We start from the raw sequence: 57671 nt of genomic DNA, 5'->3' as shown, positions 1-57671 counted from the left end.
CCATTATGATAAGGAAGAACCGGAAGTTGTGGCGGAATTGACAAGAAGAAGAGAACAGGCGGCAAAGGAATAGAAAGATTAAAGGAATAGAAAGACCAGCAGGAGGTACAGTATGACTCACAAAGAAATAGAACAATGCGTGGACGCGTTGATGGAACAAATGACTCTGGAGGAAAAGATCGGGCAGATCAATCAGGCCAGCCCGGCGACCGTCTGTACGCTGCCGGGGGTGGAGGCGGATATTGATTCCTGGGTAACGGAAATGATGGAAGGAAAAATATCCGAACAGAAATTGCAGGAGCGCCTGGCAATGTGTGAAGAAAATCTGCGTTTGGACGAACTGGAAGCAGGAGAAATCGGTTGTTTTGTAAATTTATATGACGACGCGAAGTTGGCTCAGGTCATTGCGGCATCCAAAAAGAGCAGGCTTCAGATCCCGCTGCTGGTCGGAGTGGATGTGATCCGAGGGTACAGGACAATCTTCCCGACGCCGCTGGCAATGGCATCTGCATGGAATCCAAAGCTTCACAGGAAATTGGTAAAGACTGCCAAAAAGGAAGCGATTGTCTCAGGGGTAAACTGGGTATTAGGACCTATGCTGGATGTAGCAAGGGACGGCCGTTGGGGGAGGATCGTAGAAAGCCCCGGGGAAGACCCGTATCTGGCATCTGTTATCGCGAAAGAAATGGTGGAAGAATATCATGCGGATGACGGGGATGGACCTATGATCTGTACAGCAAAGCATTTTGCGGCTTACGGGGCGGCAAGCGGAGGACAGGATTACAATACAGTCAGCATTTCGACGCGGCAATTGTATGAGACATACCTTCCGCCGTTCCGGGCCGCGGTTGACGCAGGAGTGGATTGTGTTATGTCAGCGTTCCACGATTTAAACGGCATCCCCTGTGTGTGTGACAAAGAACTTTTGACAGACCTGCTCCGGGATGAGATGGGATTTCAAGGGTTTGTAGTAAGCGACGCGGAAGCGGTGAAACAATGTGTGTCCCACTGTATTTCGGGGGATGAGGCTGAGGCGGCGAAAATGTCTCTGCTGGCAGGAAATGATGTGGACATGACTTCTTATGATTATCGGAACTATCTCAAAAAGCTTGTGGAAGACGGGCAGTTAGAGGAAGAAGTCATCCATACGGCAGCGAGACGGGTTTTGGAGAAAAAGCTGGAATATGGGCTGTTTGACAAAGAGTATGTCTATGATCCAGAGAAAATCAGGAAAATTGTTTTGTCAGAGGAACACAGAGCGATTGCGAGAGAGGTGGCAAGGCAGACGATCGTACTGCTGAAAAACGAGGATGTCCTGCCTGTCAGGGAGAAGAAGCGGATTTTGGTCATTGGGGAACTGGCCGATGATAAAGAAGCGCTGACCGGCCCCTGGGCATTTACCGGGGATAGCGGAAAAACGGTCACAATTGTGGAAGGGCTGCAAAAAAACGCTCCGGAAGGAACGGAGATTTCTTATGTAAAAGGCTTTGGGGTTCATGACAGCAGGGAAGGATTTGCAGAGGCTCTTGAGAAGGCGGAAAATGCGGATTTTATCGTGGCAGTTGCCGGGGAAACAGCTTTTATGAGCGGTGAGGCCGCATCCCGGGCAGATCTTCATCTGTCAGGCGCGCAGGAAGAATTCCTGCTGAAGCTTGCCGGAATTGATGTGCCGATAGAGCCGCTGTATCCGTTTGGATATGGGCTGAGCTATACGACCTTCCAATATTCGGAGTTGGAGGTACTCACACCAGAAATCCGCTTGGATAGTGAACTGAACTGCAGAGTAAAAGTAAAGAATACCGGGGACTGTTTTGGGGAAGAAATCGTACAGTTGTATATCCATGATAAAGTAGCGGGCTGCGTGCGTCCGGTAAAGGAATTGAAACGGTTTATGAAGATCGCGCTGCAGCCGGGGGAACAGAAGGAATGTGAATTTTCACTGCCGGCAGCAGAGCTTGGCTATTACGACCGAAGCTGTAATTATGTGGTGGAGCCGGGGACATTTGACCTCTATATTGGTTCGAACAGCAGTGAAGGGCTCCATATGGAATTTAAATTGAAATAAAATGTGCGCAGCCGATTATATAGGGAGGTAGAATTATGACGTATCATTCGATCACACCCGGCCGGGTCTGGCTTGACACCGACGGAAACCGGATCCAGGCACACGGGGGCAGTATCATAACGGTAGGGGACACATTTTACTGGTATGGAGAAAATAAGGAAAAGACAACCGGAAAGGACAGCATCTGGCACTGGGGCGTGCGCTGCTATTCCTCAAAGGATCTGTATAACTGGAAAAGCGAGGGGATCATCATCCCGCCGGATACCAGGGATGAGTCGTCCCCGTTGCATCCTTCGGCCATGATGGATCGTCCCCACATCATTTATAATGAAAGGACAAAAAAATATGCGGCATGGCTGAAGATCATGGGGGAACCGCCGTGCTTCGCGGTGCTGACGGCAGATTCGATCCTGGGGCCGTATGAAATGGTGAACCCGAAAGTAAATCCCTGCGGACTGGAGGTCGGGGACTTCGACCTGCAGGTGGATCCGGACACGGAAAAGGGATATCTGATCAGCCAGAAACCGCATACCTGCATTTATGTGGCAGAACTCAATGAAGACTATACGGACGCGGCGGGAACCTATACGGAACATTTCCCGCACACGGCGCCGCCCCAGGCACGGGAAGCACCCGCACATTTTACCCGCAACGGCCTGCATTATCTCATTACCTCAGGTACAACCGGATACTACTCTAACCCGTCGGAGGCCGCAATGGCGGCAGATTGGAACGGTCCTTATGAGATTTTGGGCGATCCCCATGTAAATGACAGCTCAAAGACCTCCTTCAATTCCCAGATCACATCCGTGTTCCGCCATCCGGGAAAGAAGGACCTGTATATCGCGCTGGCGGACCGCTGGAAGCCGGAGATCTGCCGGATGGAAGGATATGAAACAGGAGCGTATTCCGACAGGATCCAGGAAAAATTCAGGCGGATCTTTGACCCAAAGGTGGAATTTGTATTCACGGCAGAGGACGCGGAGGATATGAAGATCAATTCGTCGGTGTCCGATTATGTATGGCTCCCGCTGAAATTCGACGGGGACCAGATCCGGATCGAATGGCGGGATGAGTGGACGATCGAAGAATATGAGTAAATAAGAGATTGACAGATGGACAGGGAAAATTGAAAAAAGAGTATACAATAGAAGGAATACACATGTATGCCAATGGCTATCAAGTAGTGTTGGACAATCTGAAAGCATATTTGTAACAAGAGCATAGCGAAAACAGAATGAACTGCAATGGGGGCTGTTACACAAGAGATGAAAAACTCTCGGACATAACAGTCCCCTCTTCTGCAACTCCTAAACTTTTTATTCTTCGTCTGCTTGTTCTTTTGGATCATGGGTTTCAATGAATTCTATCAGGTCGAGAATTTTTGTATCGCTCATACCATCCTTTCTGAGCTGCCGGAATAAATTAACTATTTCTTTCCCGGTCATATTTTGATCACCGCCTTTTTCGAAAATAATGTTTATCAGATAATTTTATTATAGCAAAATGAAATTTGAGAGTAAAGTCTCTCCGTCTTACATTTTTGTAAGCCACTATTTTCCCAAAATCGTGTATAATATATCTATGATTCGCCCGTCAAAAGGTCTCATTTCTTTTGCCGGCTAAGGAACTGCCTCAAAATAATAAGTATATCTTGCTTGTCTAAATTTGTATAGGCGCCGTTGCCATCAGTCGCCACAATATATGTTAACGATGCGCCAAATCGCCTCCATATATTGTGGCACGAAACTTCAAAAATAATCTCAGCAATGAAAATGGACTTTTGACGGTCGAATCATCTATATTCACGGCAGCCGTAAAGCGGTATACGTCCCTTTGCGGCTATGCTTCAGAACAACCGCAGACATGTGTGATCTACAGAGCGCGGATTTACTGTTGACCTGCGGCTCAGGGATGTCTGCCGGTAAGTACACGAAAAAGGAGGCGCTTTATTTGCAGAAATTATTACTCCTCGAAGATGATATCAGCTTGATTGACGGCCTGACTTATTCTTTACAAAAAAATGGATTTGACCTCCGGGTCGCCGGGACAATCCGGGAGGCCGAAAGATTACTTACAGAAAATGCAGATTTCGACCTGCTTCTTTTTGATGTGACCCTGCCGGACGGAAATGGATTTACCTTGTGCGAAAAGCTGCGGGAATCGGGCAATCCGGTCCCCATTATCTTTCTGACCGCGTCCGATGAGGAAACCAGCGTCATCCGCGGTCTGGACTGCGGAGGAGACGATTATATTACAAAGCCGTTCAAGCTTGGGGAGCTGTGTTCCCGCATCCGGGCGCTTCTGCGCCGCAGCAGCATGCAGGGTGCCGGAGAGGGAATCCTGCAGTCCGGAGAAGTGACGGTGAATCTTGCGGAAGGCAGGGTATTCCTTCGCGGGGAGCCTGTAGAATTTACCGGGGCGGAATACCGGCTGCTCTGCCTGTTCTTGAAAAACAGCGGAAGAGTGCTCACCCGGGGAACGATCCTGGACAAGCTGTGGGACGGCGCAGGTAATTTTGTGGATGACAATACACTGTCTGTTTATGTGCGCCGTCTCAGGGAAAAGCTGGAAGAAAATCCTTCCCGGCCCCATCATCTGAAAACGGTCCGGGGATTCGGATATCAGTGGAAGGAATAGCGGCGCTTTATAGGTGGAAAGCGGGGCAGTTTGCATGATCGAAGGAGGAAATGTTTTGAAATTCATGTATGAAAAACAGACGCGGAGGTTTTATATTTTTCTGATATGCATCTGTGCGCTGCAGATCTGCTTTCTCGGTATCTGCGGTATCTTTCAGGCCGGAGCTATCCGGCGGATCCTCGTAAACCGTGAGCTTGCGGCGGCATCGTATCTTTTGGAGCGGGAGATTGAGCCCGCGCTGATCGCCTCGGCCTGGAATCATACGGAGGTGACGGAAGCAGGAGAAAAATTGCTGCGGACGATCGGCCACACGGAGGATACGCCGGCTTACCTGCTGCTCCTCGCCGAAGAGACTTCCATTCCCCTGAGCTTGCTGCTGCTCTCGGCAGGAATCTTATTTGCGGCAGTTCTCCTGGCGGGCACGGCACATTTCCTGCGGGGGCGGGAGCATTTTTATGATAATGCGGAAAAGGTGATCGCCGGGTATGCGGACGGTTGGTTCGGGGAGCATTTACCATCAGGGGAGACCGGAACGATCTATCAGCTTTTCGGCAGTATTGAGCAGCTTGCCCTGTCGCTGCAGGCGAAGAGCGAGATGGAGCACAGAGCAAAAAGCTTCTTAAAGGATATGATCTCCAACATTTCCCATCAGCTGAAAACACCTCTGGCCGCATTGAATATGTATATGGAGATCATATCCGAGGAGCCCAAAAATGAAGACGCGGTAAAAAATTTTTCCAGGAAATCCATGCAGTCCCTGGAGCGGATGGAGCAGCTCATCCAATCTCTTTTGAAAATGGCGCGCCTGGACACGGGAAATATTGTGTTTGAAAAGCGGCCGTGTTTTGTATCGGAGCTGGTCTCCCGGGCCGTGGACGATCTGCTGGAGAGGGCAAAACAGGAGGGAAAGGAGATTGCGGTCCGGGGAGATCCGGAGGAAATGCTGTCCTGTGATCTGGAATGGACAAAGGAAGCGGTAGGAAATCTTGTGAAAAACGCGCTGGACCACACGGAAGCAGGCGGAATGATCCGAATCTCGTGGAAATGCTCTCCGGCGGTGTTCCGGTTGACTGTGGAGGATAATGGGAGCGGCATCGCGCAGGAGGACATTCATCATATTTTCAAGCAGTTTTACCGCAGCAGGTCATCCGTCGGCAGACAGGGCGTAGGGCTGGGGCTTCCTCTGGCGAAGGCGATCGTGGAAGGGCAGGGCGGAAGCCTGTCCGTGGAGAGCAGACCGGGGGAGGGGAGCGTATTTCAGACTACATTTTTTTATCCATGACTTTACACCCAAAAAGCCTTTTGATATAGATGAAAAAAGTGCATGCTGTATCATCCAGACATATCTTACAGATCTGTAAGCTCCCATTCACCGGATTGTAAGGTTGGGATGCTATGATTCACTCAATCCGGAAAAGCAGCCATTGAAGTGACCTGTTTCCCTATGAGAACAGGCTGATCATCCGAAGAGCTTTGCCGTACCGGATTACTTTTGAATCATTCAGAAAGGCAGGTTATCGCAATTGGAAATCTTAAAGGTAGAAAACTTAAGCAAAACGTATGGCAGCGGCGAAGCGCGTGTGGATGCCTTGAAGCACGTATCCTTCTCCATGCAGAGAGGAGAATTCGGCATGGTAGTAGGGGTATCCGGCTCCGGAAAATCAACGCTTCTGAACTGCATCGGCGGTCTGGATGAGGCCAGCGCCGGAAAGGTATTTTTAAACGGGCAGGACCTGTTTGCCATGGGAGAAAATGAACGCACCATCTTCCGCAGGCAAAACATCGGCTTTATCTTTCAGTCCTTTCACCTGATCCCGGAGCTGAACGTGGAGCAGAACATTATTTTCCCGCTGCTGCTGGATTACAAAAAGCCGGACCAGGGCCGGGTGGATGAGATCCTGCAGGTGCTGGGGCTGGAAAATCGGAGGAAGCACCTGCCGGGGCAGCTTTCCGGGGGACAGCAGCAGAGGGTGGCCATCGGACGGGCGCTGATCACGCGGCCCGCCCTGGTCCTGGCGGACGAGCCCACCGGAAACTTGGATTCTCAGAGCAGCCAGGATGTGATGGACCTTCTGTGCAGGGCGTCCCGCCATTACCAGCAGACGGTCCTGATGATCACCCACAACAGGAACCTGACTGCGTCGGCGGACCGGGTATTTCGTGTCGCGGACGGGGAACTTTCGGAGCTGGGAGGTGCGTCAGAGTGAAGCATTATCTGGACTTGATCAAAATCTCGGCAAGGCAGCACCGGAAGCAGAACCGGATGACCAGACTGTGCATCGTGCTGGCCGTATTCCTCGTTACTGTGATCTTCGGAATGGCGGACATGGAAATGCGCTCCCAGATGATCCAGGCAGTCAAATCTTATGGAAACTGGCATGCGGCCTTCGTGCTGGATGAAGAGCATGGGACATTGCTGAAAGCGCGTCCGGAGGTAAAAAGCAGTGTGCGGTACGGGGTGCTGAATTACCGTTTAGAGGACGGCTATCAGATCCTGGGGGTGGAAACCGCGGTCTGCGGGTTTGACCCGGAGATGATGGAAATGTTTCCGGATGTGGAGATCCTGGAAGGGACGCTTCCGGGGAATGCCGGTGAGGCCGTGCTCAATGAGAGCGCAAAGACCCGCTTTGGGGTGCAGGTGGGAGATACCGTAGAAATGACTATCCCCCAGGGAGACACCGTGCAGTACCGGATTACCGGGATCGTCAAAGAAATGGCATTGATGGCGGAGCATGACGCGTTCGGCATGTTCCTGAACATGGAAGGATTTTCGGCGCTCCGCTCGGAAGAAACCGGGGCGGCCCGGGAAGAGGTTTATTATGTACAGTTTCGTCCCTACTGCAATATCCAGAAAGCAATCGGCGATATCAGCGCGCAGTTCGGCCTGAAGCCGGAGGAGGCGCGGCAGAATGTGAAGGTTCTTGCGCTGATGTTCCAGAGCCGGGATTCTTATATGATGCAGTTTTATTTTGTGGCAGCGGTTCTGGCCGTGCTTGTAATGATCGCCGGGATTCTGATGATCGCCGCAAGCATGAACAGCAACATTGCCCGGCGGACAGAGTTTTTCGGGATGATGCGCTGCCTGGGGGCTACCGGCAGACAGGTGACCCGATTTGTGAGAAGGGAAGCGCTGAGCTGGTGCAGGACTGCAATTCCGGCAGGTGTGATCGCAGGCATCCTGGTAGTCTGGGTACTGTGCGGGATGCTGCGCTTTTTAAGCCCCGGCTATTTTGAAGGACTTCCGGTGTTCGGAATCAGCTTTCCCAGTATGGCTGCCGGGATCCTCGTGGGCCTCCTCACCGTCTTGCTGGCGGCCAGGGCTCCGGCGAAGCGTGCGGCAAAGGTGTCCCCGCTGACCGCCGTTTCCGGAAACGCAGGCACCGTGCAGGCGGCAAAGCATGCGGCGAATACCCGTTTTTTCAAGGTGGATACGGCGTTGGGAATCCATCATGCCTCCGGCAGCCGGAAAAATTTTCTGCTGGTGACAGGCTCCTTTGCGTTCAGTATCATTTTGTTCCTTTCGTTCAGTACGGCTATCGATTTTATGCACCATGCGATCACGCCGCTGCGTCCGTCGGCGCCGGATATTTATATTAGTAAAGAGGATTACTCGAACCAGATCCCATCAGGACTGGACGAGGAGCTTGTAAACTATCCTGGAGTGAAGCGGGCATTCGGGAGAAGCTACGCGGAGCTTACCGTGCCGGCAGACGGGAGGACGCTGGATGTTATTTCCTATGAAGATCAGCAGTTTCAATGGGCAGAAAAATCCATGATGGAGGGCAGCTTGGAGGACGCAATGAACGGAAAAGGCGTGCTGGCCGTGTTCCGGGAGGAATATACGCTGCGGCTCGGAAGCAGTATCCTGGTGTCTGCCGGCGGAAAGGAGCGGGAGCTTCCTGTGGTGGGCGTGCTGGGAGACGTTCCGTTTTCTTACGGAAAATCCGGGGATACGGAAGTTTCGGCCGGCATGGTCATCTGTTCGGAGGAATTTTTTCAGAAGCTGACCGGGGAATCGGGTTATGCCGTGATAGACATTCAGCTGGAACAGAACGCGGACGACGCACAGGTGCAGGAAATCCGGCGGGCATGTGAGCAGGCGTGCGGAGGCGGCTTCGTGTATTCTGACAAAAGGATCGGCAATCAGGAGGTCAAGGGGGCCAGCTATTCCATGTCTGTATTCCTCTATGGATTCCTCGGCGTGATCGCCTTGATCTCCTTTTTCAATATCATCAACTGTATCTCCATGGGTGTGTCCGCGCGGCTGAGAGAATACGGCGCCATGCGCGCGATTGGGATGAGCGTCCGGCAGGTGATCCGGATGGTTGCTGGCGAGGCCCTGACCTATACGGCTTTTGGAGTATTGTTGGGATGCGCCGCCGGGCTGCCGCTGAATCGGATGCTGTTTATGGCGCTTGTGACCTCCCGCTGGGGAGAAGCGTGGAGTCTCCCGGTATGGGAAATGCTGGTCATCGTGATGATTATGATCGGCTCGGTCTGCGCGGCGGTCGCGGGGCCGGCAGGGCAGATCCGGAAGATGACGGTGGTGGATACGATCGGGGTGTAGTGCAGAGGGAGTTGTCGGAAAATGCTGTTTGCCCGCAATTTTCCGACAGCCTCCGCGCTTTTAATTCACTTTTGTAAAGGTTTCAATCACGCGTTCATGGAGTTTCTTTTCTTTATCATAATTTATCCCCACCAAAAGGATTTCCCCTGTGTAGCCTTCAACCCATGAAGCATATTTTTTGTCTTTGATCTGCCGGGGAGTGCCGTCTGCTGTCTTATCCCACTTCAGTTCAACAAGCAGCGCGGGCCGGTCTATATCCCGCTTCGGCTGCATCCATCTTTGCGGCTGATATATGTACAAGATCATAATATGATTTTTTTTTCGCTTTCAATGTTATGTAGTTTACATATTCTACAAAATAATGGTATACTGTTATTGTTCAAAAGAAATTCGGAGGTTTGCTCATCTTGCCGGAAAGCGATGGATTTCGTCAGCTTATATATCGGAGAAGGAAGATGTAAAGACATTTCAGGAATATGATGAAAAATATACGATACATGATCCGTGCGAAGAGTGGATGCAGGTTCTCCAGAATTTGTCAAAAAATGGTGACAAAGAACTTTTCGATTCTGTCACGGCATGCTGTAAGAAAATGCAGGAATTATGATGGTATAAATGTATAGAGGAGGTGTTTGTTTTGGATTTTTCTGTGATGCAGTCAATAGGTATGTATACAAAAAATATGGAAATGCAGATGAAGTGGAAGCAGAAGAAAGCGAACAATGACTTCACTGCTGACGGAAGTACAAAATTAAGCGATCCAACTGCGCGCCAGGCGGAAGAGATCCGGGAGGCGCAGGCAGACGGATCATCCAAGCTTTCTGCGCAGATCAGGACGAAGCTGGCAGTCGGTAAGAAGCTGACGCGGGAGGAAATGGATTATCTGCAGAAGAATGATCCCCAGACATATCAGAAAGCAAGAGCGATAGAAGAAGAGCAGAAAAGCTATGAGGAGGAGCTTAAGAGATGCAGGACAAAGGAAGACGTCCAGCGTGTGAAAATGAACCATACGGCAGCTTCTTTAAGCACAGTGAACAATGTGAAGAATAATCCGGCCATACCGGAAGGCGCGAAGCTTGGGATTATGTGGCAGGAACTGATGAAGACCAGAGCTTTGGAAGAGACGATGGGGGAATTTGTAAAGAGCGGCAGATACGCCCAGCTTCCGACCGAAGCAGAGAAGGCAGAGGCGGAAAAGGCGCTCAAGGAAGCAAAAGAGGCGGAACTTGGAATAGAAGATTCTGTGGAAAGCACGGAAAAAGCGGACAATGACGAGAAGGAAGCCAATACAGACCGCGCGGCGGACAATGGCGGGAAGGAAGCCAATGTGGACCATGCGCCGGAAGGGATTCCGGAGGACAACGGAAAGGATGCTTCGCTTCATGAATCCGTGCAAAAGGACAGAAGGGGTTTACAAGAGCGCAGGATGACTGTCGCGGAAGCGGAGACAACGCCGGAAGCTTTGAAGGTAAAGCGGGCTAAGGCTCATGCGGCATATAAAGCGAATCAAGCCGAACTTCCTAAATCGGTTATAGATATGAAAAATTAGATCATATTGCGCGCCGGATTGATCTGCCGCTTCACGGCTGCGGCTGGCGCGATACTTACGGCAGACTTTATCGGCCGTGAGTATAAAATAACTTATTGGAAATGTAGTTACAGGTCACGGGTTTACCAGTGGCCTGTAACTATGTCAGCTTTGAACCTCTCGGATGTCACATTAGAAACTGTTCAGGCGCTCTCCGAAGGTGTATAATGCACAAAACTGTACTGGGAGGAACGCAAAAATGTTTGAACAATGGATTACAAATGGAACCGCGAAACCATTTTACGCAAGAAAGGAGCTTACGCTTGACAAAGCGGTAAAGAGAGCCGAAGCAAAGGTCTGCGGACTTGGACAGTTCCAATTTTACATCAACGGGAAAAAGGCAGGCGACCACGAGCTGGATCCTGCGTGGACAGATTACCGAAAGCTGATCTATTATGTCACCTTTGACGTGACAGACATGCTGCGTCCCGGAAAAAATGTGATCGGCGCGGAGGTGGGAAACGGCTGGTTTATCAAGTGCGACGAGCATTATACATTTACATTTCCGGGATTTATGCCGCCCAATCCGAATCCTTACCGGCCCGGCGCAAGCTGCCTGATCCTGGCAATGGAGCTGGATCTGGAATATGAGGACGGCACCCGGGATCTGATTGCGGCAGACAACAGCTTCAAGGTGAAGGAGCATCCGGTAATCATGAGCAATGTCTACGGCTCGGAGACGATAGACGGGGGGCTCCGTCAGGCTGGCTGGTGTGAGACCGGATTTGACGACAGCGCATGGCAGCAGGCAGAGTATGTGCCGGAGGAGGAGATCCCCCGGGCGGACATCCTGGAGCAGACTATGCCGCCGGTGAAGGTCATAAAATCCTATGAAGGGAAGCTGCTGCATCGGGTAAGGCCCCATCGGGATATTTTCGATTTCGGGCAGAATATGTCCGGCATTCTGGAACTGGAAGCCAGGGGAAAGGCCGGGGATGAAATCCGGATCTATCCTGCCGAAAAGCTGGATGAAAACGGAGATGTGGATCAGGTGGCGAAGAACTGGATCACGGTGGATTCCTGTATCACCTGCATCATCGGCCAGGATGATGTGTGGGAAAAATTCCGCATGACCTTTACCTATTTCGCGGGGCGGTTCGTGGGCATGGAAGCATGTGGTTCCACAGAGAGCGGGAGCATGCCGAAGCAACTGGACTGCCGGGATCATGGCGCGGAAGAAGGCGGCTCCGCAGAGAGCGGGAGCATGCCGAAGCAATTGGACTGCCGGGATCATGGCGCGGAAGCAGGCGGCTCCGCAGAGAGCGGGAGCATGCCGAAGCAATTGGACTGCCGGGATCATGCCGCGGAAACCTGCGGTACGATTCAGATCCGGAACCTCACCGCCCATGCGATCACCAGCGCCCATAAACGCTCCGGCACATTTACCTGTGATGACGAGCGCTACAACCAGATTTATGACATGATCGAAAAGACCGTGGAGGCAAATATGGTAGGCGTTCACACCGACTGCCCCACCATTGAGCGTTTTGCCTGGCAGGAGCCGAACCACCTGATGGCAGGTTCCATTTTCTATATGAAGGACGGGAAAAAGCTGTGGGAAAAATTCCTCCGGGACATGCGGTACGCACAGCACACGAAAGAAGACTATTTCTTTGATTATGCGGGAGAAAAAATATATCCGGGAGATGGGCTGATGCCGTCCCAATGCCCCTGCTACATCCCGAATGTGATCCCGGTACCGGGGATGGGGAGTTTCTACGATATCATTCCCTGGGGAAGTACCTGTATCCTGGGAACTTACTGGCACTACCAGTTTTATGGGGACCGGCAGATTATCGAGGACAATTACGAAGCCGGAATGCGTTACTTCCGGCATTTGCTGACAAAGGTGAATGCGGATGGATTTATCAACCATGGTCTTGGGGATTGGGGAAATCCGAAAAATGAACTGGCCCGTGAAAATATCGAGACTGCGTTTCTCTATGCGGACGCGGTATGTCTTGCGGAATTTGCCCAGGTGCTTGGAAAGGCGGAGGATCGGAAGAGGCTGCTGGAAAAAGCGGAGGAGATCAGGGCGAATTATAATGAAAAGCTGATGACGCGGCATCCGGAGAAAGGGCTCTGGTGCTACCAGTGCGATGCCGGGGACACGACCCGCAATGAGTGTCTCGGCGGGGGTGATGGATCGGGGGGAACAGAGGACCGGAAAGGCGCGGCACATCCCGCGGATCCAGATGGATCAGATGGGCATGATACAGCGGCAGCTGCCCGCCCGGAGGAAATTTTGCTGACCCAGGCGGCGCAGGCGCTGCCGCTCTTCTGGAATATGGTGCCGGAAGACCGGAAAGCGGATGTGGTCCAGGCACTGCGCTATACGTTAGAAAGAGAAGGCGCGTTTATCGCCGGAGAAGTGGGTCTGCCGTATATCATCCAGTGTGCGAGGATCTACGGAATGAACGAGCTGGTCAGCCGGTTCATCCTGCGGGAAACACATCCCAGCTATTATGCGTTTATCCTGGACGGAGAGACTACATTGGGAGAATATTGGGAGAGCAATCCGAGAAGCCACTGCCATGATATGATGGGGCATATCATCGAATGGTATTACAATGGAATTGCGGGGATCATCCCGGAGGCGCCGGGCTTTTCCAAAGTCACGATCCGCCCGTATCTGCCGGAGAGCATGCATGAATTTACCTGTATCTATCAGTCGGCGCATGGTCGGATCAAGGTTCATGTCAAGAAGACTGGGAAGGAGATCCTGCTGGAGACGGAAGTGCCGGAAGGGGTAGAGGCAGCGATCGACGTGTCCAATCTGGAGGCGTCAGGGAAGAAGATTGTGGCATGAATGAGAAAAATGCGGCTGCATTAGCAGACGCAAGAGTGCGGTAGCACGGATTTTGCGAATGGATATGCGGGTTATTTCCCAGCAGTTCCTTAGATTTATAACAGACACCGGTTGCGTGGAGGCATGCGGCCGGTGTCTGTTTGAAGTTTGTTTTCTGTAAACGTACTTATTTTTCCGCCAGTAACTTTTTTAAACGTTCAATTTCTTGATCCTTCTGAATAAACTCCAATTATAAACAGATACATTTCTCTTGCATCCTACCACACGATTCGTTTTTTATACATCAGATTCTTCTATTTCCATTAATTCCCTTGCTTTAATATATACTCCTTCTTCTCTTCTTTCGATGCCCCACAATTTGTTAAATAGAAAACTAACCTTGAAATGATCCTCTTCATTGATGCCATTCATATCCAGCATTTGATCAAATTCATCGACCAGCTCTTGATTCACAATAATATAAATTTTAGTGGTTCCAAATTCTGTTGGATCAACAAAATAACCAGGATAATCCTGCTGTAGTAAAATTTCTTTATTATTTCTTTCTACGATTTTGCAATATGCGATTCTGCAAAAATTATTATAATAATAAACTACAGCTATTACTACGATCAAAGCTATTAAAACTGCAATATATGCTTTTGCTTTCCGTTTCATGCTTCCCCCCCCCTCCCTGGCAATATTTACTATATGTTTTCGAAAACTTTAGTTATTTTATATTTTACCACACATTTCGGCAATGTCAATATTTTTTTAATGATTAGATTAATAATTATTCTTGCGGCTAGTATTTAACTTTATATATTTGATTATTATTTAAAGCAAATCATGTTGACAGTGTTGTTTGATAATGTTATACTTTATCAAACAATAGAGAATACTTTGCAGATCATGATTAGACGAACTGTATATCTTATAAAAAATATACAATCACTTAGCAGGAGATTATGTATGAAAAAACTGAAATTAAGCAACAAAGAGTTGGATGTTATGATTGTTCTATGGAATTCAGAACAGGCACTGGCATCCAGTGATATTTCTCGAATAGACAGCTCATTAAATATTAATACTGTCCGCGTAACAATGAAAAACCTGTTAAAAAAATCTTATATTGAAGTTGCGGATATTGCACAGCGTGGAACTGTATTGACCAGAATTTACCGCCCTGCGGTTTCATATGAAGAGTATCTCTGCAGTCAGATACAGCATATGAATTATAATTCTCTAGGCTTGATCAGTACTTTGATCAAACAGGAAAAAGACATTGACAATCTGAATGAACTGGAAAAAATCATCAATGAACATATACACAATATAAATAATCCCACAAAAGATATACCGATATGAGGAAAATAAAATGCATTTTTCAACAAGATCTTATATGATGGCTGTTTTGGGTGGAAATTGTCTGATTTGCTTTTTATATATCATTATGAAGGAGCCCCGTATTACGCCGAAGCTCAGCATCCGGTTTCTTAGATATTTTTCATTTTTTATCCTGTTGAGGCTGTTGATGCCGTTTGAGTTTTTCCATACTATAACTGTTCCTTCCCAAAAAATTTTACCTGCGATCATAGATTTTTGCAACATGTATATATTCTTTACGATTAAGAACATTGCTGTTACTCCTTCCCGCCTGTTTTTGATGATTTGGCTCTGTGGAGGGGGCTATATTGCATATAACACATTTCGCGGCTACAGGGAATTATATAGCACCATACGCTGCTATCCAAATTTACTTGTTAGTAATCCAGGTATATCTGCGATTTTGACTCATATTTATGCAGAGAATCCTGTACCCCATCCTGTAAAAAAGGTAATTCGCACGCAACTTGTAACCACGCCATGCATCACAGGATTTTTTTCACCTGTAGTCTTTCTTCCTGACCTTGATTTTAATGAAGAAGAACTATATTGTATCTTATTCCATGAATTAAGCCATCTAAGGCATAGGGATTTTCTATGGAAAGCAGTAACAGAAATCTTGTGTATTCTGAATTGGTGGAATCCTTTTGTGAAATTATTAAAGATACAGATGGCAGACATTATAGAATATGATGCAGATAAAGCAGCCTATGCCGGACTGTCTCCCACAAAGCGTATCTTATATCTGAAATGCCTGTTAAAGGTTGCGCGAAGTCAGCAAAACCACATGTTCAGAACCTCAATGTCCTTGCCTTTTTCCAGAAATACAGGCGGTTTTCTTAAATACAGGATTTTACGGCTCGTTGAGGCGAAACCATGCCGATCGTTTACAAATTTCTACGCCGTAGTCCTCGCCATTGTGTTGTTGTTTCTTTCTACATTATTTATCATTGAACCCGCGTGGATGCCGCAGGAAGAAGAGGGCGAAGTTTTCTGTATAACTGAGAACAGCTACTTACTGATGCAGCCAGACGGTTCGTATGATTTCTATATAGACCCTGATACGTATATGGGGACAATACGTAACCCAGATGTTGAAGAAATCAGAGATCTTCCTATTTATTATGCAGAGTAACTTTTTACGATATAGAAAAGAGTGTGATATCAAATGAAGAATAAAATGCTTACGCTATTATCTATTTTATTTTTACTTTCATCCGCAGCAGCATTTACAGAGAATGTATATACCGATACTTCTCTAATTCCGTCAATCGTAGTATCCCAAGAGAACAATGACGCTATAACGCCTCGGTCAGATGTTATTATCTGGCATTATAAAACTGTCGGCAGCAATACATACCGCCGAAAATACAACGCTACCAAAAAACAATGGATTGGAGATTGGGAGTTAGTATCGTAAACATTGTCAAAAAACAGTGTACGATTTGCGTTCGGTAAAAAACAAAAGGGAGGGAAGTATAAAATAAAGCGTTCGGTTAGATTGAGCGGCAATCTAACTGAGCGCTTTATTTTACTGCTTCCCTTTTCATTCAACATCCTCTCAAGCATCTTCAATGATACAAGTATGCCTGTGTCTATCCTTCCCCGCTTCTTTTAAAAATGAGCTGTTCGCTTTCACGGATCCGCCGGACCGTATCATCCCGCTTCACCTCACGGATCGCCCGGGCAAATTCCAGCCGGATCTCCTCATTCGGAATATGCGCCTGCTTCGGTTCCTCATCATAGGCAAGATATCCCAGATGGATCAGTCTTCTTTTATCTACATAGATATCATTCCGGATACCGCGAAAGCCATGATTACCGGGATTCAGATAGGTTCCCATGGGTGCGCGCCTCCTGCTGACATTATAATATTTCCGCGGGGGTTCTGCAATATGAAAAATGAATCTCCAAACCCATCAGAAGTGTGCTAAAATAAATCTATGCTGTGCGGCAGATTTCATCGGCCGTGAGCACAACTAAAAACAATGCTCCATACAGAGACTTCAGGAAAGGAATTTTACTATGATTGATTTTGAAAACGGCAGCTTCGTGAAGCTTATGAAAACGGATTCTGTAGGAAAAGGGATCGACCAGCTTTTGATCCCGGGAGAAACGATCATCGGAAGCTACAAGGGGATCCGCAATTCCGTCACGTTTACCGACAGGCGCGTCATTGCGGTCAACGTACAGGGGTTGACAGGGAAAAAGAAGGATTACACCTCACTCCCCTACTCTAAGATACAGGCGTTTTCCGTAGAGACATCCGGCGTATTTGACATGGACAGCGAATTGGAACTGTGGTTCAGCAGCATCGGGCTTGTCAAGTTTGAATTCAGCGGAGGCAGCGATATTGTAAAAATAGGACAGACCATAGCGGAATTTATTTTGTAGTCCGAAAGAATGAATCTATTTTAAAGATATAAAATTCAGTAAATATGCGAAAAAACTGACCATGAACAAAACAACCCGACAGGAGGCAAATAAAAATGGACACAGCAGCTTTTGAGAAAAACCTGCGGGAGAACGTAGAGTATGACCACACAGATATCCCGATCTACATCCGTACCTGTTTGCCGGGAACCGGCATCTCCGCGAAAAATACATGGATCCCATCCTGGACAACGCAGCTTTGGAATACGTGCATTTCCAAGCAGTGCCTTCAGCAGACGCCGGGGTTGATGTGATCTAGTACAGCGTTGCGTAATTAACGGTGAATTCTGCGCCTGCTATTTCTGCCAGTTCTGCGTTGTCGTCAATCAACGATGCCACTGCGTCGCCTCTTTCCTCCGCCTTGTCCTGACAAAAATATCAGACACATTATTCCCGCGAAGCAACGAGCCAAGTAGCCATGCTTGCATGGATATTTGGCGACTGCCGCGAGGGTCAAATACCCCGCAGCTTGCTGCGCTAGAATTTTGATGCCCCGTCAGCTTGCTGCGGGGTCTTTGAATCATCACAGGATCGTGACATTGCTGTGAGTGGATTGTGACATTTTCCTGTTATACTGAACATGTGCTCAAAAATTCCTAACTGTACGGTTGGATGATCTAAAGAATGCAACCGTACAACTGGAAAAATCCGATATTGATTCAGGAGGAAACAATTCATGAGACCCATTGTTTTAAAGGCCCGGGGCCTGAAAAAATATTATCGTTCAGGGGAAAATGTAACAAAAGCGCTGGACGGCATCGACCTGGATATCTGCTACGGGGAATTTGCCGCCATCGTCGGCACTTCCGGAAGCGGAAAATCCACACTGCTCCACATGCTGGGCGGTCTGGACAGCCCCACCGAGGGTACGGTCCAGGTAGGGGATAAGGAACTGACCAGTATGAACGATGAAGAACTGGCGGTATTCCGCAGGCGCGGCATCGGCTTTGTGTTTCAGCAGTACAATCTGGTGCAGACGCTGAATGTCCGGGAAAATATAGTTCTTCCGGTACTGCTGGATGGAGGAACGATCGATGAAGACTATTGCCGGGAGATCGTAACGCTTTTAAAGATTGATGAAAAGCTGGAGCAGTTTCCCAATCAGCTCTCCGGCGGGCAGCAGCAGAGGGTGGCGATCGCCCGGGCGCTTGCCGGCAAGCCGTCCATCGTGCTGGCAGACGAGCCGACAGGAAACTTGGACAGCAGGACCAGCCAGGACGTGATGGCATTTCTCAAGGCCGGCAACCAGCGGTTTCAGCAGACCATGGTGATGATCACCCACAACCCGGAGATCGCCCAGATGGCAGACCGCATCATCCGTATTGAGGACGGCCGGATCAAGTCCGGCGGAGCAGGACAATGGGGATCCAGCAGGATTGGTTCCATCGGAGCAGAGCAGCCGGAACCCGCGCGGATCAGCAGACAGCCGGAATCGGCCGGATCAGCCCGACCCAGCAGCGGAAAGGAGGCTCACATCCATGTTTCAGGTGAGAAATAAAGAGGCCATCCGCCTGCTCACAGGCCGGCAGATGAAGAAGAACCGGCAGAGAAATGCCATTGCCGTCGGAGCCATCATCCTGACCTCCATCCTGTTTTCCGCGCTGTTTACGGTGGGCGGCGGGATTCTGGAAGTGGCGCGGCAGAGCATGATGCGCGCATCCGGAAGCTCGGCGCAGGCTGTGATCAAGTTTTTGTCCATGCCGGAATATGAGAATGTGAAAGCAGCCGGAGGATACGAGAAGATCGGATATTCCATCGTGACCGGGACCGGGGCGCACGAAAGCCTTCAAAAGCTCTATACGGAGGTCCGGTACGGGGAAACGTATTCGGCTCAGTCATTCCGATCATTTCCCACAGAGGGAAGGATGCCGGAAGAGAAAATGGAGATCGCCGTACCCCGCCTTGTCCTGGACGCGATGGGGCTTCCGGATCAGCCTGGAAGCCGGATCGTATTTCCAATCATGGTTGACGGGACACTGCGCGAAGATACCTTTACCCTGTGCGGCGTCTGGGACGGGGATCCGGTTGCGCCTGCACAGCAGGTATGGGTATCGAAAGCCTACAGTGAGGAGATCGCGCCGACGCGGATGACCAGCTTTGGAGAGGGCGTGCCTTATGAGGGAACGGTCATGGCGGACATCGATTTTCCAAATACCTGGAATCTACAGGGGAAGCTGGCGGATCTGCTTGCCCGGGCCGGACTTCCGGAGGATACCCCGGGCGGGATCAACCCGGCATATTCGTCACTCAGCGTCGATCTCTACACGATCCTGACCATAGTCATCCTTCTGGCGGTCATCCTGGTTTCCGGCTACCTGATCATTTACAATATTTTTTATATTTCCGTCACCCAGGATATCCAGTATTACGGCCTGCTGAAAACCATCGGGGCTTCCGGAAAGCAATTGCGCCGGATCGTTCTGCGGCAGGCAATGGGCCTGTCCGCCGTCGGGATCCCAGCAGGGCTTCTGGCAGGATACGCCGTGGGATATCTGCTCCTTCCTTATGTGGTGATGCTGTTCCTGCAGACCTATGAATTTGAGGATTATACGATATCTCCGGCAGTGCTGGCCGGGGCGGCGCTGTTCAGCCTGCTGACGGTGTATATCAGCTTTCGTTCGCCGGGACGGATTGCGGCATCCGTTTCCCCCGTGGAAGCGGTACGCTATACCGGCGAGACCCAACAGAAGGGCGCGCCGGGGCGATGCCGGAAAAGCATATGGCAGTGTGTGGAAGCACATCGAAGCATCCTGTGGAAACGGAAAGCGCATATAAAAATGATGCGGAAGAAAAAAACAAGTACATTGGGATTCGGAAAATCCACAAAGCAAAAGAACGCACCTGCGATCCTTGCCCTCCGGAACCTGCGCCGTGACGGAAAAAAAGCGGTGCTGGTGATCCTGTCCCTCTTTTTAAGCATGACTCTTTTAAATACCACATACACCATCATCAGCGGATTTGACCTGGAGCAGTATGTGGAAACACAGACCAACGGTGATTTTGAGGTGACGGACTGGACGGTGGCCATGGCCGGACAATATGACAAGAACCTGGAAGGGATCGACAGCGGATTTGAAGAAGCAGTGAGCCGGCTTCAGGGGCTGACCCGGTTTGAAAAGGTCTATTGCGAGCTCGGACAGGCGGATCTTTCGGAGCACGCTCTGGAGCGCCTGGCCTGGGAAAACGAGCAGGGAAATGAATATACGGATATGTGCGACCTGGAAAGAGGACAGGAGCCGCTGTATGCTTACGCGGCTACGGGAACGCTGGTGGAGCATGCGGTATATACGGATGGAGAATTTGACGCGGAAAAATGGGCCCAGGGGACATACGTAGTCTATTGCGACGGCGCGCCCTGGTGGGGCGTGAAGCCGGAGATGCTGTATCAGCCCGGAGACAGGATCACTCTGGAGGGAAAGGAAGGGCAGAAAAAGGAATATACGGTGATGGCGGTCGGAGAGCTGCCCTCCACACTGACCGCGCGTATGGCTATCAGCATCGGGATCAACGTGATCCTGCCGGAGCAGGAATTTACGGAGCTGTACGGTGAGAAACAGCCCTTAAGCGTGGTCTATGATGTGGAAAAATCTCATCGGGATGAGGCAGAAAAAATCACGGCGAAATGGATGGAAGACTCCGGCATGGTCTGCATTTCCTTTGAAACGCTGAAGGAAGAATTTCAGAAAACGAAGCAGGTGTTTACCATGATCGGCGGAAGCCTGAGCCTGGTCCTTGGGGCGATCGGGATCCTGAACTTCATCAATATCATGGTCACAGGAATTCTCACAAGACAAAAGGAGCTTGCCATGCTCAGCGCCGTGGGCATGGGCGGCAGGCAGATGAAGCGGATGCTGATCTGGGAAAGCGCGGCATACATCGGCAGCGCATCGGTCCTGGCCGTCACGGCAGGCAATCTGCTGAGCTGGCTCATCTGTCAGGATGTGGTGATCCGGAATCAGTGGGCGTTTGCGTATCACTTTACGGTTGTTCCGGTGGCGGTGTGCCTGCCGCTCCTGCTGCTGGCCGCTTCGGCGGTGCCGCTGATGTTCTATAAAAAACTGTGCGCGGGGAGCGTGGTGGAAAGGCTGCGGTATTGCTGAGGGGCCGGATGCCTTGCGGTAAAGTGCGAGGCGTCGTGAACAGTAACTAAGAATCTGCAAAGAAATAAAAAAACTGATAAAAAAAGATTAAAAAAGTCGAAAAATCTGTTATAATAGACAATAGCGTTTTGAAAACTACGCGGACATCGGCGCAAATGCGGCGCCGATGCTGCTGCGCAAGGGAGAGAAGATCATGCTGTTGTTATTTTTTGGTGTATGGATCATATTCAACGGGACAATTACTGCGGAGATTGCCGTGATCGGCGCAGTGATTGTCCTTTTCATGTTTGCGTTTATCTGCAGGTTTATGGATTATAGCCTGAGACAGGAGTTTCTTCTATATAAAAGAAGCGTCTGCCTTCTGCGCTATATCCTTGTGCTGATCATGGAGATCATCAAAGCGAATATGGCGGTCACCCGTCTGATCACGTCGAGCAGCGAGGTGGTGGAGCCGGTGATGGTGCGTGTCCATACGAATCTGAAATCCAAATTCTGCAGGGTGCTACTGGCCAATTCCATCACCCTGACGCCGGGGACGATCACGGTGTCGATGGATGAGGAAGAGTGCGTGGTACATTGCCTGGACAAGTCCCTCTCGGAGGGGATGGGGGATTCCGTGTTTGTGAAAATGCTGGAGAAGCTGGAAAGGATTGGTGAGTGATATGCGGATCATATTGGATCATTCGTGGATCTTTATCTCCATTTTCCTGTTTCTTGCGATCCTTCTGCTTTTGTGTCTGATCCGCGCCATCAAAGGGCCGACCATTGCCGACCGGGTGGTGGCGGTGAATATGATGGGAACCATTGTCATGGTGGTGATCGCCATGCTTGCCGTGTACATGGGAGAAGGATACCTTCTGGATATCTGCCTGATCTATGCCATGATCAGCTTTCTTGCGGTGGTGGTGCTGACCAAGGTGTACAGCGGCGTGCATCTGGAGAAGCTGGCCAAGCACAGGAAATTGAAGCAGGGCGAAAAAGCCGGGCAGACTGAAAACACCCGTGAGAGTGAATCCGGCAGAAAGCAGGCTGAAAACATCCCTGAGAGTGAATCAGGGAGAGGACAGACTGTGCAGATCCAGGAGGGAGAATATGAGGGAAATCCGGCAGAAAACATCCAGGAAGAAACAACGAAGATGCAAGGAACACTGGCGAAAATGAACCGGACTGGTGAAGCAGAAACAGCAGAAAAAGCAAGCGGGGAAAAGCAGCAGATAGCTGGCAGTATAACCCCGGAAAGGAGTGTCTGGCTATGATCCTGATCGAATGGCTGCAGTTTATTCTCGGCGTTGCGTTCCTGCTGGCCGGACTTGGCGTCTTTGCCGTACAGGTATTCGGCGTTTTTAAGTTTAATTATGTCCTGAACCGGATGCATGCGGCGGCAATGGGAGACACTCTTGGTATCGGCATTTCCCTGGTGGGCCTGATCATCCTGTCGGGATGGAATTTTGCCTCCCTGAAAATGGCGCTGATCATCGTATTTTTGTGGAATGCCTCTCCGGTATCCTCCCACCTGATCGCCCGCCTTGAGGCCACCACCAATCCACATCTGGAGCGGTGCTGTGAGCTGGAGGAAGGGGTCATGGAGCACCTCTGGGACGAGGACCAGAGAGAGATCATCTATGCGGATCAGAAAAAAAAGAATGCTGATAAAGTGGATCAAAATAAAGTGAACCACGACAAAGCAATCCAGCACAAAGCAGAGGAGGAAACGTAATGGCTGTATTTGAATATATCCTGATGGGCTTTCTGGTCATCTGCGCCATCTCCGTTAGCTTTTCCAGAAACCTTTTAAATTCCATCCTGATCTTCATGTCGTACAGCCTGGTCATGTCGATCATCTGGATCCTTCTGGAATCCCCGGATCTTGCCATTACGGAAGCGGCAGTGGGAGCCGGAGTGACCAGTGTGCTGTTCTTTGTCACATTGAAGAAGATCCATGCTCTTGGAGAGGAGGACGAGGAAACCGATGAGTAGAAAAATATCCGAGGAAGAATACAAACGTCAGCGGATCGTCCGCATGAAGCACTGGCTTAGCGGGGAAAAGGACCTTTATCTGGATAATATGGAAGTGATCCCGCGGGAGGAATACAAACCGGACCGCAAGCAGCTGGAACGGTATGAGCATGATCTGGACGAGGTGATGACACGAACCTATGATACGGAGCATAACCGGGTATACCGTTTTTTTCAGCGCTTTTATAAAATGGCGGCCGTGCTCTGCTGTACCGTGCTGGTCCTGATCCTGATCGTGGAGGTTTCCTACCTTCCGCCGATCGGCTCCGCCAGCAATCCGGCAAGTAATGAGGTGGCGGCAAAGTATATCGAGGACGGGCTGCAGGATACGGGGGCCGTCAATATTGTGACGGGCATGATCCTGGACTACCGGGCGTTTGACACCTTCGGCGAGTCCAATGTACTTTTTATCGCAACCTGCACGGTCCTCATCCTGATGCGCAATGACAAAAAGAAGGGAAAGGGCAGCGCAGAGGACGAGGAGCGGCGGGACAGCTTTTATGAACCGAAGAAGGATGTCATCCTGCAGATGGCCGCAAGGATCCTGGTGCCTGTCATCATGCTCTTCGGCGTTTACATCATCCTGAACGGACACCTTTCACCGGGAGGTGGATTTTCCGGCGGGGCCATCATAGGGGCAGGGCTGATCCTGTACCTGAACGCATTTGGATTCGAGAAGACAGAGCGGTTTTTTACGGAAAAGACCTACAAGGCGGTCAGCTTCGGGGCGCTGCTCTTTTACTGCCTGGCAAAAAGCTATTCCTTTTACACCGGAGCGCATCATCTGGAGAGCGGGATCCCGCTGGGAACGCCGGGGGCGATCATCAGCAGCGGCCTGATCCTGCCCCTGAACATCTGTGTCGGTCTGGTGGTCGCATGTACGATGTACGCATTCTTTGCGCTGTTCCGAAAGGGAGGATTTTGACAGATGTTCGTGTTCCCTGCATTGCTTCGAAAGGAAGGATTCTGAACGATGTACATGTTTTATGCACTGTTTCGAAAAGGAGGATTCTGAAAAATGTTTGGTTCCAATCTGCTCCCCAATCTGGGGGAAGTTGTCGCCATGATTCTGTTTGGGATCGGGTTCGCGAACCTGCTGCTCCAGAAGAATCTGATCAAAAAAATCATCGGCCTGAACATTATGGACACGGCAGTCTATCTGTTTCTGGCAATTAAAGGCTATATTGAAGGAAGGTCCGCGCCTATCGTAGTGGACGGAGTGCAGGAGGTGGAAGCCTACATCAATCCCATTCCCAGCGGCCTGGTGCTGACCGGCATCGTGGTCTCCGTCTCCGTGACGGCTCTGATGCTATCCCTGACGGTACGCCTGTACAAGCGGTATCACACGCTGGATCTGGATGAAATCTCTTCGCGGCTGAAAAAGGAGGGCATCTAAATGGCATTTGTACAAAATGTACCGTTCTTTTCCATCATGCTGTCCATGTTTTCCGGGATCGTGTCCTCCATCCTTCCGGGAAAAGCGGCGAAACGGCTGAATACGGCGGTCATCCTGGTGATCGGCGCCGCCTCCGCGTGGCTCCTGTCCTGGCTGATGCGGACGGGGGGAAGCTATACCTTTATGATGGGACATTTTCCCGCGCCCTGGGGAAATGAGATCCGGGCCGGAGCTCTGGAAGCGGGGATGGCTCTGTTTTTCTGTGTCATCATGCTTTTGTCCATGCTGGGCGGGCGTAAAAAATTGTTTGATGAAGTGGAAGTCACGAAGCACAATATTTATTATATCCTGACGGATCTGCTGCTGAGCTCTTTGCTGGCGTTGGTCTACACAAACGACCTTTTCACGGCTTATGTATTTGTGGAGATCAACACCATTGCCGCCTGCGGGCTGATCATGATCCGGCAGAACGGAAGGACCATTGAGGCGGCGGTCCGCTACATGATCATGAGCCTGCTGGGGTCCGGTCTGCTGCTGATGGGGATCTGCATGCTTTACGACCTGACGGGGCACCTTCTGATGTCCAATATCAAGGAAAGCGTGGCGGCCATCATGGCGGCGGGCACCTATCAGATCCCGCTGACCATCACCATCGGGCTTGTAACGGTGGGACTGGCCATCAAGAGCGCGCTGTTCCCGTTCCATGCCTGGCTTCCGGACGCTTACGGATATTCCACGGTATCCTCGGCGGCGATGCTGTCCAGCCTGGTGTCCAAGGGATATATTTTCCTGCTGATCAAAATTTTCTACCGCGTGGTAGGATTTGATATCATCGTGGGGAGCAAGATTCCAAACGTGTTGTTCCTGTTTGGGCTGAGCGGCATGATCTTCGGCTCCATCAGCGCCATCTGGGAAAAAGACATCCGCCGGATGATCGCATTTTCCTCGGTGGCCCAGATCGGATATATTTACATGGGCTTCGGCCTGGGGACGACGGAAGGGATGGTGGCAAGCATTTTCCATATCCTGGCCCATGCGGCGACCAAGTCCCTGTTGTTTGTTTCCGCCATCGGACTGACCGATGTGTCGGCGGGAAGCCGGAATTTCTTCGACCTGACAGGCTCCGCTTACCGCAACAAGGTGGCGGGCGTGGGATTTTCCGTCGGAGCCATGTCCATGGTGGGGATCCCGCTGTTTTCCGGGTTCGTGAGCAAACTGCTCTTTGCGGAGGCGGCGGTCATGCATCCCACCCATAAAATGATGCCCACGCTGATCGTTCTAGCGGTCAGTACCATCCTGAACGCAATCTATTTCCTGAAAACCGTGGTGCGGATCTATGTGCCGGAGAAGCGGGAGGTGGAAGCGGAAAAAGGCTATTTTACGATGAAGGCAGGACAGCAGAGACTGTATACCATTACGATCATTTTGTTTATCCTCATCAATCTGGTGTTGGGCATGATGTCGGAGCCGATCATCGGCATCATCGAGACCGGACTGATTCACTTTATATAAGGAAGGAGACGCATACATGAATTTCAATATCTGGTTGATTTTGGCGGTATTTCTGCCGATCGTCTGCGGCGTTTTGATCCTGTTTTTTCCCGGGCTGAAAAAACGGAACGTGCTGCTGGGCGTATCCTTTCTTTCACTGGCATTTTCCATGCTCTGCGCCCTTGCCGTGATCGCGGAGGGACAGGCGGAGCTGCATCTTCTGCGGCTGGGTGGCAGCCTGGAGGTGTATTTCCACGTGGATCCGCTGGGACGGGTGTTTGCCGCGGTGATCACGGTGGTGTGGCTGATGGCAGGCATTTTTTCCTGCGAATATATGAAGCATGAAAAGGAAGAAAAACGGTATTTCGGATTCTATGTGCTGGTGTACGGCGTGCTGATGGCGCTGTGCTTTTCCGGAAATCTGGTGACCTATTATATGTTTTATGAAATGATGACGCTGACCACCCTTCCGCTGATCATGCACAACAAATCGAGAGAAGCGATCATGGCAGGCTTAAAGTACCTGTTTTATTCTCTGTGCGGCGCGTATCTGGCCCTCTTCGGAATCTATTTCCTGAACCGTTATGCCGGGACACTGGACTTTACGGCAGGGGGGAGCGGACTGGAGGCTGCGGGCGGACATTCCGCGCTGATGCTTGCGGTGGTATTTCTGATGATCCTGGGATTCGGCGTGAAGGCCGGCATGTTTCCTATGCACGCATGGCTTCCCACGGCCCATCCGGTGGCGCCTGCCCCGGCCAGCGCCGTGCTGTCGGGTCTGGTCGTGAAAATGGGTGTGCTGGGGATCGTCCGTGTGATCTTCTACGTGGTGGGCCCGGAGGTCATTCGGGGAACCTGGGTGCAGACCGCCTGGCTGACTCTGACGCTGATCACGGTATTCATGGGCTCCATGCTGGCCTATCGGGAAAAGGTGATGAAGAAGCGGCTGGCTTATTCCACGGTCAGTCAGATTTCCTATATCTTGTTCGGGCTGGCGTTATTGAATCCCGAAGCCATGATCGGATCCCTGCTGCATGTGGTATTCCATGCCTGCATCAAGTCCTGCCTGTTCCTGAGCGCAGGAGCGATCATCTATAAAACCGGAAAGATCCGGGTGGATGAGCTGACCGGGATCGGAAAGGAAATGCCGGTGACGATCTGGTGCTACACCTTCGCGTCCCTTGCGTTGGTAGGCATTCCCCCGGCCAGCGGATTTATCAGCAAATGGTATCTGGCAGGCGGTTCGCTGGAATCCGGCATCCCGGTATTTTCCTGGCTGGGACCGGTGGTCCTCCTGGTCAGCGCCCTGCTGACTGCGGGATATCTGCTGCCCATCACGATCCGGGGCTTTCTGCCGGGAGCAGATTATGATTACGAAGGACTGCAGAAAAAGGAGCCGTCGGGAGTGATGGTCATTCCGCTGCTCATTCTGGCCGGACTATCCGTACTTCTGGGCACATTCCCGAATCCGCTGATACACTATCTCAACGAAATCATTGGAACGTTGTTCTAAAGGAGGTTGGAAGGTTTGATGAGTCAATATTGGATTGTGGCAGCCATTCTGCTTCCGATACTGGGGGGCGCCCTGACGCCTGTGCTTCCGTTTCGCTCCAGAAGGGGAATGCTGATCTATCTGGAGGTGCTGACGATCGCAACCTCAGCGATCGTCCTGACAGCGCTGTCCCGCGGTACTACGGAAACGCTGCATCTGGTCTATTTTGTTCGGGGGCTTTCCATTTCCTTCCGGATCGACGGGCTGGCGATGCTTTTCGGGGGACTGGTGTCGATCCTCTGGCCCTTTGCCATGCTCTATTCCTTTGAGTATATGGAGCACGAAGGGCACGAAAAGATCTTTTTCATGTTCTACAGTATGACCTATGGAGTGACGCTGGGCGTGGCATTTGCGTCGGACATGCTCAGTATGTATCTGTTTTATGAGCTGCTGACGCTGGTGACGGTGCCGCTGATCCTGCACACGCTGGTGCGAGAGGCCATCCTTGCGGTGCGCCAGTATCTGTACATGTCGCTGGGTGGGGCCGCGTTTGCTCTGATTGCCATCGTCTTTCTGATGGTCTATGGGGACACCATGGAATTTACCCTGGGCGGGGTGCTGAATCCGGCAGTGATCGGCGGGGAGACCAATCGGCTTTTATTTGTCTATCTGCTGGCATTCTTCGGATTCGGCGTGAAGGCTGCCATCTTCCCCATGAGCGCCTGGCTTCCCCAGGCCGGTGTGGCGCCTACCCCTGTCACAGCGCTGCTTCATGCGGTGGCAGTGGTGAAGGCGGGGGTGTTTGCCATCCTGCGTCTGACCTATTACAGCTTTGGGGCGGAATTCCTGAAAGGAACCTGGGTGCAGCCCATTGTCATGGGATTTGCCATGTTCACGATCGTGTACGGGTGCAGCCGGGCGGTGAAGGAGCAGCACATCAAGCGGCGGCTGGCGTATTCTACGGTGAGCAATCTGTCCTACATCATCCTGGGCGCTTCGATGATGACTCCGGCAGGCATGGTGGGAGCCATGGCGCATATGGTGTGCCACGCGTTTATGAAGATCGGTTCCTTCCTCTGCGCAGGCGCCATCATGCACCAGACGGATAAAAAATATATTTACGAACTGAACGGGTTCGGACGGAAAATGCCGGTGGTATTCGGCTGCTTTACCGTATCGGCCCTGGGGCTGATGGGGGTTCCCGGACTGGCGGGCTTTATCAGCAAATGGAATCTGGCGAAGGCGGCGGTGGAAAGTGAAAATGTAATGGCGTATTTCGGGATCGGCTGCCTTCTGATCTCCGCGCTGCTGACCGCGATCTATATGATGTCGATCGTAATCCGGGCATTTTTCCCGGGGAGAGATTTTGACGGCAGGAGTACGGAAGGAGTTAGGGATCCCGGCTGGAAGATGTGCTTTCCGCTGCTCTGTTTTGCGGCGGCGGTCATTGCGATCGGTTTGTGTTCGGACCCGCTGATCTGCTTTCTGCAGGATATTGCGGCGGGGATTTATTAGAATATGTCCGGATGGACATCATGGGATGCGATTTGCTGTGAATTTATAATATAAGGAGGTGCGGCACGATGGAACAAGAAAGGATAGCGCTTGCCGCGGCTGTATTTTTTCCAATGGCTGCAGGTATCGTCTCTTATATAATAGGGAAAAAAAGTAAAAAGCTCCGGGACCGGGCCGTGAGTCTGACCGCAATCGCGGAATTTATCCTGACGGCAGTGATCGCGCTGCAGTACGGCGCGGCGGGCGGTTCGTTTACTATACCCGGCGTCTGCGGCTTCGGCCTGCATTTTACGGCGGATGGCTTTCGGACACTGTACGGCGCGATCGCCGCTTTCATGTGGATGATGACGAGCTTGTTTTCCGAAGAATATTTTGCGCATTATCGGAACCGGAACCGATACTATCTGTTTCAGCTGGTGACGCTGGGAGCAACGGAAGCTGTCTTTCTCTCCGCGGATCTGTACACCACCTTCATTTTCTTCGAGGTGATGTCGCTGGCGTCCTATGTCTGGGTGGCGCAGGATGAGCGGAAGGAATCTCTGCGGGCAGCGGCCACATATCTGGCGGTGGCAGTGATCGGCGGCCTGGTGATGCTGATGGGACTTTTCCTGCTGTACCAACAGGCAGGGACTCTTACCATCCGTGAACTCTATGATGCCTGCCGGGGCAAAAATGTTTACCCTGCCGCGCTCTGTCTGTTCTTTGGGTTCGGAGCGAAGGCGGGAGCATTTCCACTTCATATCTGGCTGCCCAAGGCCCATCCGGTGGCACCTGCCCCGGCCAGCGCGCTGCTGTCCGGTATCTTAACAAAGACCGGGATATTCGGTATCCTTGTGATCTCCTGCCAGATTTTGTTTCATGACGGAGCGTGGGGAACCTTCGTATTGCTGACCGGAGTCCTGACCATGGCGGCGGGGGCGGTGCTTGCCCTGTTTTCCAATGATTTTAAGCGGACGCTGGCATGTTCCTCCGTATCCCAGATCGGATTTATCCTGACAGGCATCGGGACGCAGGGGCTTCTGGGAGAGGAAAATGCGCTGGCAGTCCAGGGAAGCTTCCTCCATATGATGAATCATTCCCTGTTCAAGCTGGTGCTCTTCATGACGGCGGGAGTCATTTATATGAATCTGCACAAGCTGGATCTGAATGACATCCGGGGCTTCGGAAGAAAGAAGCCGCTCCTGATGGGGATCTATCTGTGCGGCGCGTTGGGGATCGGCGGGGTTCCGCTCTTTTCCGGCTATGTGAGCAAGACACTGATCCATGAAAGCATTGTAGAATATATCGAGCTGCTGAAGGAAGGCGCGGTCAGTCCTGTACTTCTGGGGGCGGCGGACATGAAGCTGATCGAGTGGGTATTTTTGGTGAGCGGCGGATTCACTGTGGCGTATATGTGTAAATTATTTTTCGCGGTGTTTGTAGAGAAGAACCGTGATCCGGAGGTACAGGCCAGGTACGATGCCATGAGCGGGGCCTATATGAACCGGAAAAGCGCGTTTGCCCTGACGGTCAGCGCGGCATTATTCCCGGTGATGGGGATCCTTCCGCGCCTGACCATGGACAAGGCGGCGGGGTTCGTAAAAGAGTTCTTCGGACTGGAGCATATCCATGAAGTCTCCTATTTCAGCTTCGTGAACCTGAAAGGCGGGCTGACTTCGATTGCGATCGGCGCGGCGGTATATGTGGTGATGGTCAGATTCTGGATGCTCCGGAAGGAAGAAAACGGGGAGACGGTCTATGTCAATTACTGGCCGAGGGTGCTGGATCTGGAGGATTATCTGTACCGGCCGATCTTGCTCAAGGTGGTTCCGTCAATTTGCGGCGCGGTTTGCTTTGTACTGGATCATGCGGTGGATTTTATCGCAAAGATTTTGCCCATCGCGGGAAGCGTGGAAGCCAGCTTTTTCGATACTCTGGTGGATACGATCGTGGTATTTTTGCGGAAGACGATCTACAAGGACAGCCCTCAGCCCCAGGAGCTGCTGGAAGGGAACGCGGTGACGTACCGGCTGGGAAGCTTTGTGAATGGCGTTGTGGGAATCTTGAATAAGACGGCCTGGCGGGAGCGGCCGGATGAAAAGGATTATACGCACCAGTACGCGCTGGCGTATACCAGCTTTAAGGAAAATACAAGCCTGATCGGACGGAGTCTGTCTTATGGGCTGATCTTGTTCTGTGTGGGGCTGCTGGCGACGCTGGTGTATCTGCTGCTGGTGCTGGCGGGGTGAACAGAGCAGGAATGGATAAGGACAACTAAAACATTGTTCCGTCATTTTTCGGGGAGAGCAGACATTTTTTGTAAAGGTTACTGTTCACACCCTGACCGGGTGCTCACAGTAACGGCATCCAGCCCATTGAAAAGTCGCCTGCCGGCGGTCCTAAGCGCCAGCGACGCTTGTTTAGGACGGACCGGAACGGAGTGTAGACGGGTTGGATGCCCGCCCCATCGCTGTATTGGCCGGATGCCGTGCAGCGAGTGCGCGACACCGTGTGAACAGTAAGTGCGCCCAGAAGGGCGCAATGTTTAATGGGTGGAAATCCCATCTGGTAAGATGCTAACCACATCACCAGTAGCGAACCTTGGGTCTGTATTGGTAACATATCAGGCTAAGCGTAGGAAGCTAGTGTAGCATCTCAATCATTTTTTGATTTATACCAAATATGCTAAAATATAGATATATTATCTAGCATAAAGGAGGCAGATTTATGTCAATTACAAAGTCCTATAATAAACACACTAATACCTACTACGCATATGAAACAACTTATGAATGGGAGGATACCAAACAAAAGAAAGTGCAGCGCAAGCATTGTATCGGCCAGTTTGATCCGGATACGGGCGAGATCATCCCAAATGGAAAGGTGGGCCGCCCAGGCCGTGCCACAAAGACCTCTGCCGGGAAGCTGCAGGCCACTCCTATGAAAAAAAGGAACAGGAAGCAGACGTGAAAGTCCTGGCATTCAGGCTTTCTAAAATTGAAGAAACTTTGCTTATGCTTTCAGAGGAAATCCACAGCATGAGGAAAGAGATTGAAACATGGAAGCTGGCTGAATATCGCTGAGATTGGGATCAATATCATGACCAGGGAATGTCTTGACCGTAGGATTCCCGGTATAGAGGAAGCATAATTTTTATTTTACAACAGGAGCCAGATTTTATAAGTATCTGGCTCTGTTTTTTGTATGTAGATGAAGAATAATTTCCACCTGTACGGTTGGATGCTCTAAAGAGCCTCCAACCTACTTGACCTCCGCATAGCATTCCCCATTGCCCCGCCTGTGAAAACGCCTTGTAATAGGAAATGTTTTTGTATATAATGAATATGGAAATACTGAAAAAATCCGTCCGCCGCGGATGAATGGATCAGCCTACCAGAAATCCGACGCCTGAAAGGAGTGCAAAATGCTTTCAATTTTTTATGGAGACATGCCGGAGGCGGTTTACAATCCGGTCTTATATTTTAAAAATACGTATACAGATGAATGGATTACAGATGATCTTCCGAGAAACATGATTCGGGATGTGGACCGATCGACAGTCCTGGGCCCACGGATAATTGACAGTCCTGTTTTGGGTGGTATTTCTCCGCGGGAACTGTCTGGAGGGGTCAAAACGCTGATTGCCATATATAAAGTACCAGAAAAAATCTTCAATGCCTCCGCGTGCGGAGATAACTGCGCCAAATGGATTCTGAGGATTGGAGAACTGCAGGATGTGACGATCAATCTGCGTCATCTGATGGACTTTGGAGAGGCAAGGTTTACGGCCAAGGTTTTGAACACAGATCAGATCGTCCACAATATGGACGAATTGCTGCCGATTGCCGGAATGCTTGTACGATAGGAAGCAGTATGTGCCGGTTGTTTGAGGGGAAATGACAGAAACTGCGGGGGATCGGTTATCTTAAGTCCGCATCTGATAGGAGAGGTTCTGATGAAAGGTAGTTATGCAATTACGGTTTCCAACGCAAAACTGCGTTATGATTTTACAATCCGGAGAAATATTACCATTATCAAAGGCAACAGTGCCACCGGGAAAACAACACTTGTCGAGATGATCCGGGAATATTATGAATCCGGAGAAGACAGCGGGATTCATCTGAAATGCGAAAAAAGCTGCAGAGTACTTGGAGGAAGAGACTGGAAAGCGCTTCTGAGCCTGATGGACGAAACGATTGTTTTCATAGATGAGGAGAACGCATTTCTGCCTACAAAAGAATTTGCGGAGGCGGTTCGTGGGTCAGATAATTACTATGTCATTGTGACAAGAGAGGGGCTTCCCAATCTGCCCTACAGTGTGGAGGAAATCTATGGAATCCGCGAATCCGGAAAATATGCGTCTCTGAAACAGACATATAATGAATTGTTCCATATCTATGGGAAAACAGATTATACAAAACCGGTAAAACCGGAGTATGTGATCGTAGAAGATTCAAATTCAGGGTACGAATTTTTTACCGGAGCAGTAGAGAAGGGCCGCTGCAAGGTGGTCAGCGCAGGCGGAAAATCAAATCTTTTTGCGGAGACAATCAAAAGTTCTGCTGATAATATGCTGATTATTGCGGATGGCGCTGCTTTTGGTTCAGAGATGGACCGGATGATGAAGCAGATTCAGAGAAAAAAAGGAATGGTTCTTTATCTCCCGGAGTCCTTCGAATGGCTGATCCTGCAGTCAGGTATCATTTCGGATGGAATGGTGAATGCTGTTTTAGAGAAACCAGAGAATTTTATAAATAGTCAAGAATATTTCAGTTGGGAGAGATTTTTTACAGCATTGCTTATCCAAATGACAAAAGACACATATTTGAAATACTCGAAAAAGAAGCTGAACGAAGTATATTTGCAGGAAGAGATTGCTTCAAAAATTATACAGCAGATGACAGGGATTGAACTGTGATACTTTTACCCTTATGACAGGTGTAAGCCCATTTTATATACCTTCATATGCAAAAAAGGTGCCAATGGCACCTTCGCCATACGTGAAGGAAAACCCAGCAGGATCAGGTCTGGGGTGTTAGCAGGAATCCTTATTCTTTCGTGTAAATGCGCAAAAATATAATCTTTACATCTAAGAATATGAGAATTTGCCGATTCCTGCAAATTCTTTCTATTACTTTTCAGTTCATGCACTAAGGTGGCATACTGCATTTCGGCCTGTTTTCCAAGCTGAATAGCCGCATCCGGGTTTGATACTTCTTCGATTTTCTGAATATAACTGTCACTTAAAGAAAAGGCTGTTTCCGGATGCGCGCCGCCTTCTATGCCTGCGCGCACGCTTAAAGCAACCAGGACGATCGCGATATTCTGATAATTTCTCAGCTTATTTTTTGCCAGCGTGCCGGCCTTCCCTATATAATCCTCTTCCCAGCTCTTTTTTAACAATTCCAGATTTCCATTTCGTATACTCGAAAACTCCCGTACTTCCTGATCATAAGGATTATGTCTGGAAGCAGACTCAATATTGTCAAATATAATATTCGAAAAATTTTGGAATACCTGCCTTGTATCAGATCCTTTTAAAAAATTTAAAGAGAGGGTTTTATCTAAAGACAGCGTTTTCTCATGAAATAAATTATAGATCAGCAGCAAAATTTTTACCAGATCCTCTGCATCACAGCAATAGAGATTATCCAGCAGCCGGGTATCATTACAGTTTTCGGGGAGAACAAATTTACTCCTTGCATTGTCGCTCAATATGACAGGGCCCGCTACAAATATAGATTCTTCCGTAGGAACAGAAGCATACGTTATATGGTCTGAACCAGTAAATATTCTCGGAGCATCTGTATTGTAGGAAGATAGCAGTACCTGATGCAAGCTGTGATTGTCTGAATCTTGTATCGAACCCAGAGTCCCGGTGAGATCTTTTCTGTCACAGACTTCTTTGATCAGAATCCCGTGGAAATCGTATCTTCGTACAATTGTATGGAGCTGACGTGAAACATATTGCATAAGAAAGCCTTCTGGAAATCACGGTGGATCAGAAACAGTGCCGCTTTAAGCTTCTGAATGGAGAGCCGGTAACGGTGTACGTATACAAAAAAGTGTATGATATTCAGGATGAAAATAAAGTCGGTTTGGAGAAGGAATCATGGATATAAAACAATACCAGGGAGCCATTTTTGACCTGGACGGAGTGTTAGTAGATACGGCTAAATATCATTATCTGGCGTGGAAACAGCTAGCAGATGAACTGGGATTTGACTTTACGAGACAGCAGAATGAGGCGTTAAAGGGGGTATCCCGAATGCGTTCTCTGGAGCTTCTGCTGGGATTCGGAGGGATGATGGGCCGCTTTTCAGAAGAAGAGATGCATGATATGGCAGAGAAAAAGAACAGGATTTATGTGGAGTATGTGAAAAAGCTGAGACAGGAGGAATTGTTGCCGGGGGTAAAGGAACTGCTGGAAAGGATGAAGGATTCAGGCATAAAAATAGCTCTCGGATCAGCCAGCAAAAATGCGGAAATGATTCTGGAAGGTTTAGGGATTACAAAGTATTTTGATGCCATCGTAGACGGGACAATGGTTACAAAGGCAAAACCAGATCCGGAGGTGTTTCTCTTGGGGGCAAAGCTTTTGGGAGTTTCAGCAGAGGAATGTGTAGTTTTTTTGTTGAAATTTGAGAGGTATTCCTCGTTGCTTTTTTAGATGGACGCACTTTCCCAGGCCCTGTCACCAGACAGGGCCTGAGTCTTTTGAACGGTCTATTTTTATGCGCTTTTCTTTAAAGGAAACAGGTGATTCCCGGTTCTGTCTCCCTGAATCTTATGGCGCAGCTTATTGATGTTATGTGCAAATGCCAAAAGTATCGCTTCTGCTTTCACATTCTGGCTCCCACGGCACAAAAATCTCCGGAATCCACTGTTCTGTTTTAGTTCCCCGAAGGATCCTTCCACCTGGATACTTTGATTCATCCGGAGTTTTATCCCTTCTTCGCTTTCGATCCGGTCCAGATCTGCTTCACGGTATTCGAGCAACTTTTATCCTCATAAAAGTCGCGTCGTGGTCCGTTTTGGAATAACTGTTGCGTGTTCCGCAGATATGCAGCTTTTTCGTATTTTCATACCGGTTGAATTTCCGCCGAAAGAATGATAAGATACAAGAAAAGACCGGGAGGTGCAGCTATGCCAAGAACAGTCGGAATCGGGCACCAGAATTTTGAAAAATTGATTACAAATGATTACTTCTACATCGATAAAACATCGTTTATCAAAGAATGGTGGGAAAACGGTGATGAAGTTACCCTGATCACCCGCCCCAGGCGTTTCGGAAAGACACTGAATCTGGATACGATAGAACATTTCTTCTCAATCAGCCATTCTGGAAGAAGCGATTTATTCCAAAATCTGTCGATCTGGCAGGAAGAAAAATACAGAGAGCTGCAGGGAACTTATCCAGTCATTTTCCTGAGTTTTGCTGATGTGAAAGAAACTTCTTTCTCAGGCACAAGGAAAACCATCTGTCAGATCATAGAAAATCTGTATAATAAATATGACTTTCTTTTGGAAAGCGGCTATTTGAATGAAAATGAAAAAAAACGATACAAAACAATCTCTATTGATATGGAGAACAATCTGGCGGCCAGGTCGCTGAAGGATCTAATGGATTACCTGATGCGCTATTACGGAAAAAAAGTGATCATTCTGCTGGACGAATACGATACCCCGATGCAGGAGGCTTATGTGTATGGCTACTGGGATGAACTGGTTTCCTTTATCCGTAACCTGTTTAATTCCACATTTAAAACGAATCCGTTCCTTGCCAAAGCGATGATGACCGGGATCACAAGAGTCAGCAAGGAATCTATTTTCTCAGATCTGAATAATCTGACAGCTGTTACAACCACCTCTGATCTATATGCGGACAGCTTTGGATTTACCCAGGAGGAGGTCTGGAACGCTCTGGAGGAATATGGTCTGTCAGATCAAAAGGACGGTGTCAGGAGATGGTATGACGGATTTACATTTGGGAATAAGACCGATATCTACAATCCCTGGTCTATTATCAATTACCTGAAATTTGCAAAGCTTGCCCCTTATTGGGCCAACACCAGCAGTAACAGCCTGGTGGGAAAGCTGATCCGTGAAGGAAGCGCGGATACAAAGATGGTGATGGAGGATCTCCTTTCCGGCAAAGTGCTTCGTACAGAGATTGACGAGCAGATCATATTCAGCCAGTTAGGGCGCAAAGAAAGCGCAATCTGGAGTCTGCTGCTTGCAAGCGGCTATCTGCGCGTGAAGCAATGGGAGATGGATAAAAGGGAACGGATGATCTATGACCTTGTGTTAACCAACCGCGAAGTGTCACTGATGTTTGAGTTGATGGTAGAGGATTGGTTCTCGGATTTTACCCCCGCGTATAACAACTTTATCAAGGCGCTTTTATTGGATGATAAAAAGGCAATGAATGTATATATGAACCGGGTTGCCTTCGCCACATTCAGCTACTTTGATACCGGAAAGCATCCGTCCGATGCAACGGAACCGGAACGTTTCTACCACGGTTTTGTCCTCGGCCTGATGGTGGATCTGGGAGACCGATATACCATTACCTCCAACCGGGAAAGCGGCTTCGGAAGGTACGATGTGATGCTGGAGCCCCTTTCAGACACGGACAACGCCATTATCCTGGAATTTAAGGTCCACGATCCGGACGAGGAAGCTGCGCTTGCAGATACGGTGCAGGCAGCGCTGGACCAGATCGACCGCATGAAATATTCGGCTGCGCTGGAGGCAAAGGGCATTCCGCGGGAGCGGATCCAGAAGTATGGATTTGCGTTCAAAGGGAAGACAGTTCTGATCGGATGAGATACAGGTTTCAAGACAGAGCGGGAATTGAGGCGGCAAAGACCTTAATTCCCGCGGCAATTAGTGACAGTAACGTTTTGTCGCTTTTAAAAAAATTGAAATGGTATATTATCATTTCATCTTCTTTGCGATTTCATATATCTTATCCCCGCACCGCTCAAAGAACATCCGATATCCCGAACAAAAATAATTTTCATAAAATCCACCGGAAGCATTCCAATCCCGGCTTCTCTGGCATCCTCCGCGGCAGAGCCGGAAGTGGGGACAGCCTTTGCAGTCCTGGCCCAGCTGCCGCGACCGCTCGATAAATCCCAGCTCTTTCCGTCTGGCATCAATCTGATCCAGCCGGTCCTCGTTAAAATTCCCCAGCCTGTATTCATCCAGCATATAAAAATCACAGGGATAGACGCTTCCGTCCGCCTCCACCACATTCTGGATTCCGCAGACTCCGCGCTGGTCGCAGGCTTCCGCCATATAGCCTGCCGCAAGCCCGACATAATTTTCAAACTGCCGGATGTAAGGCTGACTGCCTGTCTGCAGATCCCGGGACCAGAGCTCAAACAGATCGATCAAAAATCTCCCGTAAAGCTCTGGGGTGAGAGAATAGGGCGTGGTTCCGTGCCCTTCCCCCAATGGATCCAGGCAGGCGATATACTGCTGAAAATTCCAGCCTCTTTTTTTGTAGGCGCGGTAAACATCGGATATATTTTGGACGATTTGCGGGGTAACAACAGTCAGAATATTATATTCCACGTCATGATCGTCCATCAGCCGGGCGGCATGCTCCACCAGATCAAATGTACCGCCGCCGGTTCTGGTATGGCGCATGGAATCGTGGATCTCCTTCGTGCCGTCTACAGAAAGCCCGACGAGAAAATGATGCTCCTTAAAAAATCGGCACCATTCTTCATCGATCGCGAATCCATTCGTCTGAAAAGCGTTGTGCACCTGGACATGGTTTTTATTATACTGCTTCTGAAAGGCCACCGCTTTTTCAAAAAAATCCAGTCTGCGCAGGGAAGGCTCTCCGCCCTGGAAGGCATAGCTGATCATGCCCTCCGCGCGCAGGATCGTCCGGCGGATGACATTTTTTAACGTCTGCTCACTCATAAAACCAAATGATTTTTGTGAACGTTTTTCCGCCTCATCACAGTAAAAACAGTAATCGCATGACATGTTGCACATGCTGGATGAAGGCTTCATTAAAACACTGACTGCAGGCATGGAAAAATCCTCCTTTGTAAGATGTTCTATTTTATGAGGGTGCTGGCAGTGGTTCCAGCAGGTTATTAACCAGTATAGTTACAAACATTATAAATACAGATTAGCATAATTACAACCATCAGTCCGATAAAAAGCCTGTCTACATGTTTCGCGGGGAGCTTTTTATTCACGGAGCGTCCCAGCATCCCTCCGCCGATCCCGCACAGGACCATAAAAACCAGCATAAGGACGGGAAAAGACGGTATGCTTTTCGTGACGGCTGAGGCGATCAGGCTTGTGGCCTGGGAGAAAAAGATGATATACAGGGAATTTTCCGCAGCCGTTTTGGTGTCCATGGAAAAGAAATAGAACAGCACCACCAGATTGATCGGACCTCCGCCGATTCCCAGAAAAGCGGACATAGTTCCGAGGGCTGCTCCGACCAGAATGCAGGAAGCCGCATTTGAGATCCGGAGCGTACGGATCCGTTCTTTATAAATCGTGTAAAGCAGAGTGCCGGCTGTAACCAGCAGCAGGATAGATGCCTGCACAGCGCCCGCCTGATCCTTATTTGCAAATAAAGAAGAAACCAGGAAAAATAGATGCTTTCCCAAAAGACCGCCCAGCGCCGCGCCAAGGGCGAAAGGAAATCCCGTCCGGACAAGTGCGGCAACTGATAGGTACTATTATAAGGCGAAAATGATTTTTCTGTCTATGCCGTGTGGCAGAGTATAGGACAAAAATTCACCATCATTGAAAGTGCCGGCGTATTGTTGTGTGCCACACTTGACAAGGGCTTAAAAAAACTGTAAAAATATAAAAAGTTTGGCGAATATTAGAACTATTTAGAACAGAAGCGCGCCAGATAAGTCTGTGCTCTTCTGTTTCAAATCGTTGCGAAAAACTCTTTGACGGAGGTAATTATGGAAGAAAAGGAATATTCGAATCTGTATAAAATCGTAAATATTGTGCAGCGCCAAAAAGATCGGGCAGATCTGGAAGCGGTGCGCTGCCTTCTAAACGACAGGATGCGCCTTCGAACCGTGGCTAAGGAAGAACCGATATTCTACATAGAAGACGGAAAAGACTTGGTGTATTTGGTGCTTCGTGGAAGCTATATCAATTACCGGGTCTCCCTGAATGGAAAGGTAAACATATTGGGACGTGAAAAAGCCCCAGTATGGAGTGGGATAGACCGGGCGGCCAATGCGTCTAATATTAATTTTACAGAAAACAAAACGATGGAAGAATGTATTGTCCTCGAAATTGATGCAAAATATTTTTTGGAGGCTGTGGAGCATGATGGCCGATTCGGATTATATATAATCAAACATATTCTGAACAAGATGACAGATATCTCGGGCAAATCCGACCGTCTGATCTTCCATGACACAAGTGAGCATTTTGCCTACTTTATTTTGAAATACTGGAAAGATCATCATGATGCCGCCGGAAACAGCAGGATTGAGATGAAAAATGCGGATCTGGCCGATGAAGTCGGAATCAGCCAGAGGTCTCTGTATCGGATTCAAAACGCGTGGAAGAATGAAGGGCTGATTTCTGTGAAAAATGGGAATATTGTAGTGACTGCCGGGCAGATTCGAAGACTTCAGGAGATCTTTTATTGGATGATAAAAAGGCGATGAATGTATATATGAACCGGGTTGCCTTCGCCACATTCAGTTGCTTGAAACTTGAAGGAAATTATCACAATTCGAAATGCAATTCAGCAATTCGGCATGACTATGAAAATTGTTGAAATATTCACCGGTTCTGGTAAAATATAAAAAGGGATCTGGTTATGAAAATTTTGTTTTCATCCGCCAAGGGAAGACGCAAAAAGAACGAACAATGGAATTGATAATATCGGAAAGAGATATGATAAGGATATTTAGAAAGAAGAATTACATATGTGAAACAGGAGGAATGATTCATGGAGTTATATACACATCGGCTGATCCTTCGGTCCTGGCAATTAGATGATGCGGAAAATCTATATCAATACGCGAAGAACCCCAATGTCGGCCCGGTGGCAGGATGGCCGATACATACAAGCGTTGAAAACAGCCGGGAGATCATACAAACTGTATTTGCCGAGGAAGAAACATACGCCGTTTGCCTGAAGACAGATCATCTGCCGATTGGATGTGTCGCCATTACAGTCGGCGCGCGAAGCAATATGAAGCTTCCGGACGATGAAGGAGAGCTCGGCTATTGGATCGGGGAACCGTTCTGGGGGCAGGGACTGATCCCGGAAGCATGTACAGAACTGATACGCCATGGTTTTGAGGATTTAAAACTGAAAAGGCTGTGGTGCGGGTATTTTGAGGGAAATGAAAAGTCCAGGCGCGCACAGGAAAAATGCGGGTTTGTTTACCATCATACCAAGAAAGATATACATTGGGAACTGATGGACGATATCCGCACGGAACATGTTACAGTATTGGAACGGAACGGATGAGTAGAATGATGAATCGAAGCAAGCCGGGAAGGCGTCAGCCTCAATCAGTTGGTATTATATAAGCTGGAGCAATAAAAAACTCGAATAAAAATAATATGCAGCACTGCCATTGAAAAAAACACAAAGGAACGGAATAAAAGATGATCACAGGTGAATTAAAGAACAAAGTCGATAAAACCTGGGGGATGCTATTTTCAAGGTGCCCACTCCGGCTATGCTGACCAAGCTGATCGATGGGATTGATTCCCTGGAGCTGGGAGACTCGGACAGCAAAGGCGACCTGTATGAATACCTTCTGTCCAAGGTGGCGACGGCAGGCGCCAATGGCCAGTTCCGGATCCCGAGGCATATCATCCGGATGATGGTGGAGCTGGTCAGACCGAATCCAAAAGACTGGATCTGTGATCCGGCCATGGGTTCTGCCGGATTTCTGGTAGAGGCGCGGACCTATCTGCGGGAGCGCGAAGAAGAACTCTTTTTCGATCCGGAATTAAACAGACATTTTCATGAGGATATGTTTTTCGGTTTCGATATGGATCGGACGATGCTGCGGATCGGGGCGATGAATATGCTCCTCCACGGTGTCGATAATCCCGGTATTGAGTACTGCGACAGCCTGTCAGAAAACAATACGGATTTTGAGAAATACACACTGGTACTGGCAAACCCGCCCTTCAAGGGAAGCCTGGATTATGAAGGCGTGTCCACGGCGATTCTGGTATTTACAAAGACCGGTGCGGGCGGAACGGAGAAGGTCTGGTTCTATGATATGAAAGCGGACGGATTTTCTCTTGATGATAAACGCCAGCCCGTGCAGGAAAACGACATCCCGGATATTGTCCGCAGATACCATAACCAGGAAAAAGAGGCGGAGCGGAAGCGGACCGAGCAGAGCTTTTTTGTAAAACTTTCAGAAATTCAGGAGAACGACTACGACCTGTCGATTAATAAGTATAAAGAAATTGAGTATGAGGCGGTACATTATGACCCGCCGCTGGCGATATTGGACAGGATTGAGAAGATGGAAGAGGAGATACAGAAAGGGATGGCGGAGTTGAGGGAGCTGCTGAGTGCGGAGTAAACTTTCTGGATTTGTGGCAGTATATACTGAGCGCCAGATAAATCTGCCGCTTAGTATAATGTGATGCACACAGCCGCATGAGGAATTTTGCCGCTTCACGGCTGCGGCTGACGCGATACTCAGGGCAGATTCCATCGGCCGTGAGTATAACTAAAACGGCGGAGTATTGAATGAAAGGCGAAGAATATGTTTATCAATGTGTCTTAGAAGTCTGTACGGAGAATTCTATATGAAATTAACGAAATGTTGGAGGAGAACGGAATTACACCGATTGGAAGTGATCCGTCGTTACAGTAAGGAGGACAAATACGAATGAAGGGCTCGGAATGCAAATTTGTGAAATACATGGAAGGATCGGATAAGCGTTTTGTTATTCCAGTTTATCAGCGGAACTATGACTGGAAAACCGAAAACTGCAAACAGCTTTATGATGATCTCGTAAAGATAATCAAAGGGCATCGGAAGAGCCACTTCTTTGGAAGTCTTGTTTCTGTATATAACCCGGACGGACATAACGAGGAATTCCTTATTATTGATGGGCAACAGCGTTTGACTACGGTATCGTTGCTATTTCTTGCCATGTATAATCTGATAGATCAGGGGATTATTGCCCCGGAAACATCAAACCTGAAGCAGCGCATCTTCGAGGAGTACCTCGTGGATAAGTGGAAGCCGGAAGATACTCGGATCAAACTCAAGCCAGTCAAGAATGACCAGATGGCCTTTGGCAGACTCTTTTCTGATCCGACGGAGCACATCCGGGAATCAAACCTGACAGTGAACTATAATTATTTCTATGACCGTATTCAAAAGCAAGAAATTTCCATTGATGAGTTATACGACGCCATCTGCTGTCTGGAAATTATCAACATCCGGCTGGATATGGAGGACAATCCTCAGCTGATTTTTGAGAGCCTTAATTCCACCGGACTGGATTTGAGCGAGGGTGATAAAATCAGAAATTTTATTCTCATGGGATTGCCTTCTAAGGAACAGGAGGACTACTATGAGAAATATTGGAATAAAATCGAGATCTGCACGAAGTACGATGTCAGTGCGTTCATCAGAGATTACCTGAGCGTAAAGCAGCAGGCTATTCCGCAGCAAAAGAAGATATATACGAACTTTAAGGATTTTGTTGAACTGGGGAAATATGAAACGGAACAACTCCTGATAGAGATGCTTGCGTATGCCAAACGCTATCAGATGCTACTTGGAACCAGCACCGGAAACAAAGCTCTTGATGCTTGCATAGCAAGGCTCAATCGGTTGGAAACAACTGTAACAAGACCATATTTCCTTGAAGTGCTAAGACTTTACAATGAGAATAAGATTTCGCTTGCTCAGGTTACGGATATTTTCCTAACGACGGAGAATTACCTCTTCCGCAGGACTATTTGCGACCTTCCAACCAATGCCCTGAACAAGATATTTCTCATGTTGCATCGGGAAATCATCCGGTATGACGGAACTGATGATAATTACGTTGAAAAGCTCAAGTATGCGCTTCTATCGAAAAAGGAACGTGCTCGCTTTCCGGATGACGAAGAATTCTCTGCTGCCTTTGCAGAAAGACCGGTTTTTCTTACGAACAGCAAAAACAAGATCTACATCTTGGAGAGGATTGAGAATTTTGGCACATCCGAGGATAAGGATGTCTATCGCCATTGTGATGATGGCACGTATTCAATTGAACATATTATGCCGCGGCATCTTACCCCTATCTGGCAAAAGGAACTTGGCGATGACTATGAGCAGATACATGAAAAGTGGCTGCATAGAATCGCAAATCTAACGTTAACGGCCTATAACTCGAAATATAGCAACAGCTCATTTGCCGAAAAGAAGACCATGCAAAATGGCTTTGATGAAAGCGGCATCCGGATGAATACTTGGATTTCCAAAAAGGATAGGTGGACGCTGGCGGAATTGGAGGAACGTAGCGGATATCTTACCAACAGAGCCTTGACCATATGGGTAACTCCGGTCACATCATTCGAGCCGGAAGAAAAACAACTTGATACCTATACACTGGAAGATGAAGACGAACTGACAGGAAGACTGATAGCGAAGTTCACATTTAAGAATACAGAACAGCCGGTATCAACCTGGGTAGAGATGTTTCAGAAAGTTATTCAGATTTTATATATTGAAGACAAGTCGGTTATCACAAAGCTGGCTTTGTCTGAAGAAGACAATATTGCGCTCCATTTCAGCACTAATAAAGATGCTTTCACAAAATCTATGGAAATAGGTGATGGTATCTACGTATGGACAAATACAAGCACTGCGAGCAAGCTCTCTGTCCTTAACCGTCTGTTCAAGCTTTATGATGAGGAACCGGCAGATTTGGTGTTCTATCTGAGAGACGATAGAGAAGCTAATGAAGATGAACCGGGAAGCAGATACGAACTGAGAAGAAGATATTGGACATACGCACTTCCGATTATCCAGAAAGCGCACGGCGCAGGAGGTTCGTTCTCCAATGTGAATCCGTCAAGAGATAACTGGATCAACGGTTTCTTTGGTGTTGGAGGATTTTATCTGTGCTGCGTTGCAAACTTTGATGCAGCGCGTGCGGAAGTAGTGTTCAGCAGATCCAGTAAAGATGAAAACAAAGCGGCCTTCGATAGTCTGTATGCGCATAAGTCAGAAATCGAAGCAGTACTCGGCACAGCGCTTCACTGGAATCGAGGTGATGATATTAAATCCTCGAAAATATACATTCAGCTAAATAATGTCAGCATTGAGAATGAAACCGATTGGCTCCAGATGGCGAATTTCCATGCGGACTGTACAAAGAAGTTTTACGATGTGATTGTTCCGTACATAGCAAAACAAAACTGACCCGAGGTTTTCAATGGGTGAGTATTACGATTGGGTAAATGCAGATAAAAAAGAATGCATCTGTCCAAATGACTTTGATTTCGGATACAAGCGAACAGAATCATTGAGTCCGTCCGAAGATAGAAAATTCAAAGTGCATTGATATTGATCTGGATACATTGTATGAGTAGGATGCAGTAAAAGAGAAAATAGCGATTTAGCTATGCTGATGCTGTAGGAATATTTTTCTAAAATGATTGAAATACAATTTTGGGAAAAGTATAATGAAACTATCTATATTACCTGGAAGGAGGAGGTCTGATGGCTGGTGTAAGTGTTTATGTAAAACCGGAAATAATCAACTGGATTCTGCAAACGATTCAGTTTGAAAATATTGCCGGCTCTGCGATTGATTTATGATATAAATGGCAGTCCGGTGAAAAGACTCTCACTTTTAACCAAGTAGAAGATATGAGTTAAAAGACGAATATTCCCTTTGGGTATTTCTTTCTTGATAAGCCTCCTGTAGAAGAATGTTCGATTGTTGAATATCGCGCCGTTGACAGCGCTATGATAGCCGAACCCAGCCGGAATCTCATGGATACAGTTGATTTGATGACAGATATTCAGGAATAGATGTCTGAATATGCAGTTGAAAACGGGCAGGAAGAATTGGAGTATGTTGGAAGTGCGGCAGGGGCGACAGATGTTATGTCTGTTGCAGACGATATCCGAAAGAAACTGAATATTCAGGTTGACTGGTATAGTGACAGACAGAATGCAAAGGAATCCCTCCGTTTTTTGAAAAGAAAAATGGAGAATCTTCATGTTCTTATCATGATGAGCGGAATTGTTGGAAATAACACTCGCAGGAAATTAAGTGTCGATGAATTTCGGGCATTTACTCTTGTGAATAAATATGCACCGCTGATTTTTATTAATTCCTGTGACAGTGACAATGGAAAAGTGTTTTCTATCCTTCATGAGCTGGCACATGTGTGGGTGGGAGAAAATAGTTTTTACAATGCGCCAATCCATGCAAATTTTGGAAATCGTGGGATGGAAAAGTTTTGCAATGCTGTAGCGGCGGAGGTTCTGGTTCCGACGCAATACAATATACAGAAGTATATAGGCTTACGAACACAAATAGAAAGATGTTTGAGAGATTGTTAAAGGAGAAAGAGGATGCCAGTAATATCATTGTTTTTTGGAATAAGAGTAACTATGTATTATGATGATCATAACCCACCGCATTTCCATGCAGAATATAATGGAAATAGAGCATTGGTAGAAATTGACGAAGCTAGAGTTATAAAAGGAGCATTGCCATCGCGACAGCTAAAATTGATTTTGGCATGGTGTGTATTGCATCAGGACGAATTAATGCAAAATTGGGAATTAGCTAAAGATGGTAAAGAACTCAATAAAATTGCGCCATTGATGTGAGGAGGGCAAATATGTATCCCCAAATTATTCAGGTTGTTCCGACAGAAGATTACACGGTATATGTGTATTTTGAAGACGGTAAAATAGTATGCTATGATGTAAAACCGTTATTAGAAAAAGAAGTGTTTGCTGTTTTGAAAGAAAAAGAATATTTTATAAAAACCTGTACCATAATGAATGATACTTTAGCATGGGATATATCTGGGAACTGGGATAGTTCGAAATGCATTGATATTGATCCAGATACTTTATATATGTTGGATGCGGTAAAAGAGAAGATAGCGTAATGCTTATATTTGTGAGGATAAACGGAAGTGGAAAAAGTAAGAATTGGAGAATTGACTAAAATTCGAACAGGAAAATTAGATGCTAATGCTGCATCTTAGGATGGAAAGTATCCATTTTTTACATGCTCCAAAGAAACTTTGAAAATATCGACATATTCATATGATTGTGAATGTGTTTTGATAGCTGGAAATGGAGATTTAAATGTAAAGTATTATAACGGGAAGTTTGATGCTTATCAAAGAACATATAGCATCTTCGACCTGGAGCGGGGCGTGCCGACCTTTGCCTACGAGCTGGATCAGGCGGTGGAGGAAGGCTATCTGGTGGATTACAGCACCAGGGAATATAAGACGAAGATCATGGAAGACGGCATTCATTATGACCAGCTTTCCGAAGAGGAAAAAGAGGAATTTGAGGAAACCTTCAGCAATGACTAGATGATCGACAAAGATATTTCCGGGAATGCGGTCAATGAGTGGCTATTCAATGAGGACACCATCTGCAAGGTGCTGAGTGCCCTGATGGAAAATGGTTTGAAAGTGGAGGGCGGCGACAAGCTGGGAAAGACGATCATATTTGCAAAAAACAGCCCTCACGCCCAGGCAATCGTGGAGTGCTTTCAAAAATATTATCCGGAGTACGGTTCGGATTTTATCTGCCGGATCGACTACAGCATTTCCTATGCAGACACGCTGATCGACGATTTCAGCACAAAGGATAAACTGCCGCAGATTGCGGTTTCCGTGGATATGCTGGATACCGGGATCGACATTCCGGAGATTCTGAACCTGGTCCTTTTCAAAAAGGTTCGGAGCTATTCCAAATTCTGGCAGATGATCGGTAGAGGAACCCGGCTCTGCAAAGACCTGTTCAGACCGGAAATGGACAAGGAAGCATTTTTGATCTTTGACTTCTGCAATAATTTTGAGTATTTCCGCGCCAATAAAAAGGGAAAGAAAAATCGGAATGGCAGAACCTGGAGACCGCCTCCGTATCGGATTAAAAGAACATATTGCGCCGTTGATGGTGCCCAGGCGCGAGGATGAGCTTGCAAGGCGGTTTGACTATCTGATGCTGAGTATGGAATTGTCCCTGCTGCAGAGTAAAAATATAACCCGGAATATAGGAATTGTCATGCAGACGGCGGACCAGTTTTCCCGGCTCTATACGATTCCGCAGGTCAGAGCGACGCAGTATTCGATCGAACGCGCGCTGTCAGAAGATTTTTGGGAAAATGCCACGATCCTGGATATGGAGCGCATCCGGGAAACGCTTCGGGATCTGCTGAAATTTATTGAAAAAAAGAAAACACATATTTACTATACGGACTTTGAAGACAACATTATAGAAGAAAAAGAAGGGGCAGCGATCTACATTTCCCATGACCTGAAAAATTACAAAAAGAAAGTGGAATATTATCTGAAAGAGCATCAGGATCATTTGGCCGTGTACAAGCTTCGCCGGAATAAACGCCTTACGCCGGAGGAATTTGCGGAGCTGGAACGGATCCTGTGGGAAGAGCTGGGGACGAAGGAAGAGTACCGGAAAGAATACGGCGACACCCCGGTCGGCCGGCTTGTGAGGAAGATCGTGGGCGTGGACCGTGAGGTGGTCAATGCCGCGTTCAGCGATTTTCTGAGCGAGGAAAAATTAAACCTGAACCAGATGCGTTTCGTGCGTCTGATGATAGATTATATAGCGGTCAACGGAAATATCGAAGATAATCAGGTCCTGATGAAGAATCCTTTCCGAAGCGCAGGAAGCATTACGGCACTTTTTGGAAATGACCTGTCAGCGGCCCGCGAGATCATGAAGGTCGCCGAGGAATTTCGGAAAAATTCGGAAATAACGGCATAGACTAAGGAAAACAATAAAGCGAAATATTGCATCCAGCTCAAGGAAAAGCCGCATGACGATGAGAGGTCGGATGGCGCAAGGCACTGAAAAATACAACTCGACTCCGTTACTGTTCACACCCTGACCGGGCGCTCACAGTAACCTCGACTCCATCTATTCATAAATATTTAATATACATTTCATTGTACAAACGTTGTTTTTTTAGTATAATGGAAAAGTATATCATGAGAATTTGAGAAGAGGAGGAGAGGTTCATGCGGAAAGATATCGATAACGTTTTTTTTGAAAACAGCCCCCGGATTCAGGAATTAGCCCGCAAGTGTGAAGAGAACAACACGATCAACAAGGAACTGTATACAAAATACGAGGTGAAGCGCGGACTACGTGATTTGAATGGAAAGGGTGTGCTTGCAGGCCTGACTAATATATCCGATGTCTGTGCCAAGAAGGTTGTCAACGGGGAAGAAGTGCCGTGCGCAGGGAGCCTCTACTACCGCGGATATAATATCAAGGACATTGTAAAAGGATTCCTGGATGCCAAGCATCCGGGCTTCGAGGAGACCACATACCTGCTCCTGTTCGGAGAGCTTCCGAACGCAAAGGAGCTGAAGGATTTTCAGGTGATGCTGGCAGAGCGCAGGATGCTGCCGCCCAATTTTTTCCGGGATGTCATTATGAAGGCGCCCAGCCAGGATATGATGAATAACATTTCCAGATGCATCCTGCAGCTGTATTCCTACGATCACAAGGCGGACGACACCACGATTCCGAACGTGCTGCGCCAGAGCCTGAATCTGATCAGCCAGTTCCCGATGCTGATGGTGTATGGATTCCATGCGTACAATTACCGCCGGGGCGAGGACCTGTTCATCTATGCGCCGGACCCGGCGCTTTCGGCTGCGGAGAATGTTCTGATGATGCTCAGGGAGGACCGCAAGTATACCAAGCTGGAGGCCAAGATCCTGGATATGGCGCTGGTGCTTCACATGGATCACGGCGGAGGCAACAACTCCACATTTACGACTCATGTCGTGACCTCATCCGGAACTGATACATACTCCACCATCGCGGCGGCCATGTCATCCTTGAAGGGGCCCAAGCACGGCGGAGCCAATGTCAAGGTGACCCAGATGTTTGAGGATATGAAGAACACGCTTACGGACTGGACGGACGAGAAACAGATTCGGAAGTATCTGGAGGATCTCCTGGATAAGAAAGCATTTGACAGGAGGGGGCTCATTTACGGGATGGGACACGCGATCTACTCTGTTTCCGACCCCCGTGCGGATATCTTCAAGCGCTTTGTGAAGCAGCTTGCAAGGGAGAAGGGACACCAGGAAGAGTATGCTCTATATGAAAAGGTAGAGCATATGGCGCCGGAGATCATCGGAGAAAAGCGCCGGATGTACAAGGGGGTCAATGCCAATGTAGACTTCTACAGCGGATTGGTCTACAGCATGCTGGATCTGCCGCCTGCGTTGTATACACCGATCTTTGCGATGGCGCGTATTGTAGGCTGGAGCGCGCACCGGCTGGAAGAGCTGACGAATGTAGACAAGATCATCCGTCCGGCATACATGCCGCTTGCGCCGTACCGCAGTTATGTGAAGCTGGAGGATCGCTAATCCATTATAGTTCACGTGGAAGGGATGTTCAGGAGCATGAAAAGCGAATTTTATTTTCCGTCAAAGGATGGCAATACGGAGATCCATACGATTGAGTGGAAGCCGGAAGGCGAAGTGAAGGCGGTGCTGCAGATGTGCCATGGCATGGTAGAGTACATCGACCGCTATGATGAGTTCGCGCAGTATTTATGCGGACAGGGATTCTATGTTGTGGGGAATGATCATCTGGGACATGGGAAGTCTATACAGAGCAAGGCGGAATATGGTTTTTTCCATGAGAAGTATGGCAATGCCTGTGTGCTGTCGGATATCCATACGCTGCGTCAGCGTACCATGAAAAAGTATCCGGAGATTCCTTACTTTATGCTGGGGCACAGCATGGGCTCGATCCTGCTGCGCCAGTATATCCAGACCTATGGAACCGGGCTTGCCGGGGCGCTGCTGATCGGCGTCGTGGCGGAGCAGCCGGAGATTTCACTGCGTTTTGGACAGTGTCTGTGCCGTGTGATCGCGCTGGTGCGGGGATGGCATTACCGCAGCAGGCTTGTGGATAACGTGGTGACAGGCTCCTTCAATAAAAAATATAAACCGGCCCGTACCCGCGCGGACTGGGTGACAGGCGATCCGGAAAAGCTGGATGCTTACGTTGCGGATCCTTTATGTTCCTTCGTATTTACGGTGAATGCCTATTATCATTTGCTGGAGGGGATGCGGAAGATGCAGAAAAGGGAGAGTGTTTTCATGATTCCGAAGACGCTGCCGATCCTGTTTGCGGCCGGAACGGACGATCCGGTGGGCAGATATGGAAAGGGAGTGCGGAAGATCTATGAGAAGTACAAAGCAGCCGGGATTCGGGATGTGTCTCTCCGGCTGTATGCAGGCGACCGGCATGAGCTGCTCAATGAGAGGGACCGGCAGCAGGTGACGGAGGACCTGTACCATTGGATTGAAGAACGGGTGAAGTAATAGCCATAGAAAAGGGGCTGTCGGGAAGTGCGGATTGCCCGCAAGATATTGTTTTGCTGCATTGTAAATCACAGCAATATCTTACGGGCATATATCTGTTTCCAGACAGCCCCTTTTTATGCGCTTTCAGAAAATCTCTTGTCTCCATCCTTGCAGCTGATTATGACGGAGGCGCTTCCGGTGTCCCTGTATTTTCCGGGGTTCCCGCCGGATCTGCGGCCGGGGCTGCTGCAGCCGGATCCGTGGGATTTGCCGCATTTTCCGCGGGCTGGCTTACGATCTGTTTTTGATTGACCAGCTTCGCAACGATCAGGCGGCGGTTGTTGGGCCGGTCTCCGATACAGGTGGACAGGGTGACCAGACGATCTTCGGGAGTTACGGTCATATCCTCCGCAAACTGGTTCTGCGGCTCCGGTATGCCCTGCAGCTCCTGGATAAACGCCGGCACGGAGTCTGGTACCTTCAGGTCATGGGTGGCGGAGATCAGTGTGTCGTCATGTACCACCTCTGCAATGATCTTATATTCAAGCTGTAGTTCCGGTGTGTAAATATACATATACCGGTATGTATCAAAAAATCCTCTGTCAATATAATTTTTCAGGTCTCCGAAGTAGGAACCGTCCAGCATGTCATGTCCATAGATGACAGTGATCGGATCGGTAAAGTCCTTTGCGTTGACCATTCGTGAATAGATTGAGCCAGGCAGTGCCGCTACGCCCTCGAAAGTGACATTCAGATAATAATCCTCTTCCTGTGTGGAACTCTGCATGACAGGATAATTGACCTGTGTGCCGGGGATTTCGATGAAAGCATAAGCATCCGGGTTGATGGCCCATAATCCCTGGAAATCTATTTTCTGCGGCACGGTATCCAGGACCGGCTCCGGTTCCGGCTGTACTTCCGGTTCTTCTATCTTTATGGATTCTGCAGCCGCTTTTTTTACAGGTTCTTCGGGCTTGTCATCCTTGAGTTTCATGAATCCGATGCCTATGACGACACCTATGACACAAAGTGCCGCGGCAAGGATACCGACAAGAACCAGGATTAAAGTTTTATCATTCGTATGTCGTTTTCTTTTCTGATCCATATTTTATGCTCCTTTCTCACCCTGATATCTTATCACTATCGAAGGAAAAAGGCAAATGGAAATGTGAGGACGTCCAGCCAGCACCCGTGGAGGCTGGCTGGGGGGAGGAGATCAGGAGACGCGTATGGCATTTCCGGCGTAGATAAGGTTGGGGTTGGAGATTCCGTTCAGGGACATCAGGGTGGTGACGGAGGTCCCGAAGCGGACCGCGATCCCGCTCAGGGTGTCGCCGGACTGGATGGTATAGTACCGCGGGGCGGAGCCGCTTTTTTCCGGGACGCGTATGGTCTGGCCGGGGTGGATCAGATTCGGATCGGAAATGTTGTTCAGTGCGGCCAGCGCCTGGTAGGTGGTGCCGTATCTTACCGCGATCTCACTCAAGGTATCCCCGGGCTGGACGACATAGGTGATATAGTCCGCCGGGGGCGGTGTGGGTTTCGGCGGGGGAGTCGGCTTGCTGCCCAGGTGGTTCAGGCCGGCTTTTCGGATGACGGAAGCATAATCCACATAACCGGTGTCCAGGTCTACATTTCCTGCGATTCCGGGGATGCTTCCGGTGCTTGTGTACTGCCAGATGCCGTAGTCGATTCCATCGTAACGGCTGCCGTAACGGGCAAACCACAGTGCATAGCGCCGGTTCAGATCCCGGGAAAGATAGGTCTCCAGGAAATTCTGATTGCTGTAATACATGGCAAAATATCCCCGCTCCTCGATCCGGTCGCAGAAGGCTGTTACAATCTGGGTTGCCAGCGCAGGCGTGATCGTTACACCGTTTTGTTCGGCATAGGTTACGGAAGCGTGTTCAATATCGTAGCAGATAGGATATTCCATCCGGTATGGGGCGATCACCTCCAGACATCCGTCCGCCTCCTTCCTGGCATCCTCCGGGCTGAGGGCATAGCAGAACCAGTACGCGCCTGCCGGGAGTCCGATGCGATTGCATTCGGCCGCGTTTCTGCGGAACTGCTGGTCCGGCGTCCGGAAGCCATATCCGGCACGCAGCATGGCGAACTGATATCCGGCGCCTTTCACCTGCGCCCAATCTACAATTCCCTGAAATTCACTGACATCAAGTCCCTTTATACTCATGAAAAACTCCTTTCTCAGGATGATGTTCTGTCTCTTTATTATATGAAAGAAAATCCGGGTTGCTCATAATTTATTAATAATTTCATAAAATAAAAATATTAAAACCCCGTATTTACGGGGTTTTTGGACAATTTTGTCACTAACGTAAACGAAATTATGTACTGTTTTTCACTGGAATTTTAATCTTTTCAATCTCTTTTCGAAGCTCCTCAACTGTCCTGTGCCCATAGACCTTGTTTGTAATATCTTGGAAAGCATGTCCAAGCATACGTTTCCGATCATTCTCATTCACCTGATATTTCTCACAGAGCATGGAAAATGTGTGTCTGGCATCATGGGGAGTATGTCTCTGCATCCCGATCCGCTCCAAAGTCTCATACATCCTGTTCCGAAATGTGTTTGGCGTTATATCCAGAATTGTACCCTGCTTTTTTATAAAGTGCTTTACTAAAGCATAGATTCCAGAGTGTATCGGGACAATACGATCTTTCCCGGCATTGGTTTTGACTCCGCCCCGGAAATATTTTTGTTCCAGATTCACCTCCATAGATTCATATGCTTTTATCGTGTAGCCAGAATAGCACATGATCAGAAGAAATTCCACGATAGGATCATTCTTGTGCTTCCAGAGTATTGCAAGCTCGTCCTCAGAAAATGGGATGCCATGTTCTTCGTCTTCCGCTTTCTTTGGTGCTGTTCAGAGTCCGGTTCTGGTCGAAGTCGTTCAGGGTCCGTTCGAATCCCGGATAATAGGTTCCGGCATGCCAGGCAGTCAGGACGGCAAAGCCCTTCATATAATCATCCACGTAGCAGATCGCTTTCACAGGGGCGTATTGGCCGGGGGCGATCAGCTCTGTGGAAGGCGGATAGACGCCATAGGGATTACGGCGCTTTCCGGACAGTTTTTTGATGGATTCGTAGCCGTTGGGGAGCTTGGGGTATTTCTTTTTACGTGCCATTGTATCATCCTCCTGAAAAAAAGGTATAAAAATAACAGCCTGTCCATTGCAGGCCGCCACCAAAGATGATACAATACGTTTGTGCTAAATTTTGATTGTACATCTTCGGATGTATCTAAAGACCGTTCCTGTTGGCGCAGGGGCGGTTTTTCATTTACGGTAGAAAATCAGATATTTTGATTGTCAGGTCATCAAATATATGAGTTTGTATCGGATCATCAAAGGTATGTTGACATGAATCCTCCTCACCTTCAAAGCAATAGGTTTGGACGATTTTTGTTATCGGATTCACGATCCAGTATTCCCGTACCCCAGCAGTACGATATTTGAAAAGTTTTATGGAATAGTCCATCCGGGAGGTGCTGGGGGAAGTAATCTCAATGATCCAGTCGGGAGCGCCTTCGCATCCCCGATCGGACAGCTTATCTTTATCACAGATAACGGAGATGTCCGGCTCTACCCATACCTTATCATTAGAGTTTAGATTTACTGCAAACGGGGCGGGATAAACTTCGCAAGAACCAGACTTATTTTTTATGTGGTTATGGATTACTGATGTCAGTTCCATAATAAGTTTTTGATGAATCCGGTTCGGTGGCGCCATGGCGTACAGCTTCCCATCGATCAGCTCCGCACGCTGGCCGTCCGGAAGGTTCCAGTAATCTTCGGATGTATAAACTTGTTTTTGTGGTAATGGCATAATATCACTCCTTCCTACTACTATAGATTCAATTGCTGCAAATCAAACCACTATAATCTTTTGTAGATATCTCCACGGCTATCGATCTCTTCCACAGATATTATTTTGATCACATCATCAACTGTATATAATATTCTTATATTTCCGACTTTCATTCTGTACATGTTATGGCCTTGCAATTTTTTTATATCTGTTCCTTTTGGAAGTTTGTATATTGCGATTAACAACCGTTCCTGTATTTTTCGAGGCTGCTTTTTTAAAAATTTTTCAGCAGATTTTTGGATGATGATTTTATAATTCATAGTTTTACTCCTAATTCAGACGCAAGCGTCTCGATTGGAACACCATGTCCATCATTTACCATTTTTGCACGTTCAATCATTTCTAAATCCCATTCATCGGGTTCTATTTCTTCAATATCGGTTTTTGCAATATCCAGAATAAGATTTGTAATATATGCAAGTTTATATTCTGGCAATCCGTCAATGATCTGTTTTAATTTTTCTCTTTCACCCATGATTTTTGTCCTTCCTAAATTTTTATATAAATACTGATACGGTTATACCATTTTCATCACTGCTAAGTTTGGGATAAAGTATATGGTATAGTTATCAATATTTGTCATAATCCCATATTTATCCCGGTAGCATTCTATACATTCCAGAAGATATTCCTCCGTCACATTTAGAAATTCGGAGATTTCATACTGATTTTGGCATCCAGCTTCGTATGCCTTGACAATCCCCATCAGCCCGATCGTGCGCTGGTATCCGTTTAGCCGCGCCTGCCGTTCCTGTTTCCGGTTCCATGAGACGGACATATCAATGATGTTGCCTACGGTGGTTTCATGGTGGCCTAGCTCTTCGGCAAGGACGCAGGCTTTTTCGGCTGTCGTTTTCAATTTGTTTGATAGAGCTATATTTCCATCTATGTATAAACCGGAAAGATGTTCGGATAACGGAAAATCTTCATCTATAAAAATACCTTTAGAATCAGCCTCGTGTAATAATTTTCCATAGTTATTCAAATAATCAACTCCCCTTTTATGTATGGATCGGTGGCTATACGAAACAAAATCATTTTTTGCGCTTATTTCTAATAAATTCTATATAGTTTGCAACATCTTCTTGCTCTGCTTCAGTCAAATCAGACGTATCAAGATGAGCTGCGACAGTGATAGGTTCATATTTCGTGTTTAGCATCATTTTTTCTAAATCATCAGCAGAAATGCCGATCGCTTGACATATTTTACATACGTTTACATATCCCGCTTTTTCAGCGCCCCGTTCTAAAATAGCTTTAACAGTTGAATAAGGCAAGTCTGATTTTTTTACTATATCAGAAACTTTTATATTTTTTTCAGCCATTAATTTTCTTAATATTTCAGCTCTTTGTTCCATGTCGGTTACCTCCTTGTTTCAATATTACAATATTGCGTAAAGAAAGTAAATATAAAATTGCAAAATTCTGCAAAAAATATGCTGATAATTGCGCATATTGCAATATCGTAATAATATAAAAGCGCAATTGCGCAATTTCAAGGAGGTGAGTAATATTGATTACAGTAAAAGTAAATAATCTTGAAGCGGAAATGAAGAGAAAAGGAATATCAAGGAATGATATTGCGCAGGGCTTTGCGCATGGAGATTCTTATGAAAAGCTGGTAAGGAACCTCCGGCAGAGATTTGGAAAGGTCAGTGCAGATGCACGTTTACGATCGAGGTAGAAGACTGGGATAAGTGGATGGAGGATTATGAGCAGAGACACGGGAATGTGCAGGCCGGAAAAATTGCAAAAG

General features: G+C 48.3%; 58 protein-coding genes and 3 pseudogenes (1 of these 61 running past the window's edge). 44 read left to right on the top strand and 17 right to left on the bottom strand.

The annotated features are described in order from the left end of the window. The 3 genes in view from ACTOY7_RS11150 to ACTOY7_RS11140 are tightly spaced (at most 39 nt apart) and all read left to right on the top strand, a layout consistent with a single transcriptional unit that may run on beyond the window. Positions 1-73: the 3' end of an MFS transporter gene (locus ACTOY7_RS11150; RefSeq protein WP_482671464.1), read on the top strand. The gene continues 1313 nt to the left of window position 1, outside the view; the window shows 73 of its 1386 coding nt (coding positions 1314-1386); its start codon lies off the left edge, out of view; its stop codon occupies positions 71-73. Between the two features lie 39 nt (positions 74-112). Further along, positions 113-2065, top strand: coding sequence for a glycoside hydrolase family 3 N-terminal domain-containing protein (locus ACTOY7_RS11145; protein ID WP_482671463.1), 1953 nt, complete (start codon positions 113-115; stop codon positions 2063-2065). Between the two features lie 35 nt (positions 2066-2100). Continuing rightward, positions 2101-3165 (top strand): family 43 glycosylhydrolase, encoded by a 1065-nt coding sequence (locus ACTOY7_RS11140; RefSeq protein WP_482671462.1) that lies wholly within the window; start codon positions 2101-2103, stop codon positions 3163-3165. Positions 3166-3384: 219 nt separating this feature from the next. Here the strand turns inward: ACTOY7_RS11140 and ACTOY7_RS11135 are convergent, their stop codons facing one another. Then, the gene (locus tag ACTOY7_RS11135; RefSeq protein WP_300885216.1) at positions 3385-3513 is read right to left on the bottom strand and encodes a hypothetical protein; all 129 of its coding nucleotides are present in this window, start codon (positions 3511-3513) and stop codon (positions 3385-3387) included. 505 nt (positions 3514-4018) lie between these two features. Here ACTOY7_RS11135 and ACTOY7_RS11130 point away from each other — a divergent pair. The 4 genes from ACTOY7_RS11130 (at position 4019) to ACTOY7_RS11115 (ending at position 9272) form a co-directional block, all read left to right on the top strand. Further along, the gene (locus ACTOY7_RS11130; RefSeq protein WP_482671461.1) at positions 4019-4705 is read left to right on the top strand and encodes a response regulator transcription factor; all 687 of its coding nucleotides are present in this window, start codon (positions 4019-4021) and stop codon (positions 4703-4705) included. A gap of 64 nt (positions 4706-4769) precedes the next feature. Next, positions 4770-5987 carry a sensor histidine kinase gene (locus ACTOY7_RS11125; RefSeq protein WP_482671465.1) on the top strand — a complete coding sequence of 406 codons (1218 nt, stop codon included), beginning with the start codon at positions 4770-4772 and terminating at the stop codon, positions 5985-5987. Between the two features lie 241 nt (positions 5988-6228). Further along, positions 6229-6912 carry an ABC transporter ATP-binding protein gene (locus ACTOY7_RS11120; protein ID WP_160281781.1) on the top strand — a complete coding sequence of 228 codons (684 nt, stop codon included), beginning with the start codon at positions 6229-6231 and terminating at the stop codon, positions 6910-6912. After that, complete coding sequence (locus tag ACTOY7_RS11115; protein WP_482671460.1) at positions 6909-9272, top strand: ABC transporter permease; 2364 nt, start codon at positions 6909-6911, stop codon at positions 9270-9272. Before ACTOY7_RS11120 ends, ACTOY7_RS11115 begins: the two co-directional genes overlap by 4 nt. Before the next feature lie 60 nt (positions 9273-9332). On the opposite strand, the gene ACTOY7_RS11110 is transcribed toward ACTOY7_RS11115, so the two are convergent. Next, complete coding sequence (locus ACTOY7_RS11110; protein WP_482671459.1) at positions 9333-9578, bottom strand: hypothetical protein; 246 nt, start codon at positions 9576-9578, stop codon at positions 9333-9335. A gap of 361 nt (positions 9579-9939) precedes the next feature. Between ACTOY7_RS11110 and ACTOY7_RS11105 the strand changes: the two genes are divergently transcribed. Further along, complete coding sequence (locus ACTOY7_RS11105; protein ID WP_482671458.1) at positions 9940-10821, top strand: hypothetical protein; 882 nt, start codon at positions 9940-9942, stop codon at positions 10819-10821. 238 nt (positions 10822-11059) lie between these two features. Beyond that, entirely contained in the window at positions 11060-13669 is a 2610-nt protein-coding gene (locus ACTOY7_RS11100; protein WP_482671457.1) for a family 78 glycoside hydrolase catalytic domain, read from the top strand. Between the two features lie 276 nt (positions 13670-13945). Here the strand turns inward: ACTOY7_RS11100 and ACTOY7_RS11095 are convergent, their stop codons facing one another. After that, a complete protein-coding gene (locus ACTOY7_RS11095; RefSeq protein WP_482671456.1) occupies positions 13946-14326 on the bottom strand; it encodes a hypothetical protein in 381 nt (126 codons plus the stop codon). Between the two features lie 294 nt (positions 14327-14620). On the opposite strand from ACTOY7_RS11095, the gene ACTOY7_RS11090 reads away from it, so the two are divergent. Both ACTOY7_RS11090 and ACTOY7_RS11085 read left to right on the top strand, forming a co-directional pair. Then, entirely contained in the window at positions 14621-15016 is a 396-nt protein-coding gene (locus ACTOY7_RS11090; protein WP_482671455.1) for a BlaI/MecI/CopY family transcriptional regulator, read from the top strand. A gap of 10 nt (positions 15017-15026) precedes the next feature. Next, positions 15027-16169, top strand: coding sequence for a M56 family metallopeptidase (locus ACTOY7_RS11085; RefSeq protein WP_482671454.1), 1143 nt, complete (start codon positions 15027-15029; stop codon positions 16167-16169). A 460-nt stretch (positions 16170-16629) separates the two neighbouring features. Here ACTOY7_RS11085 and ACTOY7_RS11080 read toward each other — a convergent pair whose 3' ends face one another. Further along, positions 16630-16878, bottom strand: coding sequence for a hypothetical protein (locus ACTOY7_RS11080; protein ID WP_482671453.1), 249 nt, complete (start codon positions 16876-16878; stop codon positions 16630-16632). Between the two features lie 181 nt (positions 16879-17059). Between ACTOY7_RS11080 and ACTOY7_RS11075 the strand changes: the two genes are divergently transcribed. The 17 genes from ACTOY7_RS11075 to ACTOY7_RS10995 all read left to right on the top strand — a co-directional run bounded on the left by ACTOY7_RS11075 (position 17060) and on the right by ACTOY7_RS10995 (position 34374). Further along, entirely contained in the window at positions 17060-17428 is a 369-nt protein-coding gene (locus ACTOY7_RS11075) for a PH domain-containing protein (RefSeq protein ID WP_482671452.1), read from the top strand. 95 nt (positions 17429-17523) lie between these two features. After that, positions 17524-17721: a hypothetical protein gene (locus ACTOY7_RS11070; protein WP_482671451.1), complete on the top strand. Its 198-nt coding sequence runs from the start codon at positions 17524-17526 to the stop codon at positions 17719-17721. A gap of 422 nt (positions 17722-18143) precedes the next feature. Next, positions 18144-18965 (top strand): ABC transporter ATP-binding protein, encoded by an 822-nt coding sequence (locus tag ACTOY7_RS11065; protein WP_482671346.1) that lies wholly within the window; start codon positions 18144-18146, stop codon positions 18963-18965. Next, positions 18946-21567, top strand: coding sequence for an ABC transporter permease (locus tag ACTOY7_RS11060; RefSeq protein WP_482671345.1), 2622 nt, complete (start codon positions 18946-18948; stop codon positions 21565-21567). Before ACTOY7_RS11065 ends, ACTOY7_RS11060 begins: the two co-directional genes overlap by 20 nt. Positions 21568-21760: 193 nt before the next feature. Then, positions 21761-22228: a Na+/H+ antiporter subunit E gene (locus ACTOY7_RS11055; RefSeq protein ID WP_160281796.1), complete on the top strand. Its 468-nt coding sequence runs from the start codon at positions 21761-21763 to the stop codon at positions 22226-22228. Position 22229: 1 nt separating this feature from the next. Beyond that, the gene (locus ACTOY7_RS11050) at positions 22230-22823 is read left to right on the top strand and encodes an MrpF/PhaF family protein (RefSeq protein ID WP_482671344.1); all 594 of its coding nucleotides are present in this window, start codon (positions 22230-22232) and stop codon (positions 22821-22823) included. Beyond that, positions 22820-23284 (top strand): cation:proton antiporter, encoded by a 465-nt coding sequence (locus tag ACTOY7_RS11045; RefSeq protein ID WP_160281798.1) that lies wholly within the window; start codon positions 22820-22822, stop codon positions 23282-23284. Before ACTOY7_RS11050 ends, ACTOY7_RS11045 begins: the two co-directional genes overlap by 4 nt. Then, positions 23284-23544, top strand: coding sequence for a hydrogenase subunit MbhD domain-containing protein (locus ACTOY7_RS11040; RefSeq protein WP_016297893.1), 261 nt, complete (start codon positions 23284-23286; stop codon positions 23542-23544). Before ACTOY7_RS11045 ends, ACTOY7_RS11040 begins: the two co-directional genes overlap by 1 nt. Continuing rightward, positions 23537-24508, top strand: a complete 972-nt coding sequence (gene mbhE, locus ACTOY7_RS11035) for a hydrogen gas-evolving membrane-bound hydrogenase subunit E (protein WP_160281799.1) — start codon at positions 23537-23539, stop codon at positions 24506-24508. Before ACTOY7_RS11040 ends, mbhE begins: the two co-directional genes overlap by 8 nt. A 93-nt stretch (positions 24509-24601) precedes the next feature. After that, positions 24602-24979 (top strand): sodium:proton antiporter, encoded by a 378-nt coding sequence (locus ACTOY7_RS11030; protein WP_160281800.1) that lies wholly within the window; start codon positions 24602-24604, stop codon positions 24977-24979. Then, positions 24980-26491: a complex I subunit 5 family protein gene (locus tag ACTOY7_RS11025; RefSeq protein ID WP_160281801.1), complete on the top strand. Its 1512-nt coding sequence runs from the start codon at positions 24980-24982 to the stop codon at positions 26489-26491. A gap of 16 nt (positions 26492-26507) precedes the next feature. Next, positions 26508-27983, top strand: a complete 1476-nt coding sequence (locus ACTOY7_RS11020; RefSeq protein ID WP_482671343.1) for a complex I subunit 5 family protein — start codon at positions 26508-26510, stop codon at positions 27981-27983. Positions 27984-28001: 18 nt separating this feature from the next. Continuing rightward, entirely contained in the window at positions 28002-29477 is a 1476-nt protein-coding gene (locus ACTOY7_RS11015) for a complex I subunit 5 family protein (RefSeq protein WP_300884489.1), read from the top strand. A gap of 68 nt (positions 29478-29545) precedes the next feature. After that, positions 29546-31705, top strand: a complete 2160-nt coding sequence (locus ACTOY7_RS11010) for a complex I subunit 5 family protein (protein WP_482671342.1) — start codon at positions 29546-29548, stop codon at positions 31703-31705. 478 nt (positions 31706-32183) lie between these two features. Further along, complete coding sequence (locus ACTOY7_RS11005) at positions 32184-32426, top strand: hypothetical protein (protein ID WP_160281805.1); 243 nt, start codon at positions 32184-32186, stop codon at positions 32424-32426. A 454-nt stretch (positions 32427-32880) separates the two neighbouring features. Then, positions 32881-33321 carry a DUF4869 domain-containing protein gene (locus tag ACTOY7_RS11000; RefSeq protein WP_160281806.1) on the top strand — a complete coding sequence of 147 codons (441 nt, stop codon included), beginning with the start codon at positions 32881-32883 and terminating at the stop codon, positions 33319-33321. Positions 33322-33411: 90 nt separating this feature from the next. Continuing rightward, positions 33412-34374: a translation initiation factor 2 gene (locus tag ACTOY7_RS10995; RefSeq protein ID WP_394684449.1), complete on the top strand. Its 963-nt coding sequence runs from the start codon at positions 33412-33414 to the stop codon at positions 34372-34374. Between the two features lie 11 nt (positions 34375-34385). On the opposite strand, the gene ACTOY7_RS10990 is transcribed toward ACTOY7_RS10995, so the two are convergent. After that, complete coding sequence (locus ACTOY7_RS10990; RefSeq protein ID WP_482671341.1) at positions 34386-35429, bottom strand: hypothetical protein; 1044 nt, start codon at positions 35427-35429, stop codon at positions 34386-34388. Positions 35430-35440: 11 nt separating this feature from the next. On the opposite strand from ACTOY7_RS10990, the gene ACTOY7_RS10985 reads away from it, so the two are divergent. Both ACTOY7_RS10985 and pgmB read left to right on the top strand, forming a co-directional pair. After that, positions 35441-35578, top strand: coding sequence for a hypothetical protein (locus ACTOY7_RS10985; protein WP_482671347.1), 138 nt, complete (start codon positions 35441-35443; stop codon positions 35576-35578). Next, complete coding sequence (pgmB, locus tag ACTOY7_RS10980; RefSeq protein ID WP_160281810.1) at positions 35569-36126, top strand: beta-phosphoglucomutase; 558 nt, start codon at positions 35569-35571, stop codon at positions 36124-36126. The genes ACTOY7_RS10985 and pgmB overlap by 10 nt, the downstream gene beginning before the upstream one ends. Positions 36127-36188: 62 nt before the next feature. Here pgmB and ACTOY7_RS10975 read toward each other — a convergent pair. Next, positions 36189-36452: pseudogene (locus tag ACTOY7_RS10975) on the bottom strand (transposase); the annotation flags it as partial. 150 nt (positions 36453-36602) lie between these two features. On the opposite strand from ACTOY7_RS10975, the gene ACTOY7_RS10970 reads away from it, so the two are divergent. Next, positions 36603-38285, top strand: coding sequence for an AAA family ATPase (locus tag ACTOY7_RS10970; protein WP_482671340.1), 1683 nt, complete (start codon positions 36603-36605; stop codon positions 38283-38285). A gap of 111 nt (positions 38286-38396) precedes the next feature. Here ACTOY7_RS10970 and ACTOY7_RS10965 read toward each other — a convergent pair whose 3' ends face one another. Next, positions 38397-39509 (bottom strand): anaerobic sulfatase maturase, encoded by a 1113-nt coding sequence (locus tag ACTOY7_RS10965; RefSeq protein ID WP_482671339.1) that lies wholly within the window; start codon positions 39507-39509, stop codon positions 38397-38399. A gap of 65 nt (positions 39510-39574) precedes the next feature. Continuing rightward, positions 39575-40138: pseudogene (locus ACTOY7_RS10960) on the bottom strand (sulfite exporter TauE/SafE family protein); the annotation flags it as partial. Positions 40139-40411: 273 nt separating this feature from the next. Here ACTOY7_RS10960 and ACTOY7_RS10955 point away from each other — a divergent pair. The 12 genes and pseudogenes from ACTOY7_RS10955 to ACTOY7_RS10900 all read left to right on the top strand — a co-directional run bounded on the left by ACTOY7_RS10955 (position 40412) and on the right by ACTOY7_RS10900 (position 52038). Further along, positions 40412-41134: a Crp/Fnr family transcriptional regulator gene (locus ACTOY7_RS10955; RefSeq protein WP_482671338.1), complete on the top strand. Its 723-nt coding sequence runs from the start codon at positions 40412-40414 to the stop codon at positions 41132-41134. 287 nt (positions 41135-41421) lie between these two features. Next, positions 41422-41949, top strand: coding sequence for a GNAT family N-acetyltransferase (locus ACTOY7_RS10950; protein WP_160281814.1), 528 nt, complete (start codon positions 41422-41424; stop codon positions 41947-41949). 178 nt (positions 41950-42127) lie between these two features. Then, positions 42128-43030: pseudogene (locus ACTOY7_RS10945) on the top strand (HsdM family class I SAM-dependent methyltransferase); the annotation flags it as partial. 312 nt (positions 43031-43342) lie between these two features. Next, complete coding sequence (locus tag ACTOY7_RS10940; RefSeq protein WP_482672174.1) at positions 43343-45877, top strand: DUF4268 domain-containing protein; 2535 nt, start codon at positions 43343-43345, stop codon at positions 45875-45877. Between the two features lie 615 nt (positions 45878-46492). Then, on the top strand, positions 46493-47029 hold the full coding sequence (locus tag ACTOY7_RS10935) for an ImmA/IrrE family metallo-endopeptidase (protein WP_160281816.1): 537 nt from the start codon (positions 46493-46495) through the stop codon (positions 47027-47029). A gap of 12 nt (positions 47030-47041) precedes the next feature. After that, positions 47042-47302, top strand: a complete 261-nt coding sequence (locus tag ACTOY7_RS10930) for a DUF4160 domain-containing protein (protein WP_160281817.1) — start codon at positions 47042-47044, stop codon at positions 47300-47302. Between the two features lie 11 nt (positions 47303-47313). After that, positions 47314-47589 carry a DUF2442 domain-containing protein gene (locus tag ACTOY7_RS10925; RefSeq protein ID WP_160281818.1) on the top strand — a complete coding sequence of 92 codons (276 nt, stop codon included), beginning with the start codon at positions 47314-47316 and terminating at the stop codon, positions 47587-47589. Between the two features lie 177 nt (positions 47590-47766). Next, the gene (locus ACTOY7_RS10920) at positions 47767-48027 is read left to right on the top strand and encodes a hypothetical protein (protein ID WP_394682806.1); all 261 of its coding nucleotides are present in this window, start codon (positions 47767-47769) and stop codon (positions 48025-48027) included. Beyond that, on the top strand, positions 48028-48636 hold the full coding sequence (locus ACTOY7_RS10915) for a helicase-related protein (protein ID WP_482672173.1): 609 nt from the start codon (positions 48028-48030) through the stop codon (positions 48634-48636). It abuts the gene before it with no gap. Beyond that, the gene (locus ACTOY7_RS10910) at positions 48557-49447 is read left to right on the top strand and encodes a type I restriction-modification enzyme R subunit C-terminal domain-containing protein (protein ID WP_482672172.1); all 891 of its coding nucleotides are present in this window, start codon (positions 48557-48559) and stop codon (positions 49445-49447) included. Before ACTOY7_RS10915 ends, ACTOY7_RS10910 begins: the two co-directional genes overlap by 80 nt. A gap of 254 nt (positions 49448-49701) precedes the next feature. Continuing rightward, positions 49702-51072 (top strand): citrate/2-methylcitrate synthase, encoded by a 1371-nt coding sequence (locus ACTOY7_RS10905; RefSeq protein WP_160281819.1) that lies wholly within the window; start codon positions 49702-49704, stop codon positions 51070-51072. 36 nt (positions 51073-51108) lie between these two features. Next, positions 51109-52038, top strand: coding sequence for an alpha/beta fold hydrolase (locus tag ACTOY7_RS10900; protein WP_394682803.1), 930 nt, complete (start codon positions 51109-51111; stop codon positions 52036-52038). 160 nt (positions 52039-52198) lie between these two features. On the opposite strand, the gene ACTOY7_RS10895 is transcribed toward ACTOY7_RS10900, so the two are convergent. From ACTOY7_RS10895 to ACTOY7_RS10855, 9 genes are all read right to left on the bottom strand, one after another. Continuing rightward, entirely contained in the window at positions 52199-53125 is a 927-nt protein-coding gene (locus ACTOY7_RS10895) for a class B sortase (protein WP_482671608.1), read from the bottom strand. Between the two features lie 111 nt (positions 53126-53236). After that, positions 53237-54214 (bottom strand): LysM peptidoglycan-binding domain-containing protein, encoded by a 978-nt coding sequence (locus ACTOY7_RS10890; RefSeq protein ID WP_160281822.1) that lies wholly within the window; start codon positions 54212-54214, stop codon positions 53237-53239. Between the two features lie 154 nt (positions 54215-54368). Continuing rightward, positions 54369-54818, bottom strand: coding sequence for a tyrosine-type recombinase/integrase (locus ACTOY7_RS10885; protein WP_482671609.1), 450 nt, complete (start codon positions 54816-54818; stop codon positions 54369-54371). Positions 54819-54861: 43 nt separating this feature from the next. Beyond that, positions 54862-55173 (bottom strand): hypothetical protein, encoded by a 312-nt coding sequence (locus ACTOY7_RS10880; protein WP_482671610.1) that lies wholly within the window; start codon positions 55171-55173, stop codon positions 54862-54864. A 154-nt stretch (positions 55174-55327) separates the two neighbouring features. After that, a complete protein-coding gene (locus ACTOY7_RS10875) occupies positions 55328-55873 on the bottom strand; it encodes a Uma2 family endonuclease (protein WP_160281823.1) in 546 nt (181 codons plus the stop codon). Positions 55874-55923: 50 nt separating this feature from the next. Beyond that, positions 55924-56175, bottom strand: a complete 252-nt coding sequence (locus tag ACTOY7_RS10870; protein WP_482671611.1) for a type II toxin-antitoxin system RelE family toxin — start codon at positions 56173-56175, stop codon at positions 55924-55926. After that, the gene (locus ACTOY7_RS10865) at positions 56172-56390 is read right to left on the bottom strand and encodes a hypothetical protein (RefSeq protein ID WP_160281824.1); all 219 of its coding nucleotides are present in this window, start codon (positions 56388-56390) and stop codon (positions 56172-56174) included. Before ACTOY7_RS10865 ends, ACTOY7_RS10870 begins: the two co-directional genes overlap by 4 nt. Before the next feature lie 42 nt (positions 56391-56432). Next, entirely contained in the window at positions 56433-56774 is a 342-nt protein-coding gene (locus ACTOY7_RS10860) for a M48 family metalloprotease (protein ID WP_482671612.1), read from the bottom strand. A 175-nt stretch (positions 56775-56949) separates the two neighbouring features. Next, positions 56950-57273 (bottom strand): helix-turn-helix domain-containing protein, encoded by a 324-nt coding sequence (locus ACTOY7_RS10855; protein ID WP_160281826.1) that lies wholly within the window; start codon positions 57271-57273, stop codon positions 56950-56952. 155 nt (positions 57274-57428) lie between these two features. On the opposite strand from ACTOY7_RS10855, the gene ACTOY7_RS10850 reads away from it, so the two are divergent. Then, on the top strand, positions 57429-57599 hold the full coding sequence (locus tag ACTOY7_RS10850) for a hypothetical protein (protein WP_482671613.1): 171 nt from the start codon (positions 57429-57431) through the stop codon (positions 57597-57599). Positions 57600-57671: the final 72 nt, after the last annotated feature.

Source organism: Schaedlerella sp., assembly GCF_056796775.1.
The sequence above is the reverse complement of the archived record's forward strand: the minus strand, read 5'-3'. Positions and strand labels throughout refer to the sequence as shown.

Bases quoted from the DNA above. Each gene is read 5' to 3' on its own strand.
- ACTOY7_RS11145 (WP_482671463.1), top strand. From the start codon at position 113: ATGACTCACAAAGAAATAGAACAATGCGTGGACGCGTTGATGGAACAA.
- ACTOY7_RS11140 (WP_482671462.1), top strand. From the start codon at position 2,101: ATGACGTATCATTCGATCACACCCGGCCGGGTCTGGCTTGACACCGAC.
- ACTOY7_RS11135 (WP_300885216.1), bottom strand. From the start codon at position 3,513: ATGACCGGGAAAGAAATAGTTAATTTATTCCGGCAGCTCAGAAAGGAT.
- ACTOY7_RS11125 (WP_482671465.1), top strand. From the start codon at position 4,770: ATGTATGAAAAACAGACGCGGAGGTTTTATATTTTTCTGATATGCATC.
- ACTOY7_RS11110 (WP_482671459.1), bottom strand. From the start codon at position 9,578: ATGATCTTGTACATATATCAGCCGCAAAGATGGATGCAGCCGAAGCGG.
- ACTOY7_RS11105 (WP_482671458.1), top strand. From the start codon at position 9,940: ATGTATACAAAAAATATGGAAATGCAGATGAAGTGGAAGCAGAAGAAA.
- ACTOY7_RS11100 (WP_482671457.1), top strand. From the start codon at position 11,060: ATGTTTGAACAATGGATTACAAATGGAACCGCGAAACCATTTTACGCA.
- ACTOY7_RS11095 (WP_482671456.1), bottom strand. From the start codon at position 14,326: ATGAAACGGAAAGCAAAAGCATATATTGCAGTTTTAATAGCTTTGATC.
- ACTOY7_RS11090 (WP_482671455.1), top strand. From the start codon at position 14,621: ATGAAAAAACTGAAATTAAGCAACAAAGAGTTGGATGTTATGATTGTT.
- ACTOY7_RS11085 (WP_482671454.1), top strand. From the start codon at position 15,027: ATGCATTTTTCAACAAGATCTTATATGATGGCTGTTTTGGGTGGAAAT.
- ACTOY7_RS11080 (WP_482671453.1), bottom strand. From the start codon at position 16,878: ATGGGAACCTATCTGAATCCCGGTAATCATGGCTTTCGCGGTATCCGG.
- ACTOY7_RS11075 (WP_482671452.1), top strand. From the start codon at position 17,060: ATGATTGATTTTGAAAACGGCAGCTTCGTGAAGCTTATGAAAACGGAT.
- ACTOY7_RS11070 (WP_482671451.1), top strand. From the start codon at position 17,524: ATGGACACAGCAGCTTTTGAGAAAAACCTGCGGGAGAACGTAGAGTAT.
- ACTOY7_RS11065 (WP_482671346.1), top strand. From the start codon at position 18,144: ATGAGACCCATTGTTTTAAAGGCCCGGGGCCTGAAAAAATATTATCGT.
- ACTOY7_RS11060 (WP_482671345.1), top strand. From the start codon at position 18,946: ATGTTTCAGGTGAGAAATAAAGAGGCCATCCGCCTGCTCACAGGCCGG.
- ACTOY7_RS11055 (WP_160281796.1), top strand. From the start codon at position 21,761: ATGCTGTTGTTATTTTTTGGTGTATGGATCATATTCAACGGGACAATT.
- ACTOY7_RS11050 (WP_482671344.1), top strand. From the start codon at position 22,230: ATGCGGATCATATTGGATCATTCGTGGATCTTTATCTCCATTTTCCTG.
- ACTOY7_RS11045 (WP_160281798.1), top strand. From the start codon at position 22,820: ATGATCCTGATCGAATGGCTGCAGTTTATTCTCGGCGTTGCGTTCCTG.
- ACTOY7_RS11040 (WP_016297893.1), top strand. From the start codon at position 23,284: ATGGCTGTATTTGAATATATCCTGATGGGCTTTCTGGTCATCTGCGCC.
- mbhE (WP_160281799.1), top strand. From the start codon at position 23,537: ATGAGTAGAAAAATATCCGAGGAAGAATACAAACGTCAGCGGATCGTC.
- ACTOY7_RS11030 (WP_160281800.1), top strand. From the start codon at position 24,602: ATGTTTGGTTCCAATCTGCTCCCCAATCTGGGGGAAGTTGTCGCCATG.
- ACTOY7_RS11025 (WP_160281801.1), top strand. From the start codon at position 24,980: ATGGCATTTGTACAAAATGTACCGTTCTTTTCCATCATGCTGTCCATG.
- ACTOY7_RS11020 (WP_482671343.1), top strand. From the start codon at position 26,508: ATGAATTTCAATATCTGGTTGATTTTGGCGGTATTTCTGCCGATCGTC.
- ACTOY7_RS11015 (WP_300884489.1), top strand. From the start codon at position 28,002: ATGAGTCAATATTGGATTGTGGCAGCCATTCTGCTTCCGATACTGGGG.
- ACTOY7_RS11010 (WP_482671342.1), top strand. From the start codon at position 29,546: ATGGAACAAGAAAGGATAGCGCTTGCCGCGGCTGTATTTTTTCCAATG.
- ACTOY7_RS11005 (WP_160281805.1), top strand. From the start codon at position 32,184: ATGTCAATTACAAAGTCCTATAATAAACACACTAATACCTACTACGCA.
- ACTOY7_RS11000 (WP_160281806.1), top strand. From the start codon at position 32,881: ATGCTTTCAATTTTTTATGGAGACATGCCGGAGGCGGTTTACAATCCG.
- ACTOY7_RS10995 (WP_394684449.1), top strand. From the start codon at position 33,412: ATGAAAGGTAGTTATGCAATTACGGTTTCCAACGCAAAACTGCGTTAT.
- ACTOY7_RS10990 (WP_482671341.1), bottom strand. From the start codon at position 35,429: ATGCAATATGTTTCACGTCAGCTCCATACAATTGTACGAAGATACGAT.
- pgmB (WP_160281810.1), top strand. From the start codon at position 35,569: ATGGATATAAAACAATACCAGGGAGCCATTTTTGACCTGGACGGAGTG.
- ACTOY7_RS10970 (WP_482671340.1), top strand. From the start codon at position 36,603: ATGCCAAGAACAGTCGGAATCGGGCACCAGAATTTTGAAAAATTGATT.
- ACTOY7_RS10965 (WP_482671339.1), bottom strand. From the start codon at position 39,509: ATGCCTGCAGTCAGTGTTTTAATGAAGCCTTCATCCAGCATGTGCAAC.
- ACTOY7_RS10955 (WP_482671338.1), top strand. From the start codon at position 40,412: ATGGAAGAAAAGGAATATTCGAATCTGTATAAAATCGTAAATATTGTG.
- ACTOY7_RS10950 (WP_160281814.1), top strand. From the start codon at position 41,422: ATGGAGTTATATACACATCGGCTGATCCTTCGGTCCTGGCAATTAGAT.
- ACTOY7_RS10940 (WP_482672174.1), top strand. From the start codon at position 43,343: ATGAAGGGCTCGGAATGCAAATTTGTGAAATACATGGAAGGATCGGAT.
- ACTOY7_RS10935 (WP_160281816.1), top strand. From the start codon at position 46,493: ATGTCTGAATATGCAGTTGAAAACGGGCAGGAAGAATTGGAGTATGTT.
- ACTOY7_RS10930 (WP_160281817.1), top strand. From the start codon at position 47,042: ATGCCAGTAATATCATTGTTTTTTGGAATAAGAGTAACTATGTATTAT.
- ACTOY7_RS10925 (WP_160281818.1), top strand. From the start codon at position 47,314: ATGTATCCCCAAATTATTCAGGTTGTTCCGACAGAAGATTACACGGTA.
- ACTOY7_RS10915 (WP_482672173.1), top strand. From the start codon at position 48,028: ATGATCGACAAAGATATTTCCGGGAATGCGGTCAATGAGTGGCTATTC.
- ACTOY7_RS10910 (WP_482672172.1), top strand. From the start codon at position 48,557: ATGGCAGAACCTGGAGACCGCCTCCGTATCGGATTAAAAGAACATATT.
- ACTOY7_RS10905 (WP_160281819.1), top strand. From the start codon at position 49,702: ATGCGGAAAGATATCGATAACGTTTTTTTTGAAAACAGCCCCCGGATT.
- ACTOY7_RS10900 (WP_394682803.1), top strand. From the start codon at position 51,109: ATGAAAAGCGAATTTTATTTTCCGTCAAAGGATGGCAATACGGAGATC.
- ACTOY7_RS10895 (WP_482671608.1), bottom strand. From the start codon at position 53,125: ATGGATCAGAAAAGAAAACGACATACGAATGATAAAACTTTAATCCTG.
- ACTOY7_RS10890 (WP_160281822.1), bottom strand. From the start codon at position 54,214: ATGAGTATAAAGGGACTTGATGTCAGTGAATTTCAGGGAATTGTAGAT.
- ACTOY7_RS10880 (WP_482671610.1), bottom strand. From the start codon at position 55,173: ATGGCACGTAAAAAGAAATACCCCAAGCTCCCCAACGGCTACGAATCC.
- ACTOY7_RS10875 (WP_160281823.1), bottom strand. From the start codon at position 55,873: ATGCCATTACCACAAAAACAAGTTTATACATCCGAAGATTACTGGAAC.
- ACTOY7_RS10870 (WP_482671611.1), bottom strand. From the start codon at position 56,175: ATGAATTATAAAATCATCATCCAAAAATCTGCTGAAAAATTTTTAAAA.
- ACTOY7_RS10865 (WP_160281824.1), bottom strand. From the start codon at position 56,390: ATGGGTGAAAGAGAAAAATTAAAACAGATCATTGACGGATTGCCAGAA.
- ACTOY7_RS10855 (WP_160281826.1), bottom strand. From the start codon at position 57,273: ATGGAACAAAGAGCTGAAATATTAAGAAAATTAATGGCTGAAAAAAAT.